This window comes from Saccharothrix lopnurensis, from assembly GCF_042658445.1.
Taxonomy (GTDB): Bacteria; Actinomycetota; Actinomycetes; order Mycobacteriales; family Pseudonocardiaceae; genus Actinosynnema; species Actinosynnema lopnurensis.
Genome location: NZ_JBHSQO010000061.1, coordinates 1 through 45,043, shown reverse-complemented (window position 1 = coordinate 45,043; position 45,043 = coordinate 1). Strand labels below are relative to the sequence as shown.

At 74.6% G+C, this 45,043-nt stretch carries 40 protein-coding genes, 3 pseudogenes and 1 CRISPR repeat array; of the genes and pseudogenes, 23 read left to right on the top strand and 20 right to left on the bottom strand.

What is annotated here, in order from left to right:
- Positions 1–191: pseudogene (locus tag ACFP3R_RS34255) on the bottom strand (hypothetical protein); the annotation flags it as partial.
- A 303-nt stretch (positions 192–494) separates the two neighbouring features.
- Here ACFP3R_RS34255 and ACFP3R_RS34250 point away from each other — a divergent pair.
- Positions 495–869, top strand: coding sequence for a hypothetical protein (locus ACFP3R_RS34250; RefSeq protein WP_380642533.1), 375 nt, complete (start codon positions 495–497; stop codon positions 867–869).
- A 194-nt stretch (positions 870–1,063) separates the two neighbouring features.
- Positions 1,064–1,267 carry a hypothetical protein gene (locus ACFP3R_RS34245; RefSeq protein ID WP_380642531.1) on the top strand — a complete coding sequence of 68 codons (204 nt, stop codon included), beginning with the start codon at positions 1,064–1,066 and terminating at the stop codon, positions 1,265–1,267.
- A gap of 66 nt (positions 1,268–1,333) precedes the next feature.
- Here ACFP3R_RS34245 and ACFP3R_RS34240 read toward each other — a convergent pair whose 3' ends face one another.
- Positions 1,334–2,002: a winged helix-turn-helix domain-containing protein gene (locus ACFP3R_RS34240; protein WP_380642529.1), complete on the bottom strand. Its 669-nt coding sequence runs from the start codon at positions 2,000–2,002 to the stop codon at positions 1,334–1,336.
- A 303-nt stretch (positions 2,003–2,305) separates the two neighbouring features.
- Between ACFP3R_RS34240 and ACFP3R_RS34235 the strand changes: the two genes are divergently transcribed.
- The 4 genes from ACFP3R_RS34235 (at position 2,306) to ACFP3R_RS34220 (ending at position 6,691) form a co-directional block, all read left to right on the top strand.
- Positions 2,306–3,364, top strand: coding sequence for a glucose 1-dehydrogenase (locus ACFP3R_RS34235; protein WP_380642527.1), 1,059 nt, complete (start codon positions 2,306–2,308; stop codon positions 3,362–3,364).
- 2 nt (positions 3,365–3,366) lie between these two features.
- Positions 3,367–5,190 carry a glycoside hydrolase family 15 protein gene (locus ACFP3R_RS34230; protein ID WP_380642525.1) on the top strand — a complete coding sequence of 608 codons (1,824 nt, stop codon included), beginning with the start codon at positions 3,367–3,369 and terminating at the stop codon, positions 5,188–5,190.
- A gap of 96 nt (positions 5,191–5,286) precedes the next feature.
- Positions 5,287–5,967, top strand: coding sequence for a DsbA family oxidoreductase (locus ACFP3R_RS34225; RefSeq protein ID WP_380642523.1), 681 nt, complete (start codon positions 5,287–5,289; stop codon positions 5,965–5,967).
- Positions 5,968–6,073: 106 nt separating this feature from the next.
- A complete protein-coding gene (locus ACFP3R_RS34220; RefSeq protein ID WP_380642521.1) occupies positions 6,074–6,691 on the top strand; it encodes a flavodoxin family protein in 618 nt (205 codons plus the stop codon).
- Positions 6,692–6,802: 111 nt separating this feature from the next.
- On the opposite strand, the gene ACFP3R_RS34215 is transcribed toward ACFP3R_RS34220, so the two are convergent.
- Together ACFP3R_RS34215 and ACFP3R_RS34210 are read right to left on the bottom strand one after the other, a co-directional pair.
- Positions 6,803–7,012 (bottom strand): DUF5988 family protein, encoded by a 210-nt coding sequence (locus tag ACFP3R_RS34215; protein ID WP_380642518.1) that lies wholly within the window; start codon positions 7,010–7,012, stop codon positions 6,803–6,805.
- A gap of 175 nt (positions 7,013–7,187) precedes the next feature.
- Positions 7,188–8,030: a MerR family transcriptional regulator gene (locus tag ACFP3R_RS34210; protein ID WP_380642516.1), complete on the bottom strand. Its 843-nt coding sequence runs from the start codon at positions 8,028–8,030 to the stop codon at positions 7,188–7,190.
- A gap of 280 nt (positions 8,031–8,310) precedes the next feature.
- Here ACFP3R_RS34210 and ACFP3R_RS34205 point away from each other — a divergent pair, with 280 nt between their 5' ends.
- Both ACFP3R_RS34205 and ACFP3R_RS34200 read left to right on the top strand, forming a co-directional pair.
- Positions 8,311–9,405 (top strand): GDSL-type esterase/lipase family protein, encoded by a 1,095-nt coding sequence (locus tag ACFP3R_RS34205; protein WP_380642514.1) that lies wholly within the window; start codon positions 8,311–8,313, stop codon positions 9,403–9,405.
- A gap of 114 nt (positions 9,406–9,519) precedes the next feature.
- Entirely contained in the window at positions 9,520–9,933 is a 414-nt protein-coding gene (locus tag ACFP3R_RS34200; RefSeq protein ID WP_380642512.1) for a PGPGW domain-containing protein, read from the top strand.
- A gap of 136 nt (positions 9,934–10,069) precedes the next feature.
- Here the strand turns inward: ACFP3R_RS34200 and ACFP3R_RS34195 are convergent, their stop codons facing one another.
- The 3 genes and pseudogenes from ACFP3R_RS34195 to ACFP3R_RS34185 form a co-directional block, all read right to left on the bottom strand.
- Positions 10,070–11,680 (bottom strand): alpha/beta hydrolase, encoded by a 1,611-nt coding sequence (locus tag ACFP3R_RS34195; protein ID WP_380642510.1) that lies wholly within the window; start codon positions 11,678–11,680, stop codon positions 10,070–10,072.
- A gap of 432 nt (positions 11,681–12,112) precedes the next feature.
- Complete coding sequence (locus ACFP3R_RS34190; RefSeq protein ID WP_380642508.1) at positions 12,113–14,035, bottom strand: multicopper oxidase family protein; 1,923 nt, start codon at positions 14,033–14,035, stop codon at positions 12,113–12,115.
- Positions 14,036–14,354: 319 nt separating this feature from the next.
- Positions 14,355–14,960, bottom strand: a pseudogene (locus tag ACFP3R_RS34185) (GntR family transcriptional regulator); the annotation flags it as partial.
- 47 nt (positions 14,961–15,007) lie between these two features.
- Between ACFP3R_RS34185 and ACFP3R_RS34180 the strand changes: the two are divergent.
- From ACFP3R_RS34180 to ACFP3R_RS34170, 3 genes are read left to right on the top strand one after another with little or no spacing between them, the layout of a single operon-like run.
- Positions 15,008–15,424: a VOC family protein gene (locus tag ACFP3R_RS34180; protein ID WP_380642506.1), complete on the top strand. Its 417-nt coding sequence runs from the start codon at positions 15,008–15,010 to the stop codon at positions 15,422–15,424.
- Positions 15,421–16,101 carry an SDR family NAD(P)-dependent oxidoreductase gene (locus ACFP3R_RS34175; RefSeq protein ID WP_380642504.1) on the top strand — a complete coding sequence of 227 codons (681 nt, stop codon included), beginning with the start codon at positions 15,421–15,423 and terminating at the stop codon, positions 16,099–16,101. The genes ACFP3R_RS34180 and ACFP3R_RS34175 overlap by 4 nt, the downstream gene beginning before the upstream one ends.
- Before the next feature lie 30 nt (positions 16,102–16,131).
- Entirely contained in the window at positions 16,132–16,611 is a 480-nt protein-coding gene (locus ACFP3R_RS34170; protein WP_380642503.1) for a DinB family protein, read from the top strand.
- On the opposite strand, the gene ACFP3R_RS34165 is transcribed toward ACFP3R_RS34170, so the two are convergent.
- Entirely contained in the window at positions 16,608–17,363 is a 756-nt protein-coding gene (locus tag ACFP3R_RS34165; protein ID WP_380642501.1) for a phosphotransferase family protein, read from the bottom strand. The genes ACFP3R_RS34170 and ACFP3R_RS34165 overlap by 4 nt on opposite strands.
- Before the next feature lie 47 nt (positions 17,364–17,410).
- Complete coding sequence (locus ACFP3R_RS34160) at positions 17,411–19,486, bottom strand: ATP-binding protein (protein ID WP_380642495.1); 2,076 nt, start codon at positions 19,484–19,486, stop codon at positions 17,411–17,413.
- A gap of 345 nt (positions 19,487–19,831) precedes the next feature.
- Between ACFP3R_RS34160 and ACFP3R_RS34155 the strand changes: the two genes are divergently transcribed.
- From ACFP3R_RS34155 to ACFP3R_RS34135, 5 genes are read left to right on the top strand one after another with little or no spacing between them, the layout of a single operon-like run.
- Entirely contained in the window at positions 19,832–21,133 is a 1,302-nt protein-coding gene (locus tag ACFP3R_RS34155) for a sensor histidine kinase (RefSeq protein WP_380642493.1), read from the top strand.
- Positions 21,134–21,150: 17 nt separating this feature from the next.
- Positions 21,151–21,597, top strand: coding sequence for a roadblock/LC7 domain-containing protein (locus ACFP3R_RS34150; protein WP_380642491.1), 447 nt, complete (start codon positions 21,151–21,153; stop codon positions 21,595–21,597).
- 14 nt (positions 21,598–21,611) lie between these two features.
- Positions 21,612–21,974, top strand: a complete 363-nt coding sequence (locus tag ACFP3R_RS34145) for a DUF742 domain-containing protein (protein WP_380642489.1) — start codon at positions 21,612–21,614, stop codon at positions 21,972–21,974.
- On the top strand, positions 21,955–22,545 hold the full coding sequence (locus ACFP3R_RS34140; protein ID WP_380642487.1) for a GTP-binding protein: 591 nt from the start codon (positions 21,955–21,957) through the stop codon (positions 22,543–22,545). Before ACFP3R_RS34145 ends, ACFP3R_RS34140 begins: the two co-directional genes overlap by 20 nt.
- Positions 22,546–22,582: 37 nt before the next feature.
- Positions 22,583–23,830, top strand: a complete 1,248-nt coding sequence (locus tag ACFP3R_RS34135; RefSeq protein WP_380642485.1) for a styrene monooxygenase/indole monooxygenase family protein — start codon at positions 22,583–22,585, stop codon at positions 23,828–23,830.
- 40 nt (positions 23,831–23,870) lie between these two features.
- On the opposite strand, the gene dacB is transcribed toward ACFP3R_RS34135, so the two are convergent.
- Positions 23,871–25,445 (bottom strand): D-alanyl-D-alanine carboxypeptidase/D-alanyl-D-alanine endopeptidase, encoded by a 1,575-nt coding sequence (gene dacB / locus ACFP3R_RS34130; RefSeq protein WP_380642483.1) that lies wholly within the window; start codon positions 25,443–25,445, stop codon positions 23,871–23,873.
- Between the two features lie 487 nt (positions 25,446–25,932).
- On the opposite strand from dacB, the gene ACFP3R_RS34125 reads away from it, so the two are divergent.
- The gene (locus ACFP3R_RS34125; RefSeq protein ID WP_380642481.1) at positions 25,933–26,334 is read left to right on the top strand and encodes an STAS domain-containing protein; all 402 of its coding nucleotides are present in this window, start codon (positions 25,933–25,935) and stop codon (positions 26,332–26,334) included.
- A gap of 195 nt (positions 26,335–26,529) precedes the next feature.
- On the opposite strand, the gene ACFP3R_RS34120 is transcribed toward ACFP3R_RS34125, so the two are convergent.
- The 4 genes and pseudogenes from ACFP3R_RS34120 to ACFP3R_RS34105 form a co-directional block, all read right to left on the bottom strand.
- Positions 26,530–27,393, bottom strand: coding sequence for a lamin tail domain-containing protein (locus tag ACFP3R_RS34120; RefSeq protein WP_380642479.1), 864 nt, complete (start codon positions 27,391–27,393; stop codon positions 26,530–26,532).
- 321 nt (positions 27,394–27,714) lie between these two features.
- Positions 27,715–28,605, bottom strand: a complete 891-nt coding sequence (locus tag ACFP3R_RS34115; protein ID WP_380642535.1) for an HAD-IC family P-type ATPase — start codon at positions 28,603–28,605, stop codon at positions 27,715–27,717.
- Positions 28,491–29,222, bottom strand: a pseudogene (locus ACFP3R_RS34110) (HAD-IC family P-type ATPase); the annotation flags it as partial. The pseudogene ACFP3R_RS34110 and the gene ACFP3R_RS34115, both read right to left, overlap by 115 nt.
- Complete coding sequence (locus ACFP3R_RS34105) at positions 29,222–29,488, bottom strand: hypothetical protein (protein WP_380642477.1); 267 nt, start codon at positions 29,486–29,488, stop codon at positions 29,222–29,224. The gene ACFP3R_RS34105 and the pseudogene ACFP3R_RS34110, both read right to left, overlap by 1 nt.
- A 66-nt stretch (positions 29,489–29,554) precedes the next feature.
- Here ACFP3R_RS34105 and ACFP3R_RS34100 point away from each other — a divergent pair, with 66 nt between their 5' ends.
- Positions 29,555–29,905, top strand: a complete 351-nt coding sequence (locus ACFP3R_RS34100; RefSeq protein ID WP_380642475.1) for an ArsR/SmtB family transcription factor — start codon at positions 29,555–29,557, stop codon at positions 29,903–29,905.
- A 157-nt stretch (positions 29,906–30,062) separates the two neighbouring features.
- Here the strand turns inward: ACFP3R_RS34100 and ACFP3R_RS34095 are convergent, their stop codons facing one another.
- From ACFP3R_RS34095 to ACFP3R_RS34085, 3 genes are read right to left on the bottom strand one after another with little or no spacing between them, the layout of a single operon-like run.
- A complete protein-coding gene (locus ACFP3R_RS34095; protein ID WP_380642473.1) occupies positions 30,063–31,139 on the bottom strand; it encodes a sporulation protein in 1,077 nt (358 codons plus the stop codon).
- Positions 31,140–31,170: 31 nt separating this feature from the next.
- Positions 31,171–32,217: a hemolysin family protein gene (locus ACFP3R_RS34090; protein ID WP_380642471.1), complete on the bottom strand. Its 1,047-nt coding sequence runs from the start codon at positions 32,215–32,217 to the stop codon at positions 31,171–31,173.
- Positions 32,214–33,566, bottom strand: a complete 1,353-nt coding sequence (locus tag ACFP3R_RS34085) for a hemolysin family protein (RefSeq protein ID WP_380642469.1) — start codon at positions 33,564–33,566, stop codon at positions 32,214–32,216. The genes ACFP3R_RS34090 and ACFP3R_RS34085 overlap by 4 nt, the downstream gene beginning before the upstream one ends.
- Positions 33,567–33,723: 157 nt before the next feature.
- On the opposite strand from ACFP3R_RS34085, the gene ACFP3R_RS34080 reads away from it, so the two are divergent.
- Together ACFP3R_RS34080 and argG are read left to right on the top strand one after the other, a co-directional pair.
- On the top strand, positions 33,724–34,122 hold the full coding sequence (locus ACFP3R_RS34080; protein WP_380642467.1) for a helix-turn-helix domain-containing protein: 399 nt from the start codon (positions 33,724–33,726) through the stop codon (positions 34,120–34,122).
- Between the two features lie 150 nt (positions 34,123–34,272).
- Entirely contained in the window at positions 34,273–35,715 is a 1,443-nt protein-coding gene (gene argG, locus ACFP3R_RS34075) for an argininosuccinate synthase (protein ID WP_380642465.1), read from the top strand.
- 43 nt (positions 35,716–35,758) lie between these two features.
- Here the strand turns inward: argG and ACFP3R_RS34070 are convergent, their stop codons facing one another.
- A complete protein-coding gene (locus ACFP3R_RS34070) occupies positions 35,759–39,472 on the bottom strand; it encodes a hypothetical protein (protein ID WP_380642463.1) in 3,714 nt (1,237 codons plus the stop codon).
- Positions 39,473–39,644: 172 nt separating this feature from the next.
- Between ACFP3R_RS34070 and ACFP3R_RS34065 the strand changes: the two genes are divergently transcribed.
- Together ACFP3R_RS34065 and ACFP3R_RS34060 are read left to right on the top strand one after the other, a co-directional pair.
- A complete protein-coding gene (locus ACFP3R_RS34065) occupies positions 39,645–40,400 on the top strand; it encodes a ZIP family metal transporter (RefSeq protein WP_380642462.1) in 756 nt (251 codons plus the stop codon).
- Between the two features lie 91 nt (positions 40,401–40,491).
- Entirely contained in the window at positions 40,492–42,036 is a 1,545-nt protein-coding gene (locus ACFP3R_RS34060; protein ID WP_380642460.1) for a flavin-containing monooxygenase, read from the top strand.
- A gap of 93 nt (positions 42,037–42,129) precedes the next feature.
- Here ACFP3R_RS34060 and ACFP3R_RS34055 read toward each other — a convergent pair whose 3' ends face one another.
- Both ACFP3R_RS34055 and ACFP3R_RS34050 read right to left on the bottom strand, forming a co-directional pair.
- Positions 42,130–42,405, bottom strand: coding sequence for a hypothetical protein (locus ACFP3R_RS34055; protein WP_380642458.1), 276 nt, complete (start codon positions 42,403–42,405; stop codon positions 42,130–42,132).
- 210 nt (positions 42,406–42,615) lie between these two features.
- Positions 42,616–43,209 carry a TetR/AcrR family transcriptional regulator gene (locus ACFP3R_RS34050; RefSeq protein WP_380642456.1) on the bottom strand — a complete coding sequence of 198 codons (594 nt, stop codon included), beginning with the start codon at positions 43,207–43,209 and terminating at the stop codon, positions 42,616–42,618.
- 101 nt (positions 43,210–43,310) lie between these two features.
- Between ACFP3R_RS34050 and ACFP3R_RS34045 the strand changes: the two genes are divergently transcribed.
- Positions 43,311–44,060: an SDR family NAD(P)-dependent oxidoreductase gene (locus tag ACFP3R_RS34045; RefSeq protein ID WP_380642454.1), complete on the top strand. Its 750-nt coding sequence runs from the start codon at positions 43,311–43,313 to the stop codon at positions 44,058–44,060.
- Between the two features lie 64 nt (positions 44,061–44,124).
- Positions 44,125–44,946: direct repeats of the CRISPR family, unit length 28 nt; unit sequence GGACCACCCCCGCGCGTGCGGGGAAGAC.
- Positions 44,947–45,043: the final 97 nt, after the last annotated feature.

Below are 45,043 nucleotides of genomic sequence, written 5' to 3'. Positions count from 1 at the left end.
GGGGTCGACCCGGGCAGGGTCACCGGGCAGTCCGCGCCGTCGTCCTCCACCGCCGCGATGGACACGTCACCGGCGGCCCGCGCGGTCGTGGTCTCGGTCACCACCGCCAACGCCCCGACGGCGGTCAGGGCCGTCACCGCCAGCACGAGGACCGTCGAACGGATCTTAGAGCGGCCCGATCTGGTGTTCATCAGGGCTCTCCTTCCGGGCAGGGTGGTGGAGGCGACGACGGGGATCGATGATCACGAAGACCGAAGACCTAAAGTTTCGGTCACATCATCGAAACATGTCAATGCCGCCGGGCACCCGGAGTTCCGCCACGGTCTCACTTGGTCATCACGCACCGTGATGACCAAGTGAGACCGCCCGCGCCGACGAACGCAAGACAATCGTCAGGTGCGCCCGGACCGGTCGGTGGGATGCTCGCGCGTGTGCCCCGAACCCCCGCCGCACCCCACGTCCCCACGCCGTCGCGGCGCGGCGGAGCGGCGCCGATGAGCGCCCGCGACGACACCGCCACCCTGGTCCTCGACGACCGGGACTCCCCGCCCCGGGCCGAGGTCGAGCGGTGGCTGCGGGAGCACGTGCGCGGCCGGTCCGCCGAGGACGCCCTGCTGGTGGGGGCCGTCGTCGGCGAGCCGCTGGACAACGCCCGGCGGTACGGGTCGCCGCCCTACGTGCTCCGGCCGGCGCCGCTGCGGCGCCCGGACCCGCTCGTGGTGCGGGTCCGCAACGGCGCGGAGCGCCACGTCGGGCCGTGGCGCTCCGGCGCCGGGCTGCTCGTCGTCGACGCCCTGGCCGCCCAGTGGGGCGTCGTGTCGTTCGCGGAGAGCACCACCGCGTGGGCCAAGCTGCTGTTCGAGGACTGACCGCGCCGGTTCCACAGTGGACCCGAACCGGGACCCGGGCGATCGCAAGGTGATCGCAAGGTGGATCCGCGGCGTCGTGGGCCACAGTGGAACGGGCTCCCGAGACCATCACGGGTGCACGACCGGGTGTCGGCCGCAAGGGCGCGGCCGACACCCGCCTCCCGTCCCCCATCGAGGAAGTCGACCGTTTCACCGTGACCGCCATCCCCACCGGGCGCGACCCCGTCGCGCTGCTCCTGATCTGCGACAGCTGCGGTCGCGACTTCGACCCCGGCGACCGGCGCCAGGAGTGGATCGTGCTGTGGCAGCGCGCAGTCGCCGCCGGGTGGGACGGCCGGGACCGCGCCGTCGGCCCCCACCGCTGCGACCGCTGCGCGGAACAGGACCGCGCCCGGTAGGAACCCGCCCCGCAGACCACGCCCCGCAGACCACGCCCGCCAGGACCGCCGGTCGGGACCCCGGCGTCACGGCCCCGTCCGGTACCCCGAGCCGCGAACGGTCAGGATCAGCTTCGGCTCGTCCGGGTCGGGTTCGACCTTGCGGCGCAGGCGGCGGATGTGCACGTCGAGCAGCCGGGTGTCGCCGAAGTAGTCGTAGCCCCACACGCGCTGGAGCAGCTGCTCCCGGCTGACCACCCGGCCCTCGGCCGAGGCCAGCTCCACCAGCAGCCGGAACTCCGTGCGGGTCAGGTGCACCTCCGCGCCCGCGCGCAGCACCGCGCCCGTCTGCGGCTGGACCTCCAGCTCCCCGAGCCGGACGACCTCCTGGCGACCGGTGCGGCGCAGCAGGGCGCGGATGCGGGCCGCGAGCACGCTGGCCACCAGCGGTTTGGTCACGTAGTCGTCGGCGCCGGCTTCGAGGCCGGCGATCACGTCGGCGGCGTCGGTGCGGGCGGTCACGATGATGATCGGCAGGTCGCCCCGGGCCCGCAGCGTGCGGCAGACCTCCAGGCCGTCCACGCCGGGCAGCACCAGGTCCAGCAGCACCACGTCCGGCTCGGCCCCGGCCAGCAGCTCCAACGCCTGCTCACCGGACACCGCGTCGGTCACGGCGAAACCCTCGTCGGCCATCGCCAGGCCCAGCGCCTGCCTGATGTGCTCGTCGTCCTCGACGAGCAGGACCGAGATGTCCATGTCACCGCTCCTCCGGTCCGGGTCCTCCAGCTTCACCCACCCCGACGCCTCCCGCCGGGGCCGGGCGCCGATCGCAAGGTGTTCGTCAGGTTCTCCCCGGACGGGCGCCCGGAAACCGGGAATTCGGCCCCACCCTCCTCAGTGGACCGCAACCCGCGCCGACCCGACCGACCCGCGCGCGCCGACCCGCCCACACCGACCTGACAGCCCCGGCCGACTCGCGCCACCCGACCGCCCCGCGCCACCCGGTCCACCCCGGCCTGTCGAGGGTGTGCCGGCCGCCCCTTCGGGTAGTACTGGTCCATGCGCGCGCTGACCCTGGAACCCGGCACCGCCGGATCGCTCCGGCTCACCGACCTCCCCGACCCGACACCGGGGCCGGGCGAGCTGCTGGTCGAGGGCCTGGCCGTGGGTGTCTGCGGCACCGACAAGGAGATCGTCCAGGCCGAGTACGGGTGGGCCCCACCGGGTCGCGACCGGCTGGTCCTCGGCCACGAATCCCTCGGCCGGGTGAGCACCGCGCCGGAGGGCAGCGGCTTCACCCCGGGAGACCTGGTGGTCGGCGTTGTCCGGCGACCGGACCCCGAACCGTGCGGGGCGTGCGCGCGCGACGAGTTCGACAACTGCCGCAACGGCCGCTACACCGAACGCGGCATCAAGGAGCTCGACGGGTACGGCGCCGAACTGTGGTGCGTCGAACCCGCCTACGCCGTGGCCGTGGACCCCGCCCTCGGCCACCTCGGGGTGCTGGTGGAACCCACCTCGGTCGTGGCCAAGGCGTGGGAGCAGGTGCGCCGGGTGGGGGAGCGCGCCTGGTTCGAACCGCGCCGCGCCCTGGTCACCGGGGCGGGCCCGATCGGTCTGCTGGCCGCGATGATCGGCGTCCAGCAGGGCCTGGAGGTGCACGTGCTCGACCGGGTCGAGACCGGCCCCAAACCACGCCTGGTCGACCGGCTGGGCGCGACCTACCACTCCGGGTACGTGGAGGAGGTCGCCTCCGGCCTCCAACCCGACGTCGTCATCGAGGCCACCGGGGTGGGCGACCTGGTGTTCGCCGCGATGGGCAACACCGCCCCCTACGGCGTGGTCTGCCTGACCGGCGTCTCGCAGGGCGGCCGCCGGACCCGCGTCGACGCCGCCAAGGTCAACCGCGACATGGTGCTGGAGAACGACGTGGTGGTCGGCTCGGTCAACGCCAACCTGCGCCACTACCGGCAGGCGGCCGAGGCGCTGGCCGCGGCCGACCGCGACTGGCTCGACGGCCTGATCACCCGACGGGTGCCGCTCGGCTCCTTCGCCGACGCCTTCGAGGCCGGACCCGAGGACGTGAAGGTGGTCATCACCCTGGACGGGGGACGCTGACGATGCCCTCCCCGATCGAGGACTACGCGCTGCTGGGCGACCTCCAGACCGCCGCCCTGGTCGCCCGGGACGGCAGCCTGGACTGGCTGTGCCTGCCCGCGTTCGACTCGCCCGCCTGCTTCGCCGCCCTGCTGCACGACGAGGACGCCGGCCGCTGGCTGATCGCCCCCGCGACCGGCGGCCCGGCCACCCGGCGCCGCTACCGCGGCGACTCCCTGGTGCTGGAGTCGGAGTGGGACACCCCGCACGGCACCGTGCGCGTGATCGACTGCATGCCGCCGCGCGGCGAGGCCGCCGACGTGGTGCGCGTGGTGGAGGGCGTGTCCGGCAGCGTGCCGATGCGCGTGGACCTGAGGCTGCGGTTCGACTACGGCAGCGCCGTGCCCTGGGTGCGCCACCACGACGGGGCGCTGGCCGCGGTCGCCGGACCCGACGCGGTGTGGCTGGAGACCACCGTGCCGCTGCGCGGCCACGACCTGACCACCACCGCCGAGTTCGAGGTCCGCGCCGGGCAGCGGGTCCCGTTCGTGCTCACCCACACCGCCTCCCACCTGCCCCGCCCGCACGCCGTCGACGCCGACCAGGCCATCGGCGACACCGAGGACTTCTGGGCCGGCTGGATCAGCCGCTGCACCTACCGGGGGCCCTGGGCCGACGCCGTGCGCCGCGCCCTGGTCACCCTCAAGGCCCTGACCTACGCCCCCACCGGCGGCATCGTCGCCGCCGCCACCACCTCGCTGCCCGAGCAGTGGGGCGGTCCGCGCAACTGGGACTACCGCTACTGCTGGCTGCGCGACGCCACCTTCACCCTCCAGGCGCTGCTGGGCACCGGGTTCGTCGCCGAGGCCCGCGCCTGGCGCGAGTGGCTGGTGCGCGCCGTCGCGGGCGACCCGGCGAAGCTCCAGATCATGTACGGGCTCGACGGCCGCAGGCGGCTGCCCGAGCAGACCCTGCCCTGGCTGTCCGGCTACGAGGGCGCCTCACCGGTCCGGGTCGGCAACGCCGCCGCCGACCAGTTCCAGCTCGACGTGTGGGGCGAGGTGCTCGACGGACTGCACCTGGCCCGCGAAGCCGGCCTGGCGGGCTCCGACACCGCGTGGGACCTCCAGCGGGCGCTGCTGGACCACCTGGAGGGCCGCTGGCAGGACCCGGACAACGGCCTGTGGGAGGTCCGCGGCCCGCGCCGGCACTTCGTGCACTCCAAGGTGATGGCGTGGGCCGGGCTCGACCGCGCCGTGCACACGGTCGGCCACCACGGGCTGGCCGGCCCGGCGGACCGGTGGCGCGAGGTGCGCGACCGCATCCACGCCGAGGTCTGCGAGCAGGGCTACGACGCCGAACGCGGCACGTTCACCCAGTTCTACGGCTCGCAGGGCCTGGACGCGGCCCTGCTGCTCATCCCCAGGGTCGGGTTCCTGCCCTGGGACGACCCGCGCGTGCGCGGCACCGTCGACGCGGTGCGCCGCGAGCTGTGCGTGGACGGCTTCGTGCTGCGCTACCGCACCGACGCCGACGGCGGCGTCGACGGCCTGCCCGGCGACGAGGGCGCGTTCCTGGCCTGCACGTTCTGGCTCGCCGACGCCCTGCACGGCACCGGCCGCGAGACCGAGGCCCGCGAGCTGTTCGAACGGCTGCTCGACCTGCGCAACGACGTCGGCCTGCTCAGCGAGGAGTACGACACCGCCACCGGCCGCCACATGGGCAACACGCCCCAGGCGTTCAGCATGGAGGGCCTGGTCAACACCGCCCGCCAGCTCGGCGGCACCTCCACCAGGACCTCCGCCGGCCGCGCCGAGCAGCACCTGGGGGACGACGGACCGGCCTGAAGACCACCGTGCGCCGGCGCCCGCGCCGTCCCCGGGCGCCGGTTCGCCGCCCGGCCCCACGGGTACCCGGGCCGGGAGGCGACCAGGAGGTAAGACGTGCCACGACCCGACGTGCGACCGGGGACCATCGTCATCTACACCGACATCGCGTGCCCGTGGTCGGCGGTGGCGATCGTGCGGCTGCTGCGCGCCCGGGACGAGCTGGGGCTGACCGACCGGGTCCACCTCGACCACCGGTGCTTCCCGCTGGAGGAGGTCAACGGGGGCCCGATCCCCAGGGCGCTCATCGACTCCGAGATCCCCGTGGTGGGCGCGCTGGAACCCGCGCTGGAGTGGAAGAACTGGCAGGCCGACCCGTCGACCTGGCCGGTGACCACCGCCCCCGCGAACGAGGCCGTGCAGGCGGCCAAGGAGCAGTCGCCCCAGGCCACCGAGGAGCTGGACGTGGCGCTGCGGCAGGCGTTGTTCCGCGACAGCCGGTGCGTGTCGCTGCGCCACGAGATCCTCGACGTCGCCCGCGGCTGCGCCCACGTGGACGCCGACGCCCTGGCCGAGGCCCTCGACGACGGGCGGGCGCGCGGGCCGATGACGCGCGACTCCCGGACCCACCGGGACGCCGTGCAGGGCAGCCCGCACCTGTTCTTCGCCGACGGCTCCGACGTGCACAACCCCGGCGTCGAGCTGCGCTGGGAGGGCAAGCCGGGCGCCGGGTTCCCGGTGGTCGAGCACGACGACCCCGGTGTGTTCGCCGACCTGGTCCGCCGCGCCGCCGGGTGACCCGCGCCGTCGGGTGACCCGGGTCGCCGGGTGATCCGCGCCGCCGGGTGACCCCGGACCGGAGGTCCCCGGGTTCGGCGGCCCCGACACGGGGTAGGTGCCCCCCATGGCTGAACACACGCTCACCGCGCTCGCCCTGACCTGTTCCCTCAAACCCTCGCCCGCGCCGTCGAGCACCGACAAGATGGCCCGCCAGGTGCTCGACGAGCTGGCCGGCCACGGCGTCCGGGGCGACCTCGTCCGCGTGGTGGACCACGACGTGCGCCCCGGGGTCGAGAAGGACATGGGCGGCGGTGACGAGTGGCCCGCGATCCGGGACCGGGTCCTGGCCGCCGACATCCTGCTGCTGGCCACGCCCACCTGGGTGGGCCACCCCTCCAGCGTCGCCCAGCGGGTGATGGAACGGCTGGACGCCGAGCTGTCCGAGACCGACGACGAGGGCCGCCTGCTGACCTGGGGCAAGGTCGCCGTGGTCGCGGTGGTCGGCAACGAGGACGGCGCCCACAAGATCATCGCCGACTGCTTCCAGGCACTCAACGACGTCGGGTTCACCATCCCGGCCAACGGCGGGACCTACTGGAACAACGAGGCGATGAACCCCAAGGACTACCTGGACCTGGAGCAGACCCCCGACGCGGTGGCCTCGACCAACCGGAAGCTGGCCGCCAACGCCGCGCACCTGGCGCGGCTGCTCAAGCAGGACCAGTACCCGCCCGCCGGATGACTGCGGAGCGGGGTGGCCGGGGTGGCCGGGGTGGCGGAAAGGGCGGGGGAGACCGGCGGGGGAACGCGGAGGGGCCGGTCACCCGGGTGACCGGCCCCTCCGCGTTCCCGATCACTCGGCGATGCGCGTCCGACCGGACCAGGTGAACACGGCGAGCGTCTCACCGTCCCGCCGGTCGAATTCACCGCTGTGGCTGAAGTGCTCGTAACCGGCGCCGTAGCTGACCTTGACCTTGTCGTCGAGGTTCGTCACCTCGCACACCCGCTCCACCTCGGGCAGCTCGGTCGGACCGCCGATCAGCGTTGCTCGCTGGAACTTCACGTGCAAACCCCCATGCGCTCGCCGGACGATTTCCCGAAACCGGTCGTCCGGTGTGTTCCACGTCTCATGCTGGGGACGGCGTGGAGGGCTGTCAAGAAATCTCGATATCATTGCCCGTTGGTTCTGTGGTGCCAGTCGAAGATCAGGGGTCGAATTCTTCGGGAAAGGGGTTGCGTCACCCCGCGTCCCCGGTCCCGTCCAGCGCGCGGATCGCCACCGCCGTCTCCACGCCGTGCTCGTGCAGCACGTGCCGCATCCGGGACATGTCGACGTAGGCGGCGTCGAGGGGGTGCGCCACCAGGCGCGAGAGCGCGGTGCCGAACTTGGCCACCGAGTCCCGGCCCGGCAGCAGGATCGACAGCTCCTCCCGGGCCGCGAAGGGCTGGACCTCGATGTCGCCCGGCAAGGCCGGCACCGCCGCCCCGGCGGTCACGAAGGGCACCTTCACCAGCCAGTGCGGTCCCTCCGCGGTGAGGCCCCGCCGCTTCTGCTCCGGGGTCTCGGCCGCCCAGGACCGCCACGGCGGCCCCGACACCTCGGCCCCGCACGACTCCACCGCCCCGACCACCTCCCGCACCGCGGCGGTCGTGGCGTCGTCCACCTCGGCCCAGTCGTACCGGTCCCGCGCGGCCACCGGACCGGGCACCGGCTTGGACGCCACGGTCATCGCGGGCACGGAGCGGCGCCGCACCTCCGGCCACGAGCCGAGGAGCTCGCGCGCGTCGCCGAGCGCCTCGTCCTGGGCCCGCCGCAGGCGCCGCACCTCCTCCTCGTGCCGCCGCAGCAGCCCCGGCGCCGCGTCGGGCTCGTCGAGCGCCCGCCGGACCAGCTCCACGCCCATCCCCGCCCCGCGCAGGACCGTGATCACCATCGCCTGCTCGACCTGGTCGAACGAGTACCCGCGGTAACCGGTCCGCTCGTCCACCTCGGCCGGCACCAGCAGCTCCCTGGCGTGGTAGAACCGCAGCGCCTGGGGCGACAGGTGGCACATCTCGCTGAACTCGCCGATCGACAACATGCCCCCATCGTCATCCCTGTGGTTGCCACAAGGTCAAGCGCGGTGGTCACCGCCCCGCCCGACGATCCCTCGAAAGTGGCGATCCGGGGCGCCGCGACCTCCACCATCGGGTGGTTTTCCACGCGACCGGGAAACTGGCTGTGACCAGCACGGATGCCGCATAACAGGTTCGCATCCACCCGGCCGTTCGCGGACTGAACCGGCCCGCCCGGGGCAGTCCACCCCGCGAGGACCGGAGGCGACCGCGGTCCGCGGTGACCGGCGCGGGAGGCGATCAACGGTGGCACGCGCGAGGTACTGGTTGCTCGGCGCACTGGCCGGGGTGGCGGGCGTGATCGGCACGGCGCTGTTCCTGGAGGTCGGCGGCGCGACGGACCCGTCCGGCCCACCCGGCAACGGCCCGCTGACCGTGGTGACCCTGGGTGACAGCACGACCTCCGGCGAGGGCGCGGGCGACTACGCCCCCGAGACCGACGGCGTGCGGGGCAACTGGTGCCACCGCTCCGGCAACGCCCTGGTCAACCGGATCGACGTGCCCGGCGTGGAGGCCAAGGTCAACCTCGCCTGCTCCGGGGCCGCCACCGAGGACGTCACCCTGGACGGCACCGCGCAGTGGACCGAGCCCAGCCAGGCGCGGCGGCTCACCGAACTCGCCCGGACCCACCGCGTCGCCGCCGTGCTGGTCGCGGTCGGCGCCAACGACGACCCCCGCTTCTCCCGGCTCATGTCCGACTGCCTCAACGCCAGGCTGAAGCTCGCCACGCCGTGCCGCGGCGAGATCGAGCGGGACTGGCGGCAGCGCCTGGACGCCGTGGTGCCCAAGGTCGCCCGCGCGCTCGCCGACGTCCGGCGGGCCCTGGCCGACGCCGGCTACCGGGACGGCGACTACCAGCTGGTCCAGCTGTCCTACGCCTCGCCGCTGACCCCGGACATCCCCGAGGAGCTGCGCAACCTCAGCGGCTGCCCCTTCCTCACCGAGGACCTGGCCTGGATCCGGGACCACGCCGTGCCCGACCTGTCCGCCGCGCTGCGCACCGCCGCCGACCGCGCCGACGCCCGCTTCCTCGACCTGTCCCGCGCCGGGCACGGGCACGAGGCGTGCACGGGCGGCGAGCACCCGGAGCACGAGTGGTTCACCCGGCTCACCCTGGACTGGGACGGCTTCGCCGACGCCGAGCGCGTCGAGCACGCCAGTGTGGAATCCTTCCACCCCAACGCCGCGGGGCACGAGCAGGTCGCCGGCTGCGTCGGGCTGTTCCTCGGCACCGCCGAGCGGGAGGCGGCGTGCGTGCCGGGGGAGGACGGGGCGCTGCACCTCTCGACGGAGGGGGCCGACGCGGCGCGGCGCGGGGCCGACGCGGCGCACCCCAGGTGAGGTGGGGCTCGGCCCCGGGTACCCCGCGACCAGGACCGGCGCGAACGCCCCTCTCGGCGCGCGTGCGCGTCCCGGACTCGGCACACTGGGCGGGAACGCGAGGGAGGGCCGCACGTGGGAGTCGGCAAGCCGGTGAAGCAGGTGGGCGTCGTCGTCGTGGGCTCGGCGCTGCTCGTCGTGGGGGTGCTGCTGCTGGTGCTGCCCGGACCCGGGCTGCTGCTGGTGCTGGCGGGGCTGATCGTGCTCGCCTCGGAGTTCCCCGCCCTGGAGCGCTACGTCGACCCGGTGCGCGACCGGGCCATGAAGGCGGCCGAGGACAGCGTCTCCTCGCCGCTGCGCATCGCCGGCTCCGTGACCGCCGGGCTGCTGCTCATCGCGGCCGGCGTGGTGTGGGGCGTGGTGCGGTCGCTGCCCTTCGGCGGCTGGAGCACCGGGTCGAGCCTCATCCTGTCCGGGCTCGTCCTGCTCGCCCTGCTGGGCTGGAGCTACCGCCGGGTGCGGGCCCGGCGCCCGGCTCCCCGCACGTAGCCGCCCGCTGCCCGCACCCCGCTGCCCGCACCCCGCTGCCCGCACCCCGCTGCCCGCACCCCGCTGCCCGCACCCCGCTGCCCGCACCCCGCACCCCGCCGCCCGCACCCCGCCGCCCGCACCCCGCCGCGCCGGCTCACCGCCCCTCCACCAGCTCCCGGTACCGCTCGGTGTCCGCCGCGGTCCAGCCGGGCGGGTCCAGGACGTGGACCCACGCCTCGACCGTCTCCACCGGCCCGTAGTGGTGGCCCTGCCCCGGCGGCACGTCCGCGGCGAACACCAGGTCCATGGTCAACTGCCAGAAGGTGATCGCGGGCAACCACGTCATCTGCGGGCTGACGTCCGGGGCGCGCGGCTCGGCCAGCCAGTCGGGGCGGCGGGTGAGCAGCTGGGGCGACCACCAGACGACCGGGTCGGTCGCGTGCTGGAGGTACACCACGCGGCTGCCGCCCCACGGCGCGGACAGGTCCAGGTCGCCCGGGTCGTCGGCGAACCGCACGGCGGCCCCGGAGTCCACGACGGGCAACCGCTGCGGGGTACCCGGGTCGCGCTCGGCGGTCAGGTCCTCCCACACCCGCGTCGAGTTCGGGGTGCCCGTCCACAGCGCGCCGGAGGTGCGGGTGGTCATGTCCCCGAGCCCGTCGAACGCCGCCTGGCCGCCGAAGGCGCCGAGGCTCTCGCCGTAGACGACGAGTTCGGGCCTGCGGTCGGGCGGCCGCCGCTCCCGGGCCGCGTGGACCTGGTCGAACAGCTCCGCGCCCGCCGCCTGCGGGCTCTCCCGGTCGGCCACGAACGCGGCCCAGCTGGGCAGGTAGGAGTACTGGAGGGCGGCGATCGCGGTGTCGCCGCCGTAGAGGTACTCCAACCCCTCGGTGGCCGCCGGGTCCACCCAGCCGGTGCCGGTGGTGGTGACCACGGCCAGCACCGCCCGGTCGAACGCCCCCGTCCGCTCCAATTCGGCCACCACCAGCCCCGCCACCTCGGACAGCGACCCCGCCGAGGACCGCCCGCCGTAGACGCGGATCGGCGTGAGGGCCGGGCGGCCGGTGAACTCGCTCAGCTCGGCCGCCGTGGGGCCGCCCGCCACGAACGCGCGACCCTCCTTGCCCAGCGTCTTCCACGGCACCCGCGAGACCGGCGACCCCGAGCGCTCCGGCGCCACCGGGCGCACCACACCGGGGTGGTCGGTGCGGTCGGCCGTCGCCGCGAGCCGGTTGACCACCGCCAGGAAACCGTTGACCAGCGCGCCCTCCACGACCAGCAGCGCGAGCATGGTCACCACCGCCGCGCCGGTCAGCCGGGCGACCGCCGGCGGCACGAACCGGGACCCCGCCGCCGCCAGCCGCCGCGACGCCGCGCGCAGCAGCAGCGCCACGTCCCGCAGCCCGACCGCCACCGCCACCGCGACCGCCAGCACCAACCCGTAGTAGGACCGCTCGTCGCTGCGCACCCCCACCAGCTCCCGCACCTGCTCCTGCCAGTGCGCCCCGAGCAGCAGCGACACCGGCACCCACACCCCGACGCCGGCCGCCAGCAGGGCGTTGCCGCGCCGCCGGGTCGGCTCCGACCACCGCGGGCGCAGACCCAGTGCCCGCGCGAACCGCGCCACGCCCACCCCCGCCAGGTAGCCGGTGGCCGAGCAGATGCCCGCGGCGACGCCCTGGAGGTACCAGGGGCGGGGCAGCAGCGACGGGGTCATCGACCAGGCGAAGAACACCAGCGCGAACACCAGGCCGACGCTGCTCAACGACCGGCGGTAGCGCGACAGGGCGTCGCGGACCGGGCTGGGGCGCGGCGCGTCCGGCGCCTCGACGGATGTCGTGACGACCTCCCCGGGGTGCGCTGCGGACGTCGGCGGCGGTGCGCTGCGCCGGCAGCGGTGCGGTGCCGACCTCGGCGTCCGGTCGGCGTTGGCCGCACCAGCGGCGATGCCGGTCGGCGGTGATCACAGCCTAGGGCAGGGCGGTGGGGCCGCCGGGGGCGGCGCGCGGGCCGCCGTCGATCGCGGGCGACCGGTGCCGGTGGAGTGCTGTCGGAGTGCCGGTGGAGGAGGGCGGGAGGTCGTCGGAGCCGGGACCCCGGGGCGGCGGAAGCCCTCGTCGGCACGGGTCGCGCGCAGGTGCCGGAGGGTTCCGCCGGCCCAGGATCAGGCCGGCCCAGGATCACGCCGGCCCTGGGCTCAGGCCGTCTTCCGCGCGGCGCTCCGGGTGTCGTCCGCCGCCTCGCCGTGGTGGTGCCCGCCGCCGAAGCGGTGCACGTGGAAGCGGGCCGCCTCGGCGGGCATGACCACGAAGGGCCGCATCATGCCCTCGTCCTCGTGGTCGAGGATGTGGCAGTGGTACATGAAGTTGCCCGTCGCGCCCTCGAAGCGGCCCGCGATGGCCAGCCACTCGCCGGGGCCCACCAGGAAGGTGTCCTTCCAGCCCTCCTCCTGCGGGTCCAGCGGCCGACCCGGCTCGGGCACCGGCAGCGGGGCGGTGGTGCCGCCGGTGGCGACGTCGAAGCCCGTGACGTTGCCCGTCGCCGCGTCCCTCGGGAACCGGGTTCGGGTGAGGGCCTGGAACTGGCTCAGGTGGACGTGCATCGGGTGGGCCGGGCCGCCGAGGTGCAGGAAGTGCCACACCGCCCAGCGGCCGTGGTCGATGAACACGCTGGTGGTGTCGTCGAACAGGCTCGCGACCCGCTCGAACGTGCGCACCCGCCCGGTGGCGGGGTCGGTGAGCTGGACGATCCCCGGCGCGGGCAGCTCGGCGGGCAGCCGGTCCGGGTCGGTGATCTCCTGGAGCTCCCACAGCTGCGGGTGGCCCTCGCCCGCCGTGCCGGGCGGCACCAGCCCGACGAACACGTGGTCGTGGTCCTCGGGCACCGTGGTGCCGTGGTGGAGCCGGACGTAGGAGGCCGACAGCTCGGCGGGCAGCCGGAAGCGGTCGTGCCGGTGGCGGTCCTCCACCCGGAACTGCATGACGGCCGGTTCCGGGGCCGCCGTCGGGTGCGCGTTGGTCAGCCGCACGCGCCTGCCGCGCAGCCGTGAGAAGTCGACCAGCAGGTCCGCCCGCTCGGCCGGGGCCAGCACCAGGCCGCCCTCCGGCAGCGGGGCGGGCGCGGGCAGCAGGCCGCCGTCCGTGCCGATCTGGCGGGCGGCGTCGTCGAGCGCCTCGCCGGTCTCGTCGTCGACCAGGCGCAGCTGGTAGGTGCGCGCGTTCGAGGCGTTGACCACCCGGAACCGGTACCAGCGGGCCTCGACGTCCAGGTGCGGCCAGATCCGCCCGTTGACCAGGGTGAACGGTCCGGTGAACGGCAGGTGCAGCACCTGCCCCGCGGCGGTGGTCAGGTAGGGGACCTTGTAGAGCAGCTGCCCGGTGAGGGCGCCCGACGCGTCGGTGTCGAGGTTCCGGTCGGTGATCACGAGCGGTACCTCGTGCTCGCCCGAGGGCAGGTCGAGCGCGTCCTCCTCGTCGTCGCGGACCAGGTACACGCCGACCAGGCCCGCGTGGACGTTGAAGCGGGTGACCGCCATGGCGTGGTCGTGGTACCAGAGGGTGGTGGCCTGCTGCCGGTTCGGGTACTCGGCCAGCTGCGAGGCGTCCGCGAGCACGGCGTTGTGGGCCCAGCCGTCGTTGCCGCCGCCGGTGTGGGCGCCGTGCAGGTGCACGACCGTCCACGCGGGCAGGTCGGCCACGCCGTCGACCAGCGCCACGCCGTCGGGCAGCGAGCCGTCCGGGTTGCGGAAGCCGGGGCTGTTCTGCGGGGCCGAGGCCAGCGGCGCCCTCGCGGCCACCAGCGGGATGGTCCCCTCGATCCGGTTGGTCCAGGACACGCGGAACAGGTGCCCGGCGCGCACCTCGATGGTGGGGCCCGGGAAGTGCCCGTCGTAGGTCCACAGCGCGGTGGGCGGCAGCTGCGAGTGCAGGTGCGCGGTGGTGCGGACCATGGGCATGGTGATCGTGTCGCGGTGCCGCCAGGAGTGCGAGCGGATCACCGGTGGCACCCGCAGCGGGTCCAGGAAGGCGGTGAGCCCGAACGTCGGTGGCCCGGCGGCGGGCGCGGTGGCAGGCCCGGCGGCGGGCGCGGTGGTGCTGGGTGTGGTGATGAGTTCGGTCATGGAATCGCCCCCCGGCGAGGTCGCGTCGCGCGGCACACCCGCCCCGGAGGGCGGGTGGCGCGCGATCCCCCTGCGTCGCGGGTCCGGCTCCCCAACCGGGATCCCCGACACAGGAGAAGAGGGGGCTGGGCGGCGCTGGATACACGGCCGGCGGTTCACGGGTGAAAAGACTCGGCCGCCGCCGGGGGGAACCGCGTGCCGCTCGTGTTCCCCGCACGACCCGCCGGAAGTCGGGGCCCCGGGCCGCCTGCCGCCACACCTCCCGCGGCGCCCGGTCGAGCTGGTCGACCAGCACCCGCAGCGCCGAGTGGACGTGCTCCTCGGCGAAGCGGGTGACCGCCTCGCCGTCCCCCGCCCCGAGCAGCCGGACGAGGTCCCGGTGCTCCTCGACGACCACCGCCCGGTACCCCTGGTGCCCCAGGCGGATGCGGGTGAGCTGGAACAGGTGCACCTGGGACCGCACGGCCCGCCACGCCTCCAGCAGCCGCCGGTTGCCCGCCGCCGCGTAGACCTCGTCGTGGAAGCCCATGTCCAGGGCGAGCAGCTCCTCGCTGGGCGCGCCCGCCGCCAGCCGCCCGGCCATGGCGTCGACCAGCCCGTCCAGGGCGGCGAGGTCCACGCGGCCGATCGCGGTGCGGCTCGCCAGCCCCTCCAGCGCGGCCCGCACCGAGTACACCTCCCGCGCGTCCCGGACCGTCAGGTCGACCACCCTGGTGCCCCGGTGCCAGGCGCTGCGCACCAGCCCCTCGCGCTCCAGCACGGCCAGGCCCTCCCGGACCGAGCCCCGGCTGACGTCGAGCGACGCGGCCAGCTCGACCTCGCGCACCGGCGAGCCCGGCGGGAACACCCCCGCGAGGATCGCCTCCCGGATGCGGTCGGCGGCCTCGCCCGCGAGACCCCGCCGGTCGGCCTTGCGCAGCTCCATGGAGGGCAATGTTGACATTCGGACATCAGCTGGTCAATCGTGGGGGCATGAGACCCGCCTTCCACCTCGCCATCCCCGTCGACGACCTGACCAGGGCCCGCGAGTTCTACGGCGGCGTGCTGGCCCTCGACGAGGGCCGCTCGGCCGAAGCCTGGGTCGACTGGAACTGCTACGGCCACCAGCTCGTCACCCACGTCGTGCCCGGCGCGCGCGGCGACTCCGGCCGCAACCCGGTCGACGGCCACGACGTGCCGGTCCCGCACTTCGGCCTGATCCTGCCCACCCCCGAGTTCCACGCCCTGGCCGACCGGCTGCGCGCGGCCGGCACGGAGTTCGTCATCGAGCCCTACCTGCGGTTCGCGGGCGAGCCGGGGGAGCAGTGGACGATGTTCCTCCGCGACCCGGCGGGCAACGCGCTGGAGTTCAAGGCGTTCAAGGACGAGTCGCAGGTGTTCGCCAAGTGAGCCGGGGAGTCCTCGTCACCGGCGGCAGCCGGGGCATCGGCGCGGCGATCGCCGACGCGTTCCGCGAGCAGGGCGACCGGGTGATCGCCCTGTCCTCGGCGGACGTTGACCTGGCGGACCCCGAGGCCGTCGCCCGGACGGTCACCGCGGCCACCGGGGAACTCGGCGCCATCGACGTCCTGGTGAACAACGCCGGCCTGGTGGAGTTGGGCTCCCTGGCCGGCAGCTCGTACGACGAGTGGCAGTCCCTGTGGCGCAGGACCTTCGACGTCAACGTCTTCGGCGCCGCCAACATGTCCCACCGCGTGGCCCACCACATGATCGACCGGGGCGTGCGGGGCCGGATCGTCAACGTCGGCTCACGCGGGGCCTTCCGCGGCGAACCCGACATGCCCGCCTACGGCGCGAGCAAGGCGGCACTGCACTCCCTGGGCCAGTCGCTGGCCGTCGCCCTCGCCCCGCACGGCATCGCCGTCACCTCGGTGGCACCCGGCTTCGTGGCGACCGACCGGGTGTCGGACATGGTGACCGACGAGGTCCGCGCCCAAAGCCCGTTCAACAGGGTCGCCGAGCCGGAGGAGGTCGCGGCGGCGGTGGTCTACCTGGCCTCGCCCGCCGCCGAGTGGGCATCGGGCACCGTCCTCGACCTCAACGGCGCCTCCCACCTCAGGACCTGACCCCACCGCCCACGACGCGAGGAGACCCGGATGGGTTCGTTCGACGTGCCCCTGGCCGACGAGCGCACGCAGCTCGACGCGTTCACCGAGGAGTACCGCGGCGCCGTCGAGGCCGCCCTCGACGGCCTCACCGAGGAACAGGCCCGCCGCCGCCTGGTCCCGTCGGCGACGACGCTGCTGGGCCTGCTCAAGCACGTCACGTGGATGCAGCGGGTGTGGTTCGAGGAGTGCGTGGGCGGCACGCCCCGCCGGGAACTCGGCCTGGTGGGCACCCCGGACGACTCCTTCCGGCTCACCGCCGAGGACACCGTCGCCTCGGTCACCGCGGCCCACCGGGAAGCCTGCGCCACCGCCAGGGAAGCGGTCGCGGACCTGCCGCTGGACACCGTCGTCACCGGCCACCGCGCCGGACCGCGCACGCTGCGCTGGGTCTACCTCCAGGTCCTGCGGGAACTGGCCCACCACTGCGGCCACGCCGACGTCCTGCGCGAGCAGGTGCTGGCCGGCTAGGCTTCCCGCGCCCGGGCCCGCAGCACGTCGAACTCGCACCCCGGCGTGTCCGGGTCGAAGCCGTGCTCGATCAGCCAGCGCGACGCGGTCAGGGCGCGCAACGACCACCAGGCGCGGATCACGTCCCGGTCCGCGCCGGCGCCGTAGCCGGCGAGCAGGTCGTCCAGGCGGTCCTCGTGCCCGAGCGTCAGGACGGCCAGGTCGAACATGGCGTCACCGGGGGCGGCCTCGGACCAGTCGATGACCCCGGTGACCTCGTCCCCGTCGACGAACACGTGGGTGATCTGGAGGTCGCCGTGGATGAACACCGGCTCCCACGGCCGGAGCGCGGCCTCGGCGATCTCCCGGTTGCGCCGGACCACCTCGGCGGGCAGGACGGCGTTGGCGAGCAGCCACGCGCACTCCTCGTCGAGCTCCGCGGCCAGGTCGTCGAGCCGGGGTCCCGGCCACGGCGGCACCGGCGCGTCGTGCAGCCTCCGCACGGCGGCACCGGCCGCGGCCCACGCCGCCGGCGACGCGGTCGACGGTTCGCCGAGCACGCCGAGCGCCTCGCCGGGCACGGCGGCGATCGCGAGCACGGGCGGCTCCCGCCAGAGGACGGCCGGGGTCGGTACCGGCGCCATCGCCATCGCCCGCACCTCGACATCGGCGTGCGCCGGGTCGACGTCGACCTTCAGGAACACGTCGCCGACGCGCAGCGTCGCGCGTTGGCGGTGGGCGACGACGACCTCGATCTCCTCCACACCGGCCATCCTGGCGGGGCCGGCCGCCGGTGTCGCCGGATTTCGCGGACCACCACCTACGACCCCAGGTACCCCCGAACCACCGCCACCTCCTCCTCCCGCCCCTGCCGCCGGTACAGCTCCAACGCCTCCGACCACACCCCCCGGGCCTCCTCGCCCCGCCCCAGCGCCGCGTAGGACCCACCGAGGTCCCGCAACACGTCGGCCGACATGTACGTGTTCCCCAACGCCCGGTACAGCGCCAGCGCGTGCTCGTAGTGCCCCGCGGCCCGCTCGTGCCGGCCCGTCCGGTGCTCGATGTACCCCAGGCTCACCGACGTCGCCGCCTCGCCGTCCGGGTTGTGGTGCCCCCGGTACAGCTCCAGCGCGGCCCGGCAGTGCGCGCGACCGTCCTCCAGCTCCCCCAACCGGGCCGCGTGCCGGCCGAACTGGTTCAGCGCGTCGGCCTCCCACACCGGCTGGTCGAGCGCGCGGAACAGCTCCAGGGCCCGCGCCGCGTGGTCCACCGCCAATCGGTCCTCGTCCTGCTGCCCCCAGGCCCAGGCCAGCATCCGGTGCGTCTGGGCCAACTCGGAGTTGTCGCGGTGCTCCTCGGCCGAGGACAGGGCCCGGTGCAGGTGCCGCACCGCCTCCTCGTGCGACCCCAGGTGTGCCAGCGCCCGCCCGAGGAACCGCGACGCCCGCACCCCGAGCACGTGCTCCGGCAGGTGCGCCGCGGCCCCCACCGCCACCCGCCACGTCGTCACCCGGTCCCGCAGGTGCCCGCGCCGCCCGTGGAACGAGTCCAGCGCCCACGCCAACAGCCACGCCACCCGGTGCCGCCCGCCGGCGACGGCGACGTTCTGGGCCGCCAGCAGGTTGGGGTGCTCGACCTCCAGCCACGCCATGGCCGCGGCGGCGTCCGCCGGCGGTTCGGGCCGGACCCCCGGCACCGGCGGGTCCAGCCGCACGGGCAGCCGGTGCGGGGCCAGCAACCGGTCGGCGGCGCACGCGACGTGCGCGTAGGAGTCCAGCACCCGCCTCAGCGCCGCGTCCCGCTCCTCGTCGGGCAGGTCCTCGTGCGCCACGGCCACCGCCCAGCCGCGCACCAGGTCGTGCATCGCGTAGCGGCCGCGCGCGTCCTGGTCCAGCAGGGACGCCTCCTCCAACCCGCGCAGCGCCCGCTTCGCCCGCACCGGGGGCAGCCCGGTCAGGTCGGCCGCCGCCGGCAGGGCCAGGTCCGGGCCGGGCGCGATGCCGACCAGGCCGAACACCCGCTGCTGCTCGGCCGACAGGGCGCGGTGGGACCAGGACAGGACCTTGGGCAGGCTCGCCGCCGGGTCGTCGTCGTCCAGCACGTCCAACCCGAACTCGCGCAGTTCGCCGGCGAGCCGGGCCAGCGGCGCGCCGGGGTGGGTGTGGGCGTGCCCGGCGATCAGGCCCAGCGCCAGGGCGAAACCCCGGCAGAACCCCACCAGCTCGGCCACCGCGTCCGGCTCGGCGGCGACCCGGTCCGCGCCCAGCCAACCGGTCAGCAGCTCGTGCGACTCGTCCACGGCCAGGGGGTCCAGCCTCAGGTGGTGGGCACCGTGCCTGCTGACCAGGGTGTTGGGCGTGCGGCGGCTGGTCGTCACCACCACGCACGACCGCCCGCCCGGCAGCAGGGGAGCGGCCTGCTCCGCGGTCGCGGCGTTGTCCAGCACGATCAGCATCCGCCGCCCGGCGACCAGGCTGCGGTACAGGGCGGCCTGGGCGTGCAGGTCGGTCGGTATGCGCCCGGGTTCCACGCCGAGCGCGTCGAGGAACCCGCGCACCGCGACGCCCATCTCCATCGGGTCGCTGTCCGGGCTGAAACCACGCAGGTCGACGAACAGCTGCCCGTCGGGGAACCGGTCCAGGTGCCGGTAGGCCCAGCGCACCACCAGCCACGTCTTGCCGATCCCGCCGGCCCCGCTCAGGGCCAGGACCGGCGCGGCGCCGCCCGCCTCCGCCGCGTCCAGGAGCGAGGTCAGCCGCTCCAGCTCGGCGGCGCGGCCGACGAAGCGCGCGGGCACGGGCGGCAGTTGGCGCGGGGGCGGCTGCTCCCGCACGGCCGGGTGGACGTGGACGTCCCCGCCGATCGAGCCGGCCTGCACCACCGACCCGACCACCACCCCGCCGAGCTCGTTCCGCCCCGCCGGACCCCCCGACCGATCCCCGCCCGGTAACCCCGGACCGTCCCCACTCGTCGACACCGCACCATCAGACCGGAGGGACCCGGCACCGGCCAAGCGCCACGCCCGCGCGCACCCGACCGCGATCGGGTTCGACCGCCGTCGAATCGACACGGGACGCCACCACGCGCGGTGTGACCAGCGGTCCATGCCCGGAGGGTGATCACTGTCCGCACTCGAAAGAGTGTATTTGATTACCGTCTGTCTTGAACGACGCCGTTGCGTGACTAGAGTTGACGCGGTGTTGACCGAAGACGTCCGTGCGGAGTGCGCGTGGTGAGTCGAGTGCGGTCGCTGTTGGACCAGTACCGCAGGCAGGGCGCGAGGTCGTTGCTCGACCAGGCGCGGGGCACCGTCGCCGACCTCCTCGAACCCCGCCGCCCGCCCTCCCGCCCACTCCCGCCCCCAGCCTCTCCCTCGACACCCCGACCGGCCGGGTCCCCACCCGCCGGGTCCCCGCCCACCGACGGCTCCCGCGACGACGTGCTGGCCGGCGTCTGCGCGGGCATCGCGTTGCGCGACCTGAACCTGCTCGACTCCCTGCTGGCGGAACTGGAGCGCATGGAGGCCGAGGAGCAGGACCCCGACGCCCTGGACCGGCTCTACCGCCTCGACCACCTCGCCACCCGCCTGCGCCGCAACGCCGAGAACCTGCGCGTGCTCGCCGGCGAGGAGGCCGGCGCCGCCGCCGAGGACACCGCCTCGCTGGTCGACGTCATCCGCGCCGCGATCTCGGCGATCGAGCGCTACCCGAGGGTGGACGTCGGCCGGGTGGCGCCGCTGGCGGTGGTCGGCTTCGCGGCCGACGACGTCAGCCGGCTGCTCACCGAGCTGCTCGACAACGCCACCGCCCAGTCCCCGCCCAGCTCGCCGGTGACGGTCAGCGCCCACATCACCGAGAACGGCAGCATCCTGCTGCGCGTGGAGGACATGGGCATCGGCCTGCCGCAGGAGCGGATGGCCGGGCTGAACGAGCGGCTGTCCACCGCGCCCGCCCTCGACAGCGCCGCCATCGAGCACATGGGCCTGGCCGTCGTGCGGCGGCTGGCCGACAAGCACGGGGTGCGCGTGTGGCTGGGCCGCCGCGCGCCGCACGGCACGACCGCGTCGGTCCTGCTGCCCGCCGGCCTGGTCCGCGAGGCGCCCCCGGTCTCCTTCACGCGGCCGCCCGAACCCGACGCGCCGCCCCGCGCCGCGCTCCCTCCCCCGTCCCCGACGCCGCGGCGCCCGCCCGCGCACGCCAGGTCCCCGCACACCCGACCCGGCGGCCCCGACGCGCCGCGCACGGGCGGCGTGACCGCCGGCGGGCTGCCCCGCCGCGTGCCCACCAGCCTGCGCGTGCCCGACAGCCCCGCCGACCTCGCCGCGCCGTTCACCCCGCCCCTGCTCGGGACCTCCACCGACGACGGGTTCTTCACGGACCTGGCGGACTTCGACGCCGGCGAGCGCGCGGCCCGGGGCACCCCGCCCGAGCCCGACGACCTGCCCGGGGACCTGAGCGGCGATCTCGGCGGCGACCTGCGCGGCGACCTCCGCGAGGGCGGCCCGGACGACGCACGCCGCGAGGACCACCCGAACGATGACTGACCACGAGGACCACCCGAGTGACGACTGACCACCGAGCCGCCGACCCCGCACCGGACTTCAGCTGGCTGATCAACGACTTCGTCCACCGGGTGCACGGCGTGACGCACGCGTTGATCCTGTCCTCCGACGGCCTGCCGCTCATCGCCTCCGACACCGTGGGCACGGACGCGGCCGAGCAGTTGGCGGCCATCTCCAGCGGGATGCTCAGCCTGGCCCGCAACGCGGCGGCGGTGTTCGACCAGGGCGGCTGCGAGCAGATCCTGGTCCGCCTCACCGGCGGCTACTTCCTGTTCATGGACATCGGCGAGGGCGCCGGCCTGGGCGTGCTGACCTCGTCCTCCTGCGACATGAAGGTCATCGGCTACGAGATGACCAAGTTCGTCGACAACGCCGGGCACGCGTTGACCCCGCAGCTGAGGGCCGACATGCGGCGCACGGTGACCGCACGGCGCCCCGGCGCGTGAGGAGGGCGATCGTTGTGGCCACCGGTTCCGCACCCGGCGCGAAGCGCAGCACCAGGGTCCGCGCCTACGCCATCACCCGCGGCCGCACCAGGCCCCGGCACCTGCTGCTGGTGGAGACCCTGGTCTCGGTGCCGAACCACGACCCGCAGGCCGCCGCGCGGATGATGCCGGAGACCCGGGCGCTCTACGAGCACGCCCGGCAGCGCACCTCCGTGGCCGAGCTGTCGGCGCACCTGGACATCCCGCTCGGGGTGATCCGCGTGCTGCTCAGCGACCTGATCGCGCAAGACCTCGTGTACATCCACCCGACCGGGCACGAGTACCAGTACGACCTGTCCCTGCTGGAGAGGATCCTGGATGGGCTCAAGGGCGTGTGACGCCGCGCCGTTGACGATTTCGGCGAAGATCGTGGTCGCCGGCGGCTTCGGGGTCGGCAAGACGACCTTCGTGGGCTCGGTCTCCGAGGTGCCCCCGATCAACACCGAGGCGTGGATGACGGAGGCGGCCGAGGGCGTGGACCCGGTCGACCCCGGCGGCGACAAGACCACGACCACGGTGGCGATGGACTTCGGCAGGCTCACGCTGACCGACGACCTGGTGCTGTACCTGTTCGGCACCCCCGGTCAACCCCGGTTCTGGTTCCTGTGGGACGACCTGTCGCGCGGCGCGCTGGGCGCGGTCGTCCTGGTGGACACCCGCCGCGTCGAGGAGTCGTTCGCGGCCATCAACTACTTCGAGAACGACTCCGAGATCCCGTTCGTGGTCGCCGTGAACATGTTCGACGGCCTGCTGGCGCACGACCTGGACGAGGTCCGCGACGCGCTGGCCATCTCCCCGGACGTCCCGCTGATCACGTGCGACGCCCGCGACCGGGCCTCGGTCGTCGGCGCCCTGCGCGAGCTGGTGTCGTACACGATGCAGCTCGCCCCGTCGTACGGCCCGGCGTGATCGGCGGCCCACCCCGCGAGCAGAGAGGTTGGCGGCAATGCGGAAGGTGCTCGTCGTCGGAGCCGGTCAGGCCGGGTTACAACTCGCGTTGGGCCTGGTCGGCCGGGATTACGACGTCACGGTCATGTCCGCCCGGACACCGGAGGAGATCCGGGCCGGCCGGGTCACGTCCACCCAGTGCATGTTCGGCCCGGCGCTCCAGCACGAACGTGACCTGGAGCTGAACCTCTGGGAGGAGCGGACGCCCCGCGTCGAGGGCCTCGGCCTGTCCGTGGGCGCGCCCACCGACGACGGCGGGTGGCAGCGGGCGCTGAACTGGCTGGGCCCGCTGGACGACCACGCCCAGTCGGTCGACCAGCGGGTGAAGATGGCGGGCTGGCTGGAGCTGCTGGAGGACCGCGGCGGCCGGGTCGTCTACCACGGCGTCACCACCTCCGACCTGGACGCGCTGACCGCCCGGTACGACCTGGTGCTGGTGGCGGCGGGCAAGGGCGAGCTGGTCGAGGCGTTCCACCGCGACCCCGGGCGGTCCCCGTACCGGACGCCGCAGCGCGTCCTGTCCGTGGCCTACGTGCACGGCATGGCGCCGCGCCCCGAGCACCCGGACGTGCGGGCGGTGCGGTTCAACGCGGTGCCCGGCGTGGGCGAGCTGTTCGCCATCCCCGGGTTCACCCTCAGCGGCCCCTGCGACATCCTGTTCTTCGAGGGCCTGCCGGGCGGCCCGCTCGACTGCTGGGACGACCGGCCGGGGCCCGACGAGCACCTGGACCGGTTCCTGTCGCTGGTGCGCCAGTACGTGCCGTGGGAGTACGAGCGCTGCGGCGAGGTCGAGCTGACCGACCCGAAGGCCACCCTGACCGGCGCCTACGCGCCGGTGGTGCGCAAGCCGGTCGGCGTCCTGCCCTCGGGCGGCCGGGTGCTGGGCATGGCGGACGTGGTGGTGGCCAACGACCCCCTCACCGGGCAGGGCTCCAACAACGCCGCCCGGTGCGCCGCGTCCTATGTGGACAGCATCCTGGCGCGCGGCGACCGGCCGTTCGACGAGGCGTGGATGCACGAGGCGTTCGAGGCGTACTGGGAGAGCGCGCGGCACGCCACGCGCTGGACCAACGCGATGCTCCAGCCGCCGCCCGAGCACGTCATGCGCGTCTTCGGCACGGCGCTGGAGGTCCCGGAGGTGGCCCGCAGGTTCGCCAACTGCTTCGCCGACCCCTCCGACCTGGAGAGGTGGTTCTTCGACCCGGAACTGGCCGACCGCTACCTGACCTCGGTCACGCGGGGCTGACCCCGGGTGGGGGCGGTGCGCCCGCACCGCCCCCACCGGATCAGCAGGACTTCGTCCAGGAGCACTCCAGGTCCCGCACCGGGTCCGACCCGGTTCCCGGCCCGACCTTCGGCGCGGTGCCCGGCGCGTCGCGGTGCCGGGCCCGCGCCCCGGGCTGGGACTGGCCGGCCCGGTCGGAGGCCAGCCGCACCGCGATGGCGTCCTCGATGTCGCGCGGCACGCCCGACACGAAGTTGTTGAACATCAGCGAGAACACCAGCTCCCGACCGTCGGCGTTGGTGACGTAGCCGGCCAGGCCGGTGATCCCGGTCAGCGTGCCGGTCTTGGCGTGCAGGTTGCCCGCCGCGGCGGTGCCGGCCATCCGGCCGCGCAGGGTGCCGCCCTCCATCCGGTCCCACCGGCCGGCCACCGGCAGCGCGTCGTACCAGCTCCGGAACCACGGCTTGGCGCGCGCCGACCGCAGGACCTGCGCCAGCAGGTCGGGCGACAGGACGTTCATCCTGGACAGGCCCGAGCCGTCGAACAGGTTCATCGTCAGCGGGTCCGCGCCCAGGCCGGGCAGCAGGGACTCCAGCGCCCGGATGCCCGCCGGCCAGGTGCCCTGGCCGTGGAACTTGCGCCCCAGCGTCTTGATGAGCACCTCGCCGTGCATGTTGTTGCTCAGCTTGAGGAACGGCACCAGCAGCTCGCGCAGCGGCATCGACTGGCGGGTGGCCAGCACCCGCGCCGCCGCCGGGGTCGCGCGGAACCCGGTCCCGCCGGTCACGGTGATCCCCTTGGCCGCCAGGGACGCGCGGAACAGCCCGGCGACCAGCGTGGTCGGGTCGTCGACCGAGATGTAGGCGGCCTGGGCCGCCGCGCCCGGCGCGATCGAGCCGCTGACGTGCACGACGTTGCCGCCGTGCTCGCGGTTCACCTGGACCCCGCCGCCGCCGGCGGTCGTGGTGGCGGTGTTGCGGATGTCGAGGGCGACCGGCGGGGTGACGGTCACCTGCGGGGGGCCGCCCGCGGCGCCGGGGGAGACCCGGACGGCGACGGCGCCGGAGTCGTAGTCGGTGTCCGGCGCGAAGGTCAGCGCCGAGGTCTGGGCGCTGTAGTAGTGCGGCTCGTCGTCCCACGCCCAGCCGGTGGCCAGCGGGACGGAGTCGAACCAGGTGTCGTCCGCGACGAGTTCACCCCTGACGGTCCGCACGCCGGTGGCGGCCAGCTGCGCGGCCAGGGCGTCGTAGTCCTGGGCGAGCATGGTCGGGTCGCCGGTGCCGCGCAGGTAGAGGTCCCCCGCCAGCTCGTCGCCCTGCACGGCCGCCGTGGTGGCCAGGTCGGTGCGCCAGCGGTGGTCGGGCCCGAGGCCGTCGAGCGCGACCGCGCTGGTGACGATCTTCGCGGTCGAGCCGGGCTGGAAGCGGGTGTGGCCCGAGCGGCGGTAGAGCGCGTCGCCGGTGTCGGCGTCGCGCACCACCAGGCCCACCGCGGACGAGGCCAGCCGGGGGTCGCCCAGCAGGCGGTCGAGGTCCGTCGTGAGCGGGTCGGCGGTGTCGGCGGCGGCCGCGGCGGTGAGGCCGAGGACGAGGGACAGGGAGGCGAGCAGGACGGTCGATCGTGGCCGACTGGTCATGCCCTGGATTGTGCCGGTGACGGCGGGTCCGGTGGACGTGGTCGGCGGAATCCGGTGTGCGGCCGGGTGCCGGCGCGGTTGCGCGCCCGCGTCGACACCCGTGCCGCGAGACCTCCGCGGCCACCGCCTGAACGGCCACTGCCAGAACGGGCCACTGCCCAGAACGAGCCACGGCGGACAACTGGGTCTCGTCCGGATGACGCAGCGCGTTACCCGTCACCCGGGTGCCTCACCTCATCAGGTGACCGAGTGGTCCGGCCGGCGGGACAGCGGACCGGGTGCGCGGGCCGTCCGGGCGCTCCTCCGCCGATCCCGCGGGCGGCTCGACCGCCGGCGCGTCCGGTTCACCCGCACGGCCCGACACGATGGCTCGATCAGACCTGTCGGGGCTGGTCCGAGGGGTCGCCGGCCTGTGGCGGGGAGGGGGCGCGGTTACTGTTGATCCGGGGCCATCGGCGCCGTGGGCGCCCGCGGAGGAGGTGCACGGATGAGCGAGGAGAGCCTGGTCGAAGGGGTGTCGGTGGAGACCCTCGCGGTCGGGGGCGTGCCGGTGCTGCGCCTGGCGGGTGAGGTCGACACGCGCGGCAGCGAGGCCCTGCGCCGCGAACTGCTCCCCTGGCTGGACACCGTCACCTCCACGTCGGCGGTGGACCTGACCGGGGTGACCTTCCTGCCCTCCAGCGGGTTGGCGGCGCTGGTCGAGGGTGCGCGGTACGCCGACCAGCGCGGCGTCTCGTTCGTCATCGTCGCCGACCAGCGCGCGGTGCTGCGGCCGTTCCGGGCCACGCGCATGGACGAGGTGTTCGCCGTCTACCCCGACCTGGAGCGGGCCGTGGCCGCGCTGCGGGAGGCGGGGGACGGGGCCGGCGGGGGTGCGGACGGGGCGTGACGAGGGCCGCGACCGCCGCCGTCACCGCCGTCACCACCACCGCCGTCCACAGCGGACACCACGGCAACCCGAAGCGGGTCCTCGGTGCGCGTGCGTTCCCGCTCGCCGGGCCCGCCGTGACCCCTCGCGCGGCAGGGGGTGGTGCTCCCGCGGCCCGCCGGGTCGACGACGTCCCGCGGGAGCACGCCCACCGGATCACGGAGCGGTCGTGGCGGCCTTCCCGTAGCCGAGCGTCGAGATCGTCGTGCCGCCGGTGTCGCGCAGCTTCGCGGTGTCGCCCTGGTCGTTCCAGATCGGGCGGCCCTTGCCGTAGGAGAACCCGCCCCACTGCGGGTGCACCTGGTTGGTGTAGACCCGGATGCGCTGGCCCGGCTGGAGGACCGTGCCGGGCGGGAAGGCGAAGTCCTGGCCCGCGTCGTCGGCGCCGAGCACCCAGCCGGAGATGTCGCCGGGCGCGCTGCCCCGGTTGACGATCTCGACGAACTCGTCGGCCTGGCTGCCCTTGACCTCGCCCTTGTGCCGGACCTGGGTGATCGCGATCTCCGGGCGGCCGGCCTTGGCGAAGATGGCGACCACGTCGGCGCTGTTGGCGCCGTTCTCGGCGCTGATGAACTTGCGGACGACCTGCCCGCCCTGCTTGAAGCCGCTGATGACGACGGCGTACTCCTCGCCGTCGACGGTCACGGTCTGCGGTGAGACGAACGAGGGCAGGTCGACCTCGTCCTCGGGGTTGGGGCCGACGTTGGGCGTCTCGTTGTGGTGGAACCGGAAGCCGAAGTCGGCCTTCGTGCCGTCGTCGAACACGACCGCCACCGTCAGGTCGACGTCGAACTGGGGTGCCGGCATCGCCTGGATGGGGAAGTTCTCGTGGGTGAAGGTGCCGAGGGTGAACTCCGTCCCGTCGAGCCGCACGTCCACCGTGCCGCCGCGGAAGACGTAACCGCTCTTGCCCCCACCCACCGGGATGCCCCAGGTGACGTGGTCGGTGCCCAGGCCGGAGAGGTTCGGCGGGGTGACGCTGGTGCTCGGCCAGGTGCCGGATGTGGTGGCGCTGCTCATGGGTGAAGATCATCCGGCGATCGGAGCACGATCGTTAATACCCCGGCGGGGTGGGTGCGTTCACCGCCGATCGCGGGAACCACCCGGCTGGGTCGTCGGCACCCGCCCCGGACCGCCTGCGTTCGGGTGGTTGGTGGGTGCCCGAACGGCCCAATCACCGCAGAACTGCGTACTCGTGCCGGTGAGCCGGGCGCACACCGCGCGCCGGCCGCGAACCCGGCGTCCCCCGTCCGGTGCCGGCGCAGGGCCGCGCACGGCGGACCGCCGCGGGGCGCCGGTCGTCCCGGGCGTCGCCGCACTCGACCACACGACCTCGGCGGGTCACACCCCCGCACCCGGCTTCGCCGCCCGCCGCCAGGCCGCGCCGCGCAGCAGGCGCAACCCGTTGAGGCCCACCACGACGGTCGAGCCCTCGTGCCCGGCCACCCCGAGCGGCAGCGGCAGGGTGCCCAGCAGGTCCCACGCCACGAGAACCGCGATCGAGGCCCCGGCGATGACGAGGTTCGCCACGACCAGCCGCCGGGCGCGGCGGGCCAGGGCGAGCACGGCGGGCAGGGTGGCGAGCTCGTCGCGGGTGATCACCGCGTCCGCCGTGTCCAGCGCGAGGTCGGACCCGGCGCGCCCCATCGCGACGCCGACGTGCGCGGTGGCGAGCGCGGGCGCGTCGTTGACGCCGTCGCCGACCAGGACCACCCTGTCCCCGCCCGCTTCCAGCTCCCGCACCGCCGCGACCTTGTCCTCCGGCCGCAGCCCGGCGCGGACGTCGGTGATGCCGACCTCGGCGGCCGGCCGCGCGGCGGCGCGCGGGTTGTCGCCGGTGAGCAGGACCGGCGGAGCGCCGGTGAGGGCGGTGATCCGGGCGACGGTGGCCGCGGCGTCCGGGCGCAGCCGGTCCGCGAGCCCGAGCACCCCGGCCGGGCGGCCGTCGACCCGGACGACCACCGCGGTGTGCCCGGTGCGTTCGAGCCCGGCGACGAGGTCGCGGACGGCGGCGGTGTCGGTCCGGTCTCGTCGAACCGGCCGCCCGGCACGGGCCGCACCGCCGCGAGCCGGGGCGCGCCCTCGGTCAGCGTGCCGGTCTTGTCGAACGCCACCCGCGTCACCGAGCCGAGCCGTTCGAGCACCACGGCGGACTTGACCAGCACGCCGTGGCGGCCGGCGTTGGCGATCGCGGACAGCAGCGGCGGCATCGTCGCCAGCACCACCGCGCACGGCGAGGCCACGATCATGAACGTCATCGCGCGCAGCAGCGTCGGCCGCAGCTCCGCGCCGAACAGCAGCGGCACGACGAACAGCGCGAGCGTCGCGGCGACCATGCCGATCGAGTAGCGCTGCTCGACCTGCTCCACGAACAGGTGGGCGCGGGACTTGGTCGCGCTCGCCTCGGTGACCACGGCGACGATGCGGGCGATCGCGGTGTCGGCGGGGGAGCGGGTGATCCGCACCCGCAGCGCCCCGGTGCCGTTGAGGGTGCCGGCGAACACCCCGTCCCCGGGCCGCTTGTCCACCGGCAGCGGCTCGCCGGTGATGGTGGCCTGGTCGACCTCGCTCGCGCCCCCGACCACCTCGCCGTCACCGCCGACGCGTTCCCCGGGCCGCACCAGGACGAGGTCGCCGATCCGCAGCCGGGTGGCCTCCACGGTCTCCTCGCCGGTCGCGGTGACCCGCGTGGCCCGCTCGGGCGCGAGGTCGAGCAGGCCGCGCACCGAGTCCTCGGTGCGCTTGGTCGCGACCGCCTCCAGCGCCCCCGAGGCGGCGAAGACGACGATCAGCAGCGCGCCGTCGAAGACCTGGCCGATCGAGACCGCGCCGATCGCCGCCACGACCATCAGCAGGTCCACGTCCAGGGTCCTGTCCCGCAGCGCGCGCAGCCGGACCAGCCCGGTTGCCACCCGCCGGCGGCGCAGCAGGCCAGGTGCGGCGCCCACCACAGCTGGTCGGGGCCACCGGCGAGCCCGGTCGCCAGGCCCAGGAGGAACAGGGCGGTCGCCGCGACCGCCCACCGCACCTCCGGCAGCGACCACGTCCCGGTCCGCCGGCGCACCCCGGCCCGGCGCGGTTCCGCCCGTGGGGGGACCTCGAATTCTGCTGTCACAGCAGTAAGATATATGCGCAGTCACGCAGATACGCAAGTAAAGGGACAGCTGGGTACCCTGGCGCCATGCACACCTCGCTGTCCGACTTCGACATGCCCGACGAGGAGCAGGTGCACCTGGCCGCCGAGTCGTTCCGGCTGCTCGCGGACCCGACCCGGATCAAGGTGCTGTGGGCGCTGCTCCAGGGGGAGTCGTCGGTGGCGTGCCTCGCCGAACTCGCCGGCGCGGCGCCCACGGCGGTCAGCCAGCACCTGGCCAAGCTGAGGCTCGCCGGCCTGGTCAAGGGCCGCCGGGAGGGCACGTTCGTCTACTACTCCGCCGCCAACGACCACGTGCGCGGGCTGCTCAAGCAGGCCCTGTTCCACGCCGACCACGTGGACCGCGGCACCTCGGAGGACCCCGCGCCGACCGGCTGAGCCGGTGGGAACCCCGGGAACGAGGCCGGCTCCCGCGCCAGGGGGGAGGGGCGCGGGAGCCGGTGGTGGTGCGGCGCGACCGGGGGGTGGGCCGCTCGCCGCACCGGATCAGGGGGACGGGTGTCGATGCCGGTGACGGCCCCGGCACCCGCTCGGATCACTCCTCGGAGGCGAAGTCCTCGCCGCCGCCGTCGTCCTCGAACGCGTCGTCCAGGGCCTCGCCGATGATCATGCCACCGACCACGCCCGCCGCCGCGCCCGCGACCACGCCGCCCACACCGGGACCGCGGTGGTGGCCGTGGTGCCCGTGCTGACCGTAACCCGGCTGACCGTACCCGGGCTGTCCATAGCCCGGTTGGCCGTACCCCGGTTGGCCGTACCCCGGCTGCCCATACCCCGGCTGGCCGCCGAACGCGGGGTTGCCCTGCGCCGGGTAGCCCGGCTGCCCGAACGCCGCGTGCCCGCCGCGCTCGGAGACCTGCGCCAGCCACTGCCCGATGGCCGCCGCCCAGTCGGTGCGCGCCGCGTCGTCGTGGGTGGCGTGGAAGCGGCCGAAGGCGTCGGAGCCGGAGGAGAACATGCCCCCGCGCTTGTCGGCCTCCAGCACCACGACCAGTTCGTGCGGGCTGGTCACGAAGGTCAGCTCGACCTGGTTGATCCGACCCGCGAACTGGCTCGGCGGGAAGAACTCGATCTCCTGGTAGAAGCCGAGCTCCTGGTGGACGCCGTGGATCCGGCCCGCCTCCACGTCGGCGGACCGGAACTGGAAGCCCAGCTGCCCGAACGCCTCCAGCACCCGGTCCTGCGAGGGCAGCGGGCCCACCAGCACCGGGTCCAGGTCGCCCTTGTCGGGCGCGCCGGAGATGACCAGCTCGGTCCGCACGCCCACGGTCATGCCGGGCAGCGGCTGCCCGCCGACCGCGGTGATCGGGGTCTCCCACGGGAGCGTCAGCCGGAACGGCACCGACACCGGCTGCCCGGCCGCCACGCGCACGCCCTGGGCGACCGAGACGCGCAGGAACTCCGACACGCCGTTGAACTCGTGGTCGCCGTGCTCCACCTCGACGCGGGTGACCAGGGACAGCACGATCTGGTCGATGACGGCCTCGTTGCTGCCGCCCTGGATGCGCACCTGGCCGCTGACGACCTGGCCGGGCTGGGCGTGCGGGGTGTCCAGGACGGTGTCGACGGACGGTCCGCCGACGCCGAAGGCGCTGAGCATCCGTTTGAACATCGGGTTTCTTCCTCCGGAGGTGGTGGGCGGGTCAGCTCTTGCGGAGCGGGGTGTCTGTCTCGTCCTCGAAATCGCCGATCAGCTCTTCGAGGAGGTCTTCCAGGGTGGCGATGCCGACCACGCGGTCGTCCGGGCCGGCCACCAGCGCCAGCTGCGCCCGGTCCTCGCGCATCGCGGTCACCGCGCCCGCCACCGGCATCCCGGCGGGCAGGGTCAGCGGCCGGGACATCAGCTCGCGGGCCGGCACGTCCCTGCCCGCGGCGGTGGCGCGCACCGCCTCGCGGATGTGCACCAGCCCGACGAAACCGCCGCCCGCGTCCCGGACCGGGAAGCGGGAGCGCCCGGACTCGCGGCTGCGGTGCTCGATCGCCCGCGCGCCGGTGTCCTCGGTGACGCTGACCGTGTCCTCGATCGGCACCATGATCTGCGCGACGGTCGTCTTCTGGAGCTGGAGCATCCGGGTCAGCAGGCGCTGCTGGCCCTCGGGGATCAGGCCGTGCTCGCCGGACTGCCGCACCAGCATCCGCAGCTCCTCCGGCCGGTGCGCCTGCGCCAGCTCGTCCTGCGGCTCGACCTTGAACGCCCGCAGCAGCGCGTTGGTGATCCCGTTGAGGCCGCTGAGCAGCAGGCGGACCACGTGGGCGAACGCCCGGAACGGGATGGCCAGCAGCGTCGCGGAGCGCTCCGGGTGGGTGATCGCCCACGACTTCGGGGCCATCTCGCCCACGACCATGTGCAGGAACACCACCACGAACAGCGACAGCGTGAACGCGATCGCGTAGGCCACCGCGTCGGGCAGGCCCACGCCCACCAGCAGCGGGTCGAGCAGGTCGGCCACGGCGGGCTTGGCCAGCGCGCCCAGGCCCAGCGTGCACAGCGTGATGCCCAGCTGCGCGCCCGCCAGCATCAGCGACAGCTCGCGGACACCGGCCACGGCGGCACGTGCCGCGCGGCTGGTCTCGGCGTCCTGCTCCAGCCGGTGCCGCTTGGCGGCGATGAGGGCGAACTCCGCGGCGACGAAGAACGCGTTGGCCACCAGCAGGAACAGGGAGATCACCAGGGCCCAGGTGGTGTTCATCGGACGCCCTCCCGGTCCTCGGCGGTGTCGCGGTCCCCGGCGTCGTCCGCCGGCGCGCCGTCGGCGCGGCTGAGCACGACGCTGCCGGGCACGTTGCGGTTGACCTCGGTCACGTGCAGGGAGATGCCGTCGAACTCGACCCGGTCACCGACCCGCGCGGTGCGCCCCAGCAGGTGCAGCAGCAGGCCGGAGACGGTGTCGTAGCTGTCGTGCTCGGGCAGCTCGACCCCGGTGGCGTCGGCGATCTCGTCCACGCGCATCCGGCCGGGCACCCGCCACGCGCCGGGGCCGATCGGCTCGATCGCCTCCTCGACGATGTCGTCCTCGTCGTGGATCTCGCCCACCAGCTCCTCGGCCAGGTCCTCCAGCGAGACCACGCCCGCGAACCCGCCGAACTCGTCCACCACGCACGCCAGCTGGCGGTGCTCGGCGCGCAGCCGCTCCAGCACGGCGGGCAGCGGCAGCGTCGTGGGCACGACCAGCGCGGGCGAGGCCACGTCGCCGACCGGGGTGGTGCCGCGCGCCTCGGGCTCGACGGTCAGCACCTCGGCCAGACCGATCACGCCGCGCAGGTCGTCCAGGCCGTCGCCGACGACGGGGAAGCGCGAGTGGCCGGTGTCGAGCAGCTCGACCACGCGCGCCACCGGCTCGGCCGCGCGGATGGTGTGCACCACCACGCGGGGCGTCATGGCCTGCTCGGCGACCAGCCCGCGGAAGTCCAGGCCGCGGTCGAGCAGCCGGGACAGCTCGGGGTCCAGGTGCCCCTCGGCGCCCGCGTCACCGATGATCTGCTTGAGATCCTCGGGGGTCGCGCCCTGGGGCAGCTCCTCCACCGGCTCGATGCCGACCGCGCGCAGCAGCCTGTTGGCCGCCGCGTCGAACAGCCGGATCACCGGGCCGGCGATCTTCAGGTACACCACCGTCGACCCGCTCAGCGCCTTGGCCAGCGCCTCGGGTTCCGCGATGGCGAGGTTCTTCGGGAACAGTTCGCCCAGCACCATCTGCACCGCGGTGGCGAACACCAGCGCGACGGCCATGGAGATCGAGGTGGTCGCGCCCTCGGGCAGGCCGGTCAGCCCCACCACGCCGGTGAGGCCGGTGCCGAGCAGCGGTTCGGCCACGTAACCCACCAGCAGCGCGGTGACCGTGATGCCGAACTGGGCGCCGGAGAGCATGAAGGACAGGCGCTGCGTGACCGCGTACGCGCGGCCCGCGGCCTTGTCGCCGTTCTCGGCGAGGTGCTGGAGCTTGCCCCGGTCGACCGCCATGTAGGCGAACTCCTGGGCCACGAAGTACCCGGTGGCCGCGGTGAGGGCCACGATCGCGAGCAGGCCGGAGAAGATCAACACGGTAGGCTCGCCAGGTTGGTTCCGCAGTTCAGCCGGGTCCTGCCCGGCCGAGTACTGCAGCCGTCCACGTCTGTTTCGTCAGGTTCATCAGGCATACTCAACACTAGCACGTGGCACTGTACGGTTGACGTGGTGCGGCGGAGAGGGGAAACCGGCGGTGACGGAGGTCCTGCTCAAGATCGGTGAACTGGCCGCCCGAGCGGGGGTCAGCTCCCGCACCGTCGACTACTACACCACCCTGGGGCTGCTCTCCCCGACCAAGCGCACCGCGGGCAACTTCCGGCTGTACCACCCGTCCGACGTCGACCGGATCCACCTCGTCCAGCGACTGGAGGTGGAGGGCCTGCCGCTGGAGCAGATCGCCGGCGCGCTGGGCACCTCGCACGTCGACGTCAGCGCCATCCTCGACCGCATCAACGAGGACCTGCGCACCCTCCAGGCCGCGACCGAGACCGCGTCCCCGGAGGTCCACGGGCTGCTGGCGGCCATCGCCACCCGGGTCCACTCGCTGATCACCGTCGCGCTCCAGATCCCGCCGGACATGCTGGCGCCCTGACGCCGGGGTCCGGAGAGGCGCGGGAGAACCGTGCGTCCCCGCTGTCCTGCCTCGCCCACGGCAGCCGCCTCGTACCCGCGGGACCCCCGGGCAACCCTTCACCGACCCCGGCTATGAATGATCATTCATCGTCGTGCATACTTCTGAACCGTGTCCAAGGTGCTCACTTCCCTCCCCGCCGGCGAACGCGTCGGCATCGCCTTCTCCGGTGGCCTCGACACCTCGGTGGCGGTCGCGTGGATGCGTGAGAAGGGGGCGGTGCCGTGCACGTACACCGCCGACATCGGTCAGTACGACGAACCCGACATCGCCTCCGTGCCGGGCCGGGCCTCGACCTACGGCGCGGAGCTCGCCCGCCTGGTCGACTGCCGGGCCGCCCTCGTCGAGGAGGGCCTCGCGGCCCTGGCCTGCGGGGCATTCCACATCCGGTCCGGCGGCCGCACGTACTTCAACACCACCCCGCTCGGCCGGGCCGTCACCGGCACCATGCTGGTGCGCGCCATGCTCGACGACGACGTGCAGATCTGGGGCGACGGCTCCACCTACAAGGGCAACGACATCGAGCGGTTCTACCGCTACGGCCTGCTCGCCAACCCCTCCCTGCGGATCTACAAGCCGTGGCTGGACGCCGACTTCGTCCGCGAGCTGGGCGGCCGCACCGAGATGTCCGAGTGGCTGCTCGCCCGCGACCTGCCCTACCGGGCCAGCACCGAGAAGGCGTACTCCACCGACGCCAACATCTGGGGCGCGACGCACGAGGCCAAGGCGCTCGAACACCTCGGCGCGGGCATCGAGATCGTCGAACCGATCATGGGCGTGCGGTTCTGGGACGCCGAGGTCGAGATCGCCCCCGAGGACGTCACCGTCGGCTTCGAGCAGGGCCGCCCCGTGACGATCAACGGCAAGGAGTTCGGCGACTCCGTCGACCTCGTGCTGGAGGCCAACGCCATCGGCGGCCGGCACGGCCTGGGCATGTCCGACCAGATCGAGAACCGGGTCATCGAGGCCAAGAGCCGCGGCATCTACGAGGCCCCGGGCATGGCGCTGCTGCACGCCGCCTACGAGCGGCTGGTCAACGCCATCCACAACGAGGACACCCTCGCCGCCTACCACAGCGAGGGCCGCAAGCTGGGCCGGCTGCTCTACGAGGGCCGCTGGCTGGACCCGCAGGCGCTGATGGTGCGCGAGTCGCTCCAGCGCTGGGTCGGCACCGCGGTCACCGGCGAGGTCACGCTGCGCCTGCGCCGCGGCGAGGACTACTCCGTCCTGGACACCACCGGCCCCTCGTTCAGCTACCACCCGGACAAGCTGTCCATGGAGCGCACCGCGGACTCCGCGTTCGGCCCGGTCGACCGCATCGGCCAGCTGACCATGCGCAACCTGGACATCGCCGACTCCCGCGCCAAGCTGGAGCAGTACGCGGTCCTGGGCATGATCGGCAGCCAGTCGACCCTGATCAACGCCGCGCCCACCGCGCCGACCGAGCTGATCGGCGAGATGCCCGAGGGCGGGGCCGAGGTCATCGCCTCGCGGGGCAGGACCGCCGACGACGAGCTGCTGGACCACGCCGCCCTGGAGGCCGGCAACGACTGAGGCCGCGGTCCGCGCGCGCCGCTCCACGTGGGCGGCGCGCGCGTCACCGGCCGGTCAGGTCGAACTCGGCGGTCACCGCGTCGAGCACCTCCGGGTGCGCGGCGGCCGCCGCGTCCAGCGCGCGGGGCCACTCCAGGGTGGTCAGCAGGTGCGCGGCCGGGCGGCCGGTGGCGCGCAGCTCCGGGTCGTCCAGCAGGAGCCGCCACAGCGCGGCCCGCCGGGCGGCCACCGGGATCGCGGGGACGACCGCCTCGGCCCGCGCCCGGTCCCCGCGCCGCAGGGCGTCGCGGGCCAGCGCCTCCAGGACGTCGGACCGGTGCTCCGGCCCGGTCGTCGCGTCGACCAGGGCGTCCACGCGGTGGCGCGGCAGCTCGACGGACCCGGGCGTCGCGCCGATCACCGACACGAGCGCGCGGGAGCGCGGACGCCCCCGGTGGAACCCCTCGACCAGGTCGAGCGCCCGGTCCACCAGGCCCGCGGTGGCCAGTGCCCCCACCAGGAACCGGCGGGCCTCCGCCCGGTACCGGGGGACCACGATGGTGCCGACGACCTCTTCCGCGCGGTCGAAGTCCTCGGCGGTGGCCAGCGCGCGCACCACCAGCGCCTCCGCCTTCGCCCGGTAGGCGTCTTCGTCGAGCGACCGGGCGAGCTCCGCCGCGCCGTCGTGGTCGTGGTCGCCGAGCCGGGCGCGGGCGGCGACCAGGGCCAACGCGGCCCGCGCGCGGTGTCCGGGCCGCCCGATGTCCGGCAGCGCCACCCACGCCCGCGCCGGCGCGGACCGCGCCAGGTCGTGCCTGCCGGTGGCGCTGCCGGCGTCCGCGAGGTCGAGCAGCGCCCGGACCCGCGCGAGGGGGTTGGCCATCCGCCGCACGACCGCCTCGGCCCGCGCGAACAGGGCGTCGTCGCGGGCCGCGCGGGCGGCGGCGGTCAGCAACCTGGCCCGCCACGGCAGGTGGGGGAGGGACCCCGCGTGCCCGGCCGCGCGGGCGGCGAAGTGCGGGTCGCCGGAGAGGGCGGCCACCAGCGCCTCGGTGCGCCAGTACCCGTCGGGCATCGACCCGGCGATCCGCTCGGCCCGGTCGGCCGACCCGGCGGCGGCGAGGTCGCGCGCCAGCTCCACCAGCAGTTCGACCCGGTCCGGCGAGTCCGGCACCAGCCACGCCAGCCGTTCGGCCTCGCGGTGGTCACCGCGTTCCCGAGCGGCGGCCACGAGCAGCCGGAACGCCCGCGTCCGCACGTCGTCCCCGGCGTGGACGGCCAGTTCCTCCGCGCGTCCCCACTCGCCCACCGCGATCTCGACCCGGACGAGGTCGAGCCGGTCGTGGTCCGGCGTCACCTCGCCCAGGGCGGTGGCCAGGCGGCGCGCCTCGGCGGCGTGACCCCGGGCGGCGTGGGCCAGCGCGAGCGACAGCAGGGCCGCCGGCCGGTCCGCCGCGCCCGACCCCGACCGCGCGGCCACCTCCGCCTCGACGGCCAGGCGGCGGGCCACCTCCGGTTGCCCGTGGGTCAGGGCGGCCCGGCCGATCGTCACCAGCACCACCGGCCACGGGGCGTGCTCGGCGGCCACCTCCTCGGCGCGGCGCACGTCCCCCAGGGCCAGGAACGCCTCCACGACGTGCTCGCCCCGGTCCCTGCTCACCTCCGGCAGCAGCGCGACCGCGTCCTCCAGCGGCCCGGGGTCCCCGGTCTCCGCGACCCACGCCACCAGGGCGTCGATCCGCTTGTGCGCCGGGTTGATCGAGGAGATGTACTCCTCGACCTCGGCGGCGTCCCTCGTGGCGGTCATCGCGACCACCAGGGGGCGGTGGTCGCGCTCCCGCCGGGAGGCGGCGGTGACGCGGTTCTCCACCAGCAGCGCCAGCCGACCCGCCTGCCCGTGGTCGCCGGAGCGCGCCGCCGCCGCCACGAGGCGTGCCAGCACCGGCAGTTGGAGCGAGGGTTCCGACATCACCCCGCAGAGTTCCTCCGCCCCGCGCAGGTCCCCGGCCGCGATGGCGGCCTCCGCCGCCGAGACGAGGGCGTGCTCCCGCTGGTCGCTGCCGGACAGCGACTCCGCGACCTCTCGCGCGGACGCGGCCAGCCGCAGCGCGCCCGCCTCGTCCCCCGCCCCAGCCGCGGCCCGCGCCAGCAGCACCAGCGCGGCGATCCTCGCCTGCGCCGCCAGCAGGCCCCGGGCCACCGACCCGGCCCGCTCGACGTGCCCGGTCGCGATCATCGACCCCACCAGGGCGAGCTGCGCCTCGGTCCGCCGGTCCGGGTCGGTGATCGACGAGGCCAGCTCCTCCGCGCGGTCGAGGTGCCCGCCCGCCGCGAGCGCGCCGGCCAGGTGCACCGCCGCGCCCGGCCGGCGATCGGGGTCGGTCAGCGCCTCGGCGCGCGCGACGTTGCCCAGGCCCGCCCACAGCGCGGGTAATCGCTCGGGGATCGTCGAACCGCGCTTGACCAGGCGGTCGCGGTGCACGGCCAGCCGCGCCAGGGCGACCAGGTCGGGGCGCTCGGCGGTGAGCAGCACGTCCTGGGCGGCGGCGATCTCGGCCAGCGCGTCGCCGTCGCCGCCGGACAGGTCCAGCACCCGGTCGTGCCGGGCCGGGTCGGTCGCGCAGGAGACCAGCCGGGCGGTGTCACCGGTGGCCACCAGCAGCCGGTGGTAGCCGCGCAGCAGGTACTCGGGGGTGTCCTCGGGCCAGCCCCGGTCGCGGTACCCGTCGGCCCAGCGGTGCAGGCGGTCCCGGTACCCGGCGATCGCGGCGCGCCCCAGGCGCTCCTCGGCCGACGCCTGGAGCTCCTCGTGGCCCAGCAGGTAGACCGTGCCCGGCCGCCAGCGGCCGGGGCGGACGTCGAAGCCGCGCCCGGCCACGGTGCGCAGCTGCCGGCGCACCTCGTGCTCGTCGCGGCCGGTCAGCTCGGCCAGGTCCGGCCCGCCGAGACCACCCGCCGCCGAGACGACCAGGCCCAGCAGGTCCCGCCCGGCCGGGTCGCCCCGCAGCAGCCGGTCCAGCTCCAGTTCCATGTCGTCGCGCAGGACGCGGGCCCGCGCGGACACCGCCAGGTCCCGGGTGATCCGGGGGTCGCGCAGCGGGTGGTGCGGGCTGAGGTCGGCGGGCGCGGGCGGGTTGGGCCGCCCCGAGACCACCACCCGAAGCCCGTCCGCAGGGTGGGCGGGCAGCAGCGCCGCGATGCTGTGCGCGCCGGTGGGCGTCGTGACGCCCCGGTCCTCGTCCAGGCCGTCGACGAGCAGCACCAGCCGTTCGCCGCGCGACCGGCACAGCTCGGCGGCCTCGGCCAGCATCCCGACCAGGTGCGCCTCCCGGGTCGCCTCGGGCAGCAGCGCCGGCAGCGGCTCCGCCAGCAGCTCGGCGAGCTGTTCGAGCACGACCTCGACGAACGCGCCCCGGTGGTCCTGGCCGGCCAGGCGACCGGTCACGAAGAACGACACCACCCGCACCCCGGCCGGCGGGTGCAGGACGAACCAGGACATCAGCGCGGACTTGCCCGCCCACTTCGGCGCGCGCCACCAGCGGTAGGCCCCGGCGTCGTCGTCGAGGCAGAACGCCGCCAGCTCGGCGAGTTCGGCCTCCCGCCCGACCAGCTCCGGGGGAGCGATCTGGCGCACCTGCTCGCGGTAGCGCGAGCGCGCGGCGGGCGACCCGGTCCCGACGTGCACCCCGCCGCTGATGTCGCGGGCCTGCACGACCGGCTGCAACGCGAGACCGGTCACCCGGTTCTGGTGCTCGGGCACCCCGCCGTCGTCGGGCACGCGGCCATTCTCCCCGCCCCGAGGGGGCCGGTCCAGCTTTCCGGCGGCGGGACCTCGTCGGCTTCGGGCCCGACCACCCCGGTCAGGGGGTTTCCGCGTCCACGGCCCGGGTAGTCGCGAGCACGAGAGCGGCCGGGGCTCCGGGCCGGACGATCGACGAGGGGACGACACCGTGCCGGGTGTGCTGGTGGCGGGCGGCTGGGGGCTGCTGGCGGGCTCGGCGCTGGTCGTGGGCGCGCTGATCGGCTACCTGGTCCGGATACCGGCCGGCGCGGTGGCCGCCGTGATGGCCTTCGGCAGCGGCGTGCTGCTCTCCGCGGTGTCGTTCGAGCTGATCGCCGAGGCGCACGACCAGGGCGGCCTGCTGCCCACGGCGCTGGGCGCGGTGGCCGGCGCGCTGATCTACACCCTGGCCAACGTCGCCCTGGCCCGGCGCGGCGCGCGGCACCGCAAGCGCTCCGGCGGGCAGCAGCCCTCCGAGTCGGAGCAGTCCGGTTCCGGCACCGCCATCGCGCTGGGCGCGCTGCTCGACGGCGTGCCCGAGTCCATCGTGATCGGCACCAGCCTGCTCGGCGGCGGCGCGGTCAGCGTCGTCACGGTGGCCGCGGTGTTCATCAGCAACGTGCCCGAGGGCCTGTCCAGCGCCTCGGGCATGAGGCGGGCCGGGCGCGGGCGCGGCTACGTGTTCGGGCTCTGGGCCGGTATCGCGGTGATCAGCGGCCTGGCGGCGATGCTCGGGTACGGGGTGCTGGGCGGGGCGTCCGGGGCGGTGCTGGCCGCGATCACCGCGCTGGCCGGTGGCGCGATCCTGACCATGGTCGCCGACACCATGATCCCCGAGGCGTTCGAGAACGCCCACCTGTGGATCGGGCTGATCACGGTCGCGGGCTTCCTCACCGCCTTCGGCTTGTCCCAGCTCGAAAGCTGACCGCTTGACCACCGGGCCGCCCCTTTGCGCCGGGGCGCGGTGAGGCGATGATGGTGGTCGTCGGCACCCCTGCGCGCAGCACTGGAGCACCATGTCCCACCCCGCGGCACCCGAACCCGGCGACCCGGAGCACCTCGACGTGCTGATCGTCGGCGCGGGCATCTCCGGCATCGGCGCCGCCCACTACCTGCGCACCAGGCTGCCGGGGAAGACCTGGGCGATCCTGGAGGCCCGCGACGCGATCGGCGGCACCTGGGACCTGTTCCGCTACCCGGGCATCCGCTCCGACTCCGACCTCTACACCTTCAGCTACGAGTTCAAGCCGTGGACCAGCCGGAAGTCCATCGCCGACGCCACCACGATCCTCGACTACCTGCGCGAGACCGCGGCCGAGAACGGCATCGACCGGCACGTCCGCACCCTCCACCGGGTGCTCGCCGCGTCCTGGTCGACCGAGGACGCGCGCTGGCTGGTGGAGGTCGAGCGCGCCGACACCGGCGAGCGGCTGAGCCTGACCTGCGGCTGGCTGTTCTGCGCGAGCGGCTACTACGACTACGACGAGGGCTTCACCCCGGGGTTCGAGGGCCGCGAGGACTTCCGCGGCACGGTCATCCACCCGCAGCACTGGCCCGAGGACCTCGACCACGCCGGCAAGCGCGTGGTCGTCATCGGCAGCGGCGCCACCGCGATCACCCTCGTCCCGGCCCTGGCCGACACCGCGGCCCACGTGACGATGCTCCAGCGCTCACCCACCTACGTCATGCCCGTGCCGTCGGTGGACCCCGTCGCCGGGCTGCTGCGCAAGGTGCTCGGCACCCACCGCGCCTACCCGGTCATCAGGCGCAAGAACATCGCCCAACAGCGCGCCGTCTGGCTGTTCTGCCAACGCTTCCCCAGGGCCGCCCGCCGCCTGATCCGCCGGATCAACACCAGGCAGCTCCCCGAGGGCTACCCGGTCGACGAGCACTTCCGCCCCACCTACGACCCGTGGGACCAGCGCCTGTGCGTGGTACCGGACGGCGACCTGTTCCGGGCCATCCGCGGCGGCCGGGCCTCGGTGGTGACCGACCGGGTCGAGACCTTCACCGAGCGGGGCGTGCGACTCGCGTCGGGCCGCGAGCTGGAAGCCGACGTCATCGTCACCGCCACCGGCCTGAAGCTGCGGGCCATGGGCGGCATCACCCTCACCGTGGACGGCGCGCCCGTGGCCCTGCCCGACACCGTGGCCTTCCGCGGCATGATGCTCAGCGGCGTGCCGAACTTCTCCTTCGCCATCGGCTACACCAACGCGTCCTGGACGCTCAAGATCGGCCTGCTGTGCGAGCACTTCTGCCGCCTGCTGGCGCACATGGACGCGCACGGGTACGACACGTGCCGCCCGGACACCGGGGAGGGCCCCATGACGACCCGGCCGCTGCTGGACTTCGCCGCCGGTTACGTCCGTCGTTCGCTCGACCAGTTGCCGCGCCAGGGGGAGCGGGCCCCGTGGCTGATGTCGATGAGCTACCACGGTGACGTGAAGCTGCTGCGCGACCGCCCGGTGGACGACGAGCACCTGCGGTTCAGCCGTCGGCGGGGGAGTGGGTCGGCGGCGCCTTCGCGGTCGGTGCCGGGCACGCGGTCCGCGCCGCGCTGAACCGCCCGCCCCGGTCCGGGTCGGCGAACCGCGTCCGGCGCACCGTGGTGGTGCGCGGCCCGGCGGCGGTCGGGACGCTCGTCGGCGAGTTCGTCAGAGGCGGTTGCTGACCCGATCGGTCAGCAGCACCGCGACCACGCCGACCGCCACCACCAGTCCCACCGCCCCCACCGCTTCCGCCGCGCGTTCCCGGGCTTGCGCGTCGCCCCACATCCACATCGACGCCCAGCCCGCCAGCACCAGCCCCGCCACCGAGCCGATCGAGCACACCGCCCGCCGGTAGGAGCACCACCAGGTGCAGGACCCGGGTCGGGCGTGCCGGCACAGCGCCTCACCCCGGATGTCCCGGGGCAGTTGGACGGCGCTCACAGCTGTGCTCCGCACAGCCGGCACCGGTTCGGCGCGGGCGAGGGCACGCGCACCCCTGCCTCTCCCACGGGGCACGGCGCGACGACATCCATGCCGTCGAGTGTGACAGTGCCCCGGCGGCGGCCTCGCGGTCGGTGCCGGGTACGCGGTCCGCGCCGCGCTGAACCGCCTGCCCGTCCCGGTCCGCGGCGTGCGCTACCGGCGTGGACGCTACCGAGGCGGACGCGGGAGGTGGGCCAGGGCCGTCTCCGCGATGCCCCGCAGGGTGTCCTCGTCGGTTCCGGCCTTGCCGAGGGCCTCGATGCCGCGGTGAACGGCCAGCAGCAGGCCGGCGAGTTGCCGCGGGTCGGCGGCGGGGTCGAGGTCGCCGTTGCGCCGGCACGCTTCGAGGTCGGCGGTGATGGCCTGGTGGATGCTCTCGAAGGTCTTCAGCGAGCGGGCCGCCACCACCTCGTCGTGCTCGGCCAGTTCCGCCGTGCCCTTGGCCAGCAGGCAGCCGCGGTGGCCGGGCTCGGCGCAGGCGGTCGCGTGGTCCAGGAAATAGGCGGTGAGCCGCTCGAACGCCTGCGCGTCGTCACCGCCCAGCCGGCGGTTCGCCGAGGAGATCGCCGCGTCGCAGTGGTCGTCGAACACCCGGTGGAAGAGTTGGCGCTTGCCGCCGAACGCCCCGTACAGGCTGCCCTTGCCCAGGCCGGTGGCCGCCGCGATCGCGTCCATGCTGGTGCCGGCGAAACCGGTCGTCCAGAACTGGTCGCGCGCCGTGTTCAGCACGCTCTCCTCGTCGAACTCCCTCGGCCTCGGCACCCCCGCAGTCTAAGCGTTCTTGACCGGGTCGTCCACAACGCTCTACGTTGTGGACGACCCGGTCAAGAACGGGTCTTCGACGAGGATGGGGAATTCGGGCGATGAGTGGACTCCTGGACGACAAGGTGGCCGTGGTCACCGGTGGGACGAGCGGGATCGGGCTGGCCATCGCCCGGCGGTTCGTCGCCGAGGGCGCGCAGGTCTTCGTCACCGGCCGCCGGCAGGCCCGGATCGACGCGGCGGCCGCGGAACTCGGACCGCGGGCCGTCGCGGTGCGGTGCGACGTGGGGAACCTGGCCGAACTCGACGCCCTCTACGAGGTCGTCGCGCAGCGGTCGGGCCGGATCGACGTCCTGGTGGCCAACGCGGGCGGCGCGGTGCCGGCCGTCCTCGGGGACATCACCGAGGAGCAGTTCGACAGCATGTTCGCCACGAACGTGAAGGGCGCGGTGTTCGGGGTGCAGAAGGCGATGCCCCTGCTGTCGAAGGGGGCCTCGGTGATCCTCATCGGGTCGAGCACGTCCTCGCGCCCCGACCGGGGCATGGAGGTCTACGGCGCGACCAAGGCGGCGCTGCGCAACTTCGCCCGCAGCTGGACGCTCAACGCGCGGGAGAACGGTTTCCGGGTCAACGTGCTGAGCCCGGGGCCGATCCGGACCCCCGGCCTGCTCGGCGTCGTCCCCGAGGACCGACAGGACGACTTCGTCAAGATGTTCGAGACCGTGCTCCCGGTGGGACGGCTCGGCGACCCCGACGAGGTCGCGTCGGCGGCCCTGCTCCTGGCCTCGGACACCGCCACGTACGTCAACGGCGCCGAGTGGTTCGTCGACGGTGGGTACACGAGCGTTTGACGGGCAGGGTCGGGATGGCTGGCGCGGTGGCGCGGTTCGGGGGAACAGCCTGGCCGGGCGCACCGGCCCGCCCCCGCTCGTGCGGGGAAGACCGGCCCCCCGCCGGTGCGCCGGCAGACCCGCCGGGGACCACCCCCGCGCGTGCGGGGAAGACCTTCAAGCAGTGGGGCGAGTGGGCGCCGGCCCCGGACCACCCCGCGCGTGCGGGGAAGACGTGGAGCAGATCGCCCAGGACATCACGAGGCTCGGACCACCCCCGCGCGTGCGGGGAAGACCGTCCGCTTCGGCCAGAGCACCCACCCACGGGGGGACCACCCCCGCGCGTGCGGGGAAGACCCGGACCCGCTCGCCGCGTTCGGAGCGCGCTACGGACCACCCCCGCGCGTGCGGGGAAGACGCAGGGGCACCCGAAATCAAGGTGAGGGGGACAGGACCACCCCCGCGCGTGCGGGGAAGACCGTCTGCACCCACTACGGCCTGGTCCTCGACGCCGGACCACCCCCGCGCGTGCGGGGAAGACTGCGCTCCCGCATCACCCGGTCCCTGCCGCCGGGGACCACCCCCGCGCGTGCGGGGAAGACACCCCACCGTCGGCACCCCCGACCCGCAAGGACGGACCACCCCCGCGCGTGCGGGGAAGACGTCGGTGACGGCAGCCGCGGCGGTGGCGTCACCGGACCACCCCCGCGCGTGCGGGGAAGACGATGAACTCACCCGGCTGACCCGGGTCCTTGATGGACCACCCCCGCGCGTGCGGGGAAGACGAGCAGTTCATGGGCGTGCCCTACGTGGCCGAGGGACCACCCCCGCGCGTGCGGGGAAGACCCACCGTGGCCGGAGCGGCCACCGTGGCCGGACGGACCACCCCCGCGCGTGCGGGGAAGACACTTCCTGACCAGTGATGTTAGTGCCCGTTTCCGAGCTACTGAGGTTGGGTGAGTCGGCGGGTGGTGATGCGGATCATGGCCCAGCGGACCATGGCT

Excerpts from the sequence above, each read along its gene's own strand:
- ACFP3R_RS34170 (WP_380642503.1), top strand. The coding sequence starts at position 16,132 with ATGGGTTCGTTCGACGTGCCCCTGGCCGACGAGCGCACGCAGCTCGAC.
- ACFP3R_RS34180 (WP_380642506.1), top strand. The coding sequence starts at position 15,008 with ATGAGACCCGCCTTCCACCTCGCCATCCCCGTCGACGACCTGACCAGG.
- ACFP3R_RS34235 (WP_380642527.1), top strand. The coding sequence starts at position 2,306 with ATGCGCGCGCTGACCCTGGAACCCGGCACCGCCGGATCGCTCCGGCTC.
- dacB (WP_380642483.1), bottom strand. The coding sequence starts at position 25,445 with ATGACCAGTCGGCCACGATCGACCGTCCTGCTCGCCTCCCTGTCCCTC.
- ACFP3R_RS34100 (WP_380642475.1), top strand. The coding sequence starts at position 29,555 with ATGCACACCTCGCTGTCCGACTTCGACATGCCCGACGAGGAGCAGGTG.
- ACFP3R_RS34090 (WP_380642471.1), bottom strand. The coding sequence starts at position 32,217 with ATGAACACCACCTGGGCCCTGGTGATCTCCCTGTTCCTGCTGGTGGCC.
- ACFP3R_RS34135 (WP_380642485.1), top strand. The coding sequence starts at position 22,583 with ATGCGGAAGGTGCTCGTCGTCGGAGCCGGTCAGGCCGGGTTACAACTC.
- ACFP3R_RS34140 (WP_380642487.1), top strand. The coding sequence starts at position 21,955 with ATGGGCTCAAGGGCGTGTGACGCCGCGCCGTTGACGATTTCGGCGAAG.
- ACFP3R_RS34165 (WP_380642501.1), bottom strand. The coding sequence starts at position 17,363 with ATGGCCGGTGTGGAGGAGATCGAGGTCGTCGTCGCCCACCGCCAACGC.
- ACFP3R_RS34060 (WP_380642460.1), top strand. The coding sequence starts at position 40,492 with ATGTCCCACCCCGCGGCACCCGAACCCGGCGACCCGGAGCACCTCGAC.
- ACFP3R_RS34230 (WP_380642525.1), top strand. The coding sequence starts at position 3,367 with ATGCCCTCCCCGATCGAGGACTACGCGCTGCTGGGCGACCTCCAGACC.
- ACFP3R_RS34125 (WP_380642481.1), top strand. The coding sequence starts at position 25,933 with ATGAGCGAGGAGAGCCTGGTCGAAGGGGTGTCGGTGGAGACCCTCGCG.
- ACFP3R_RS34095 (WP_380642473.1), bottom strand. The coding sequence starts at position 31,139 with ATGTTCAAACGGATGCTCAGCGCCTTCGGCGTCGGCGGACCGTCCGTC.
- ACFP3R_RS34210 (WP_380642516.1), bottom strand. The coding sequence starts at position 8,030 with ATGTTGTCGATCGGCGAGTTCAGCGAGATGTGCCACCTGTCGCCCCAG.
- ACFP3R_RS34220 (WP_380642521.1), top strand. The coding sequence starts at position 6,074 with ATGGCTGAACACACGCTCACCGCGCTCGCCCTGACCTGTTCCCTCAAA.
- ACFP3R_RS34250 (WP_380642533.1), top strand. The coding sequence starts at position 495 with ATGAGCGCCCGCGACGACACCGCCACCCTGGTCCTCGACGACCGGGAC.
- ACFP3R_RS34045 (WP_380642454.1), top strand. The coding sequence starts at position 43,311 with ATGAGTGGACTCCTGGACGACAAGGTGGCCGTGGTCACCGGTGGGACG.
- ACFP3R_RS34190 (WP_380642508.1), bottom strand. The coding sequence starts at position 14,035 with ATGACCGAACTCATCACCACACCCAGCACCACCGCGCCCGCCGCCGGG.
- ACFP3R_RS34240 (WP_380642529.1), bottom strand. The coding sequence starts at position 2,002 with ATGGACATCTCGGTCCTGCTCGTCGAGGACGACGAGCACATCAGGCAG.
- ACFP3R_RS34120 (WP_380642479.1), bottom strand. The coding sequence starts at position 27,393 with ATGAGCAGCGCCACCACATCCGGCACCTGGCCGAGCACCAGCGTCACC.